This window comes from Pseudomonas sp. VA159-2 (assembly GCF_024126635.1).
GTDB classification, from domain to species: Bacteria; Pseudomonadota; Gammaproteobacteria; order Pseudomonadales; family Pseudomonadaceae; genus Aquipseudomonas; species Aquipseudomonas muyukensis.
In genome coordinates this window covers 115,344-168,134 of record NZ_JAMYBV010000012.1, presented here as the reverse complement: position 1 = coordinate 168,134, position 52,791 = coordinate 115,344, and the positions used below count along the sequence as shown (strand labels likewise).

The 52,791-nt window shown below is 65.2% G+C and carries 47 protein-coding genes and 1 pseudogene (1 of these 48 cut by a window edge); 16 read left to right on the top strand and 32 right to left on the bottom strand.

The annotated features are described in order from the left end of the window. Nucleotides 1-220: 220 nt before the first annotated feature. Nucleotides 221-1,084 (bottom strand): universal stress protein, encoded by an 864-nt coding sequence (locus tag NJG22_RS14430; protein ID WP_253095413.1) that lies wholly within the window; start codon nt 1,082-1,084, stop codon nt 221-223. A gap of 156 nt (nt 1,085-1,240) precedes the next feature. Here NJG22_RS14430 and miaE point away from each other — a divergent pair, with 156 nt between their 5' ends. Continuing rightward, complete coding sequence (gene miaE / locus NJG22_RS14425; protein ID WP_253095412.1) at nt 1,241-1,858, top strand: tRNA isopentenyl-2-thiomethyl-A-37 hydroxylase MiaE; 618 nt, start codon at nt 1,241-1,243, stop codon at nt 1,856-1,858. Between the two features lie 4 nt (nt 1,859-1,862). Here miaE and NJG22_RS14420 read toward each other — a convergent pair whose 3' ends face one another. Next, on the bottom strand, nt 1,863-2,183 hold the full coding sequence (locus NJG22_RS14420; protein WP_217848663.1) for a DUF883 family protein: 321 nt from the start codon (nt 2,181-2,183) through the stop codon (nt 1,863-1,865). Nucleotides 2,184-2,314: 131 nt separating this feature from the next. On the opposite strand from NJG22_RS14420, the gene NJG22_RS14415 reads away from it, so the two are divergent. Continuing rightward, nucleotides 2,315-2,578, top strand: coding sequence for a hypothetical protein (locus tag NJG22_RS14415; RefSeq protein ID WP_253095410.1), 264 nt, complete (start codon nt 2,315-2,317; stop codon nt 2,576-2,578). Nucleotide 2,579: 1 nt separating this feature from the next. Here NJG22_RS14415 and NJG22_RS14410 read toward each other — a convergent pair whose 3' ends face one another. Then, entirely contained in the window at nt 2,580-3,488 is a 909-nt protein-coding gene (locus NJG22_RS14410; RefSeq protein ID WP_253095421.1) for a LysR family transcriptional regulator, read from the bottom strand. An 87-nt stretch (nt 3,489-3,575) separates the two neighbouring features. On the opposite strand from NJG22_RS14410, the gene NJG22_RS14405 reads away from it, so the two are divergent. After that, entirely contained in the window at nt 3,576-4,502 is a 927-nt protein-coding gene (locus tag NJG22_RS14405; RefSeq protein WP_253095408.1) for a carbon-nitrogen hydrolase family protein, read from the top strand. A 3-nt stretch (nt 4,503-4,505) separates the two neighbouring features. Here NJG22_RS14405 and NJG22_RS14400 read toward each other — a convergent pair whose 3' ends face one another. Further along, on the bottom strand, nt 4,506-4,976 hold the full coding sequence (locus NJG22_RS14400) for an LEA type 2 family protein (RefSeq protein ID WP_253095406.1): 471 nt from the start codon (nt 4,974-4,976) through the stop codon (nt 4,506-4,508). A gap of 128 nt (nt 4,977-5,104) precedes the next feature. Between NJG22_RS14400 and NJG22_RS14395 the strand changes: the two are divergent. From NJG22_RS14395 to NJG22_RS14385, 3 genes and pseudogenes are all read left to right on the top strand, one after another. Continuing rightward, a pseudogene (locus NJG22_RS14395) lies at nt 5,105-5,608 on the top strand (RNA polymerase sigma factor); the annotation flags it as partial. Nucleotides 5,609-5,615: 7 nt separating this feature from the next. Next, the gene (locus NJG22_RS14390) at nt 5,616-6,491 is read left to right on the top strand and encodes a FecR domain-containing protein (protein WP_253095404.1); all 876 of its coding nucleotides are present in this window, start codon (nt 5,616-5,618) and stop codon (nt 6,489-6,491) included. A gap of 121 nt (nt 6,492-6,612) precedes the next feature. After that, nucleotides 6,613-9,027: a TonB-dependent receptor gene (locus NJG22_RS14385; protein WP_253095402.1), complete on the top strand. Its 2,415-nt coding sequence runs from the start codon at nt 6,613-6,615 to the stop codon at nt 9,025-9,027. Between the two features lie 36 nt (nt 9,028-9,063). Here NJG22_RS14385 and NJG22_RS14380 read toward each other — a convergent pair whose 3' ends face one another. Further along, on the bottom strand, nt 9,064-9,966 hold the full coding sequence (locus tag NJG22_RS14380; protein ID WP_253095400.1) for a LysR family transcriptional regulator: 903 nt from the start codon (nt 9,964-9,966) through the stop codon (nt 9,064-9,066). 102 nt (nt 9,967-10,068) lie between these two features. Here NJG22_RS14380 and NJG22_RS14375 point away from each other — a divergent pair, with 102 nt between their 5' ends. The 6 genes from NJG22_RS14375 (at nt 10,069) to NJG22_RS14350 (ending at nt 15,563) form a co-directional block, all read left to right on the top strand. Beyond that, nucleotides 10,069-11,148 (top strand): extracellular solute-binding protein, encoded by a 1,080-nt coding sequence (locus NJG22_RS14375; protein WP_253095398.1) that lies wholly within the window; start codon nt 10,069-10,071, stop codon nt 11,146-11,148. A gap of 19 nt (nt 11,149-11,167) precedes the next feature. Next, the gene (speB, locus tag NJG22_RS14370) at nt 11,168-12,142 is read left to right on the top strand and encodes an agmatinase (RefSeq protein WP_253095396.1); all 975 of its coding nucleotides are present in this window, start codon (nt 11,168-11,170) and stop codon (nt 12,140-12,142) included. A gap of 194 nt (nt 12,143-12,336) precedes the next feature. Then, entirely contained in the window at nt 12,337-12,651 is a 315-nt protein-coding gene (locus tag NJG22_RS14365; protein ID WP_253095394.1) for a hypothetical protein, read from the top strand. A gap of 21 nt (nt 12,652-12,672) precedes the next feature. Continuing rightward, nucleotides 12,673-13,821: a PQQ-dependent sugar dehydrogenase gene (locus NJG22_RS14360; protein WP_253095392.1), complete on the top strand. Its 1,149-nt coding sequence runs from the start codon at nt 12,673-12,675 to the stop codon at nt 13,819-13,821. A gap of 60 nt (nt 13,822-13,881) precedes the next feature. Continuing rightward, nucleotides 13,882-14,973 carry a cell division protein ZapE gene (zapE, locus tag NJG22_RS14355; RefSeq protein ID WP_253095419.1) on the top strand — a complete coding sequence of 364 codons (1,092 nt, stop codon included), beginning with the start codon at nt 13,882-13,884 and terminating at the stop codon, nt 14,971-14,973. Nucleotides 14,974-14,984: 11 nt separating this feature from the next. Further along, a complete protein-coding gene (locus NJG22_RS14350) occupies nt 14,985-15,563 on the top strand; it encodes a DinB family protein (RefSeq protein ID WP_253095391.1) in 579 nt (192 codons plus the stop codon). Nucleotides 15,564-15,599: 36 nt separating this feature from the next. On the opposite strand, the gene NJG22_RS14345 is transcribed toward NJG22_RS14350, so the two are convergent. The 6 genes from NJG22_RS14345 to yegQ form a co-directional block, all read right to left on the bottom strand. Continuing rightward, nucleotides 15,600-16,598 (bottom strand): alpha/beta hydrolase, encoded by a 999-nt coding sequence (locus NJG22_RS14345; protein WP_253095388.1) that lies wholly within the window; start codon nt 16,596-16,598, stop codon nt 15,600-15,602. Nucleotides 16,599-16,673: 75 nt separating this feature from the next. Further along, nucleotides 16,674-17,111: a YqaA family protein gene (locus NJG22_RS14340; RefSeq protein ID WP_253095387.1), complete on the bottom strand. Its 438-nt coding sequence runs from the start codon at nt 17,109-17,111 to the stop codon at nt 16,674-16,676. After that, a complete protein-coding gene (locus NJG22_RS14335) occupies nt 17,111-17,539 on the bottom strand; it encodes a DUF411 domain-containing protein (protein WP_253095385.1) in 429 nt (142 codons plus the stop codon). The genes NJG22_RS14340 and NJG22_RS14335 overlap by 1 nt, the downstream gene beginning before the upstream one ends. A gap of 125 nt (nt 17,540-17,664) precedes the next feature. Continuing rightward, nucleotides 17,665-18,552 carry a copper resistance protein B gene (locus NJG22_RS14330; protein ID WP_253095383.1) on the bottom strand — a complete coding sequence of 296 codons (888 nt, stop codon included), beginning with the start codon at nt 18,550-18,552 and terminating at the stop codon, nt 17,665-17,667. Continuing rightward, nucleotides 18,545-20,263 (bottom strand): copper resistance system multicopper oxidase, encoded by a 1,719-nt coding sequence (locus tag NJG22_RS14325; protein WP_253095381.1) that lies wholly within the window; start codon nt 20,261-20,263, stop codon nt 18,545-18,547. Before NJG22_RS14325 ends, NJG22_RS14330 begins: the two co-directional genes overlap by 8 nt. A gap of 138 nt (nt 20,264-20,401) precedes the next feature. Continuing rightward, the gene (gene yegQ, locus NJG22_RS14320) at nt 20,402-21,736 is read right to left on the bottom strand and encodes a tRNA 5-hydroxyuridine modification protein YegQ (RefSeq protein WP_253095379.1); all 1,335 of its coding nucleotides are present in this window, start codon (nt 21,734-21,736) and stop codon (nt 20,402-20,404) included. 124 nt (nt 21,737-21,860) lie between these two features. Here yegQ and NJG22_RS14315 point away from each other — a divergent pair, with 124 nt between their 5' ends. Beyond that, nucleotides 21,861-22,925, top strand: coding sequence for an AI-2E family transporter (locus tag NJG22_RS14315; RefSeq protein WP_253095377.1), 1,065 nt, complete (start codon nt 21,861-21,863; stop codon nt 22,923-22,925). 32 nt (nt 22,926-22,957) lie between these two features. Here NJG22_RS14315 and NJG22_RS14310 read toward each other — a convergent pair whose 3' ends face one another. From NJG22_RS14310 to NJG22_RS14230, 17 genes are all read right to left on the bottom strand, one after another. Further along, nucleotides 22,958-25,039 carry a TonB-dependent receptor gene (locus NJG22_RS14310; RefSeq protein ID WP_253095375.1) on the bottom strand — a complete coding sequence of 694 codons (2,082 nt, stop codon included), beginning with the start codon at nt 25,037-25,039 and terminating at the stop codon, nt 22,958-22,960. A 200-nt stretch (nt 25,040-25,239) separates the two neighbouring features. After that, nucleotides 25,240-26,709, bottom strand: coding sequence for an NADH-quinone oxidoreductase subunit NuoN (gene nuoN, locus NJG22_RS14305; protein WP_253095373.1), 1,470 nt, complete (start codon nt 26,707-26,709; stop codon nt 25,240-25,242). A gap of 7 nt (nt 26,710-26,716) precedes the next feature. Next, nucleotides 26,717-28,249, bottom strand: coding sequence for an NADH-quinone oxidoreductase subunit M (gene nuoM, locus NJG22_RS14300; protein ID WP_253095371.1), 1,533 nt, complete (start codon nt 28,247-28,249; stop codon nt 26,717-26,719). Nucleotides 28,250-28,289: 40 nt separating this feature from the next. After that, nucleotides 28,290-30,143 (bottom strand): NADH-quinone oxidoreductase subunit L, encoded by a 1,854-nt coding sequence (gene nuoL / locus NJG22_RS14295; protein WP_217853770.1) that lies wholly within the window; start codon nt 30,141-30,143, stop codon nt 28,290-28,292. Beyond that, entirely contained in the window at nt 30,140-30,448 is a 309-nt protein-coding gene (gene nuoK, locus NJG22_RS14290) for an NADH-quinone oxidoreductase subunit NuoK (protein WP_023631349.1), read from the bottom strand. Before nuoK ends, nuoL begins: the two co-directional genes overlap by 4 nt. Before the next feature lie 3 nt (nt 30,449-30,451). Then, nucleotides 30,452-30,952 carry an NADH-quinone oxidoreductase subunit J gene (gene nuoJ / locus NJG22_RS14285; RefSeq protein ID WP_253095369.1) on the bottom strand — a complete coding sequence of 167 codons (501 nt, stop codon included), beginning with the start codon at nt 30,950-30,952 and terminating at the stop codon, nt 30,452-30,454. A gap of 10 nt (nt 30,953-30,962) precedes the next feature. Then, on the bottom strand, nt 30,963-31,511 hold the full coding sequence (gene nuoI / locus NJG22_RS14280) for an NADH-quinone oxidoreductase subunit NuoI (RefSeq protein WP_016488223.1): 549 nt from the start codon (nt 31,509-31,511) through the stop codon (nt 30,963-30,965). Nucleotides 31,512-31,522: 11 nt separating this feature from the next. After that, a complete protein-coding gene (gene nuoH, locus NJG22_RS14275) occupies nt 31,523-32,530 on the bottom strand; it encodes an NADH-quinone oxidoreductase subunit NuoH (protein WP_217853772.1) in 1,008 nt (335 codons plus the stop codon). Further along, nucleotides 32,527-35,241, bottom strand: a complete 2,715-nt coding sequence (gene nuoG, locus NJG22_RS14270; protein WP_253095367.1) for an NADH-quinone oxidoreductase subunit NuoG — start codon at nt 35,239-35,241, stop codon at nt 32,527-32,529. Before nuoG ends, nuoH begins: the two co-directional genes overlap by 4 nt. Before the next feature lie 132 nt (nt 35,242-35,373). After that, a complete protein-coding gene (gene nuoF, locus NJG22_RS14265) occupies nt 35,374-36,738 on the bottom strand; it encodes an NADH-quinone oxidoreductase subunit NuoF (protein WP_253095365.1) in 1,365 nt (454 codons plus the stop codon). After that, nucleotides 36,735-37,232: an NADH-quinone oxidoreductase subunit NuoE gene (gene nuoE / locus NJG22_RS14260; protein ID WP_253095364.1), complete on the bottom strand. Its 498-nt coding sequence runs from the start codon at nt 37,230-37,232 to the stop codon at nt 36,735-36,737. Before nuoE ends, nuoF begins: the two co-directional genes overlap by 4 nt. A gap of 2 nt (nt 37,233-37,234) precedes the next feature. Next, the gene (nuoC, locus tag NJG22_RS14255) at nt 37,235-39,016 is read right to left on the bottom strand and encodes an NADH-quinone oxidoreductase subunit C/D (protein ID WP_253095362.1); all 1,782 of its coding nucleotides are present in this window, start codon (nt 39,014-39,016) and stop codon (nt 37,235-37,237) included. A gap of 79 nt (nt 39,017-39,095) precedes the next feature. Continuing rightward, complete coding sequence (locus NJG22_RS14250; protein ID WP_003251429.1) at nt 39,096-39,773, bottom strand: NADH-quinone oxidoreductase subunit B; 678 nt, start codon at nt 39,771-39,773, stop codon at nt 39,096-39,098. Nucleotides 39,774-39,782: 9 nt separating this feature from the next. Further along, nucleotides 39,783-40,196, bottom strand: coding sequence for an NADH-quinone oxidoreductase subunit A (locus NJG22_RS14245; RefSeq protein WP_043209159.1), 414 nt, complete (start codon nt 40,194-40,196; stop codon nt 39,783-39,785). A 381-nt stretch (nt 40,197-40,577) separates the two neighbouring features. Next, nucleotides 40,578-41,240 carry a lysoplasmalogenase gene (locus NJG22_RS14240; protein WP_253095360.1) on the bottom strand — a complete coding sequence of 221 codons (663 nt, stop codon included), beginning with the start codon at nt 41,238-41,240 and terminating at the stop codon, nt 40,578-40,580. Between the two features lie 540 nt (nt 41,241-41,780). After that, nucleotides 41,781-43,106 (bottom strand): isocitrate lyase, encoded by a 1,326-nt coding sequence (gene aceA / locus NJG22_RS14235; RefSeq protein WP_217853778.1) that lies wholly within the window; start codon nt 43,104-43,106, stop codon nt 41,781-41,783. Between the two features lie 494 nt (nt 43,107-43,600). Then, on the bottom strand, nt 43,601-44,365 hold the full coding sequence (locus NJG22_RS14230; protein ID WP_253095358.1) for a secretin N-terminal domain-containing protein: 765 nt from the start codon (nt 44,363-44,365) through the stop codon (nt 43,601-43,603). A 173-nt stretch (nt 44,366-44,538) separates the two neighbouring features. Here NJG22_RS14230 and NJG22_RS14225 point away from each other — a divergent pair, with 173 nt between their 5' ends. Then, nucleotides 44,539-45,981: a SulP family inorganic anion transporter gene (locus tag NJG22_RS14225; RefSeq protein ID WP_253095356.1), complete on the top strand. Its 1,443-nt coding sequence runs from the start codon at nt 44,539-44,541 to the stop codon at nt 45,979-45,981. Nucleotides 45,982-46,025: 44 nt separating this feature from the next. On the opposite strand, the gene fusA is transcribed toward NJG22_RS14225, so the two are convergent. Both fusA and NJG22_RS14215 read right to left on the bottom strand, forming a co-directional pair. Beyond that, a complete protein-coding gene (fusA, locus tag NJG22_RS14220; protein ID WP_253095353.1) occupies nt 46,026-48,158 on the bottom strand; it encodes an elongation factor G in 2,133 nt (710 codons plus the stop codon). Nucleotides 48,159-48,226: 68 nt separating this feature from the next. Beyond that, a complete protein-coding gene (locus NJG22_RS14215; protein WP_253095351.1) occupies nt 48,227-48,655 on the bottom strand; it encodes a hypothetical protein in 429 nt (142 codons plus the stop codon). A gap of 231 nt (nt 48,656-48,886) precedes the next feature. Here NJG22_RS14215 and NJG22_RS14210 point away from each other — a divergent pair, with 231 nt between their 5' ends. Further along, nucleotides 48,887-49,189 carry a hypothetical protein gene (locus NJG22_RS14210; RefSeq protein WP_011534608.1) on the top strand — a complete coding sequence of 101 codons (303 nt, stop codon included), beginning with the start codon at nt 48,887-48,889 and terminating at the stop codon, nt 49,187-49,189. 3 nt (nt 49,190-49,192) lie between these two features. Here NJG22_RS14210 and NJG22_RS14205 read toward each other — a convergent pair whose 3' ends face one another. Continuing rightward, the gene (locus NJG22_RS14205; RefSeq protein WP_253095349.1) at nt 49,193-50,437 is read right to left on the bottom strand and encodes an aspartate aminotransferase family protein; all 1,245 of its coding nucleotides are present in this window, start codon (nt 50,435-50,437) and stop codon (nt 49,193-49,195) included. 123 nt (nt 50,438-50,560) lie between these two features. Beyond that, nucleotides 50,561-51,457, bottom strand: coding sequence for a transcriptional regulator GcvA (gene gcvA, locus NJG22_RS14200; protein ID WP_253095347.1), 897 nt, complete (start codon nt 51,455-51,457; stop codon nt 50,561-50,563). 254 nt (nt 51,458-51,711) lie between these two features. Between gcvA and NJG22_RS14195 the strand changes: the two genes are divergently transcribed. After that, nucleotides 51,712-52,791: the 5' portion of an amino acid permease gene (locus NJG22_RS14195; RefSeq protein WP_253095345.1), read on the top strand. The gene runs 306 nt beyond the window's last position; 1,080 of the gene's 1,386 nt are visible here — the first part of the coding sequence; it begins with the start codon at nt 51,712-51,714; the stop codon falls past the right edge of the window.

Sequence of the window (52,791 nt, the reverse complement as noted above, 5' to 3'; positions counted from 1 at the left end):
CTTCGCCAGTTCCGCCAGATTTTGTCTTTGTGGCGCAAAAAGCCCCAGGCAGGTGCGGCCCTTGTAGGAGCGGCCTCGTGTCGCGAAAGGGCCGCAAAGCGGCCCCGGCGATCTTGGCATGAAGACTGAGACCCCGGGTTTGCGCAGCCCTTTCGCGACACAAGGCCGCGCCTACAGGGGGCGCGGCAGGGTTTACGCAGCGCACGTTAAAAAGAAGTGCTCAACCCCGTGCCAGTTCCGCCAGATGCGCCGTCGCTTCTTCGCTCTTGAGCACCAGCACATCACCCTCGAGCGCATCCAGCACCACCTCGGCGGTATTGCCGATCAGCGCCCCGGAAATCCCGGTGCGGGCCACGGTGCCGATAATCGTCACCACGGCGTCGCACTGTTTCTCGGTATACGGAATGAGTACATCAGCCGGGCCTTCCGCGATATGCAGGCGCTCGTCAGTGATATCGAACTCGGCCTGGAATGCCCGGCAGGCTTCCCGGTAGCGTTTCTCGATGGTTTCGGTGAGCTGGTACACAGGATCGGCCGCTGACAACATGGGCGAGGGGTGGGCACTGAGCACATGCAGCTCACCCTTGGCCAGGGCGGCGATGTCATAACCATGATCGATGATGCTGGCATGCAGGCGGCGGTGGGCTTCATCCTGGTTGCCCACATCCACGGCCGCGAGAATCTTGCCTCCCGTCCAGGGCCGTTCGCTCTTGACCATCAGCACTGCGCAGGGGCATTCACGCAGCAGTTTCCAGTCACTGGGCGTCAACAATGCCTTGCGCAGCGGGTTGTCGGGGCGATGCTCCTTGATCACCAGCTCACAACCCTCGGCCTGCTGCACATGGATGATCGACTTGTGCAGGTTGTCCTTCCAATGCTGCTCGTGGGTGACGTTGTCGTAGCCATCGTCGTGCAACTGGCTGCTGAGCAAGCTGAGCAGCGCGTCATGGTCTTGTTTCTTGTCGCACATCAGCAGGTGCAGGCGCGCGCCGGTCACCCCGGCAATCAGCTTGGCCCGGGTCAGGGCGCGGCTGTGGGCGTGCTCGGGGTCGAGGACGACAAGAATGCTGCGAACGGCTTGCATGGGCATGAACTCCCTTCAGGATGGCGGCCAATGCCTGACTATAGACGGCGCTGCTCCGCCCGCCGCTTGATATGTATCAAGCATAGCCACTGGCACAGGGCGCCGTCGCCGGTATAATCGCCAACCCTGCCGATGTCCTGTGTGGTTGCGAGTGTCATGTCCCTGATTCCTGAAATCGACGCCTTCCTGGGTTGCCGTACCCCCGATGCCTGGATCGAGGCCGCCCTGGCTGACCAGGAAACCCTGCTGATCGATCACAAGAATTGCGAGTTCAAGGCCGCCAGCACGGCGCTGAGCCTGATCGCCAAGTACAACACCCACCTCGACCTGATCAACATGATGTCGCGCCTGGCCCGTGAAGAGCTGGTGCACCATGAGCAGGTGCTGCGCCTGATGAAGCGCCGTGGCGTGCCACTGCGGCCGGTGTCGGCCGGGCGCTATGCCTCAGGCCTGCGGCGCCTGGTGCGGGCCCATGAGCCGGTCAAGCTGGTGGACACCCTGGTGGTCGGCGCCTTCATCGAGGCGCGCAGCTGCGAGCGCTTCGCCGCGCTGGTACCGCATTTGGACGAAGAACTCGGCACCTTCTACCACGGCCTGCTCAAGAGCGAGGCGCGGCATTACCAGGGCTATCTGAAGCTGGCCCACCAGTACGGTGATGCCACGGATATCGCCCGGGTCGTCGAGTGGGTGCGTGAAGCGGAGGCCGAGCTGATCAGCTCGCCCGACCAGGAACTGCGCTTCCATAGCGGTATCCCGCAGGCCCTGGCCGCCTAGCCGGTTACTGGCGACGCCCCAGCAGCAGGCCTACCACCAGGCCGAAACCGGCGGACACTGCCACGGTCTGCCAGGGGTGCCCGCCGATGTATTGCTGGGTCGCCTCGACCACAGGCTGGGCCTTCTGCCCCAGGCGACTGGTGGCGTCGCGGGCCTGGCGCAGCTTCAGGCCCAGTTGCGCGCGCAGGGTGTCGGCATCCTCGCCAACCAATGAAGCGCTGTCGCTGAGCAGCCGTTCGGACTCCTCGATCAATGCCTGCAGTTCGCTGAACACCTGGTCCTTGATCTGGTCGCTGTCGGCTTGCGCGGCGGTTTTCCTGGCCATGTACACATCCTCGTGAAGGGTAGGGAGTTGAACAGTGGATGCCACGGCGCCGGGAAAGTTGCAGCGGCGTTCCGGTGGCCTGGCCCTACAGTGTAAGATAGCGGCCATTTCCAGCGGCAGGTATTACCCCCATGAGTTTCAATCTGGCCAATTTGAGCTTCCAGGAACGGGCGCAGATCGAGGCCGAGAAGTCCCGTTTGTTCGAGTTCTGGCAGAGCAACCTGGGCAAGGCCAAGGGCGAGGCGGCGCGCTTGATTGCCGAAAAGCCCCGGCGCAAGGGCAAGTGGGCGGAGTGGGTGCGCGCCGAACTCGACGGCATGTCGCCACCTGAGTTCACCAACCTGGTGCGCAGCGAGGTCAACAAGATGATGGCCGCCGCCAGCAACAACCGCTGAGTCAGGCGAACACCTCCAGCACCGCCGCACGCACCCGCTCCACCAGCGGGTCCAGCGGCCCGCTGCTGCGCCAGCCCAGCTCGATCGGGTAGCGTGGCAGCGCCAGTGGGCAGGGCAGCACCTGTAGCCCGGTATTGCTGGCAATCGCCCTGGCCGCATGGCCGGGCAGGGTGGCCAGGTAGCGGGTACCCTTGAGCAAGTGTCCCAGCGCGGCAAAATGGCTGGTGGCCGCGCAGATCGTGCGATGCTTGCCCACCGCGGCCAGGGCTTCGTCGACAATCCCCACGAAACCACCCGACGACACCAGGATCTGTTCCCGCTCGACGAAGGCGTCGAGGCTCAGCTGCGCCTGACCGGGCGCCAGGCTCGCCGGATCGACCAGGCACTGGTAGTCACCGTCGCCGAGCACCACCCGGCTGAGCAGGCGCTGGGCAAAGCCGCCCGAGGTCAGCGCCAGGTCCAGGCTGCGCTCCAGCAAGCCCTGGGCGACGATCTGGCTGTGGGTCTGGCGAAAGATCAGGCGCAGCCCCGGGGCCTGCCGGCGTACCGCGGCGATCAGGGCCTGGCCGTAGGCGATCTCGAAGTCGTCCGATAGCCCCAGGCTCAGCGATCGGCCCTCGAAGTGGTTGGCCTCGGGGTCGAGCAATGCCAGGCTTTGCCTGCACTTGCCCAAGGCCTCGCTGATCAGCGGCTTGAGCTGGTTGGCGCGCAGGGTCGGGCTCAGGCCGCGACCGGTGCGCACGAACAGCGGGTCGTCATATACCTGGCGCAGGCGGCGCAGGGCGGCACTGACCGCCGACTGGGTCAGGCCCAGGCGCAAGGCGGCGCGGCTTGCGCCCCCTTCGTCGTGCAGCGCTTCGAAGACTTTCAGCAGGTTCAGGTCGATGTCGATGATATTCATCAGGTCAATATCATTCAGTAGTGAATTGGGCTTTATTCATGAGTTCAGCGCGCTGGAGAATCTACCAGACCTTTACCCTGATCGGAGTTTCGAAAAATGCCCAAGTCCATTGTCGCCGCGCTGCAGATCGGCTCGTTGCCTGAAGGCAAGGCCGCTACCCTGGAACAGATCATGGGTTATGAGCAGGCCATTCGCGACAGCGGCGCCAGCCTGGTAGTGATGCCCGAAGCGTTGCTGGGGGGCTACCCGAAAGGCGAGGGCTTCGGCACGCAACTGGGCTATCGCCTGCCCGAGGGCCGCGAGGCCTTTGCCCGCTACTTCGCCAACGCCATCGACGTACCAGGCGCCGAAACCGACGCACTGGCGCAGCTGTCGGCACGGACCGGCGCCAGCCTGGTGCTCGGGGTCATCGAGCGCAGTGGCAACACCCTGTATTGCACCGTGCTGTTCTTCGAGCCGGAGGCAGGCCTGCTGGCCAAGCACCGCAAGCTGATGCCCACCGGCACCGAGCGGCTGATCTGGGGCAAGGGCGACGGCTCTACGCTGGCGGTGGTGGACAGCCGCGCCGGGCGCCTCGGCGCCGCGGTGTGCTGGGAGAACTACATGCCGCTGCTGCGTACCGCGATGTACGCCAAGGGCGTGCAGTTGTGGTGTGCGCCGACCGTGGACGAGCGGGAACTGTGGCAGGTGAGCATGCGCCACATTGCCGCCGAAGGGCGCTGCTTCGTCATCAGCGCCTGCCAGGTGCAGGACTCGCCGGCGGCCCTGGGCCTGGACGTGCCCAATTGGCCCGCCGAGCGGCCGCTGATCAATGGCGGCAGCGTGATCGTCGGCCCGCTGGGCGAGGTATTGGCCGGGCCCCTGGTGGCCACGCGCGGGCTGTTGACCGCCGAGGTCGATACCGCGCAACTGGTGCAGGCCCGCTACGATTTCGACGTGGTCGGCCACTATGCGCGGCCCGATGTGTTCGAGCTGTACGTGGACGAGCGCGCCCGCCCGGGGGTGCGTTTCGTCGCCGACTGACCACTACCAGCCGGCCTGTGCCGGGCTGGGCAGGTCGAGCTTGCCCTTGTCGGTGAAGCGCACGGTGCCCAGCGGGCCACCGGCCAGCTTGCCACGCAGCACATAGGGCAGGCCCTGCAGCGACTCGACCCGGCTCAGGCCATAGGCCTGGCGCAGGAAGGCGAAAGCGGTGATGCTCACCGGCACCACGATCACTGCCTCGTCGTAACGGCCGATGTGCCCGCGCTGGTCGCTCACGCCGGCGGCCAGGGGCTGGTCGTTGACCTCCAGGTTCAAGGCGATGCCGTTGAAATCCACAGGCGCCTCGTTGGGATTCTGCACGCGGATCTTCACCGCCATGCGCAGTTCCAGGTCCTGGCCGGGCAGGGGATCGATGCCGATCACGCTGATCGTCAGCGGATCGCGGTTGTGAAACAGCGCACAGGCGTTCAAGCCCAGGCACAACAGCAGGATCAGACAGCAGCGGACGAACATGGCGATGACGCTCTCGGCTCACGGGCGAGCCGGCAGTGTGGCAAATACCCGACGGCGTTGAAAGTGTGGGGCGATATGAAAGATACTGTTTCTCATTAACGTCCGATAACGCTTCCCGACCTCTACCCATGGCGACCTCTCCCGTGTCCGGGCTGCTGGCCAGTTTCCAGGAGCACTACGACGACCTGTTGCAGTTCCTGACCCGGCGCATGAGCGACCGTCAGCGCGCCGCCGATGTCGCCCAGGAAACCTACCTCAAGCTGGTCAAGGTCGAGGACCAGGCGGTGCAGGTGCTGCATGCGCGCAGCTTCATCTTCCGCGTGGCCGGCAACCTGGCCATCGATGCCCTGCGCCGCGAGCAGCGCCTGGCGGCCAGCCACGAGGACAGCGATGGCGCTACCGCGCTGGCCTGCCCGGCGCCACCGCCAGAGGCCGCCTTGCTGGCCCGCGAGCGCCTGCAGATCCTCGACGAGGCGTTGTTGCAGCTGTCCAGCAATGCGCGCCAGGCGCTGTTGCTCAACCGTGTCGAAGGCCTGACCCAGGCGCAGATCGCACAACGGCTGGGCGTTTCCGAGAGCATGGTGGCAAAATACATCGGCCAGGCCCTGCGCCATTGCCGTGACTGGCTCAAGCACAACCATGACTGAAGCCCACGCCATGCCCAGCTGCCAACCCCTCAGTGTGCTGTCCGACGATGCCCTCGACTGGCAGGTATTGCTGCACGCGGGCAATGCCACGGCCGCCGATCGCGCGCGCTACCAGCGTTGGTGCCAGTTGAGCCCGGCGCATGCCGAGGCAGCGGCCGAGGCCGAGGCGCTGTGGCGAGACCTGGGCCACACGCCGAGCGCCCAGGCTCGCCCGGCACCACCGCGGCTGTGGCGGCGGCTATCGGCAATCGCCGCATCGCTGGTGCTGTGCATGGCTGGCTATGCGGGCTGGCAGCAGGTGCCGTTCTGGCTGGCGGATTACCACACGGTTGTCGGCCAGCGCCAGAGCCTGACCCTGGCCGACGGCTCGCGGGTCACGCTCAACAGTGCCAGCGCCTTGTCGGTGGTTTTCAGCGAGCATGAGCGCAAGGTCGTGCTGGAGGCGGGCGAGGCGCTGTTCGAGACGGTCGCCGACCCACGCCCGTTCGTGGTGCAGGGCGCAGGCGCACCGGTGACCGGCGACGCGGCAGTGTTCAGCGTGCGCCGCCAGCCCGGCGGCGACCAGGTACTGTTGGCCGAAGGCCAGGCGCAAGTGGCCGGCCAAGCCCTGCAGCCCGCGCCGGATGCCGCTACCCGCACGGCCTGGCAACGCGGCAAGCTGATCTTCAACGGCAAGCCGCTGGGCCAGGTGCTGGCCGAGCTTGAGCGCTACCAGCATGGCCGTATCGTCATTTCCGACCATCAGCTCGCGGCCCTGGAAGTCAGCGGCGTGTTCGATCTCGACGACCCCCATGCGCTGTTGCGCACCCTCGAGCAACGCTATGGGCTGAAGGTCACCTACCTGCCGTTCCTGGCGGTGGTGTACTGAGCCCTGCGAATCGTCAATCGAAATTTTTTTCATTTACCACTGCAAGTTCATCGCAGCCAGATCGTCGTAGGGGCACTGATCAGCCAACCCCCTTTTCCTCCGACTGTCTGGAAGCTCTTTCGTGAAGGCTACGTTCCCGCACCGCTTCAAACATGCCTTGCTGTCCTGCACTGCCCTGGCCTCCCTGGCCGGGCCGCTGCTGGTCGAGGCTGCCACCGACGCCCCCGCTGGCAGCGCCCAGGCTCGCCAGGTCAGGCTCGAGCTGCCGGCTCAGCCGCTGGACCAGGCCCTCACCGCATTCGCCGACCAGGCCGGGCTGCACCTGCTGTACACCACCTCGGACGTGGCCGACCTGCAGGCGCCGGCGCTCAGCGGCAGCTTCAGCCTGGAGCAGGCGTTGCAATCCTTGCTGGCCGGCAGCGGCGTCAGCTACCAGTTCAACGACGCGCGCACGGTCACCCTGCGCCGCGCCGCGCCGCCGCAGAGTGTCAACCTCAAGCCCATCGAGGTCAGCGTGGCATCGCGCACCAGCACCGCGATCAGCGAGATCCCCGGTACGGTCTGGGTGGTCGACCAGCAGCAGCTGCGCGAGCAGATCGACAGCGGCGTCAGCCTCAAGGAGGCCATCGGCAAGCTGGTGCCAGGCCTGGACCTGGCGCCGGAAGGGCGGACCAACTACGGCCAGAACATGCGCGGTCGCGAAGTGCTGGTGATGATCGACGGCGTCAGCCAGAACAGCTCCCGCGGCCTGTCGCGGCAGTTCGACAGCATCTCGCCGTTCAACGTCGAGCGGGTCGAAGTGCTGTCCGGCGCCAGCGCTATCTACGGGGGAGGCGCCACCGGCGGGATCATCAACATCGTCACCAAGAAGGGCGAGCCGGGCCCGCTGCGCTTCGAAACCCAGCTGGGCGCCAGCAGTGGTTTCAACAACAGCGACGACCTGTCGACCCGTATCGCCCAGTCGATCAGCGGCGGCAACGAGCGGGTCAATGCGCGCCTGGGGATTTCCGGCGAGCAGAACGAGGCGTTCTACGACGGTGCCGGCGAGCAGATCTTCATCGACAACACCCAGACCGACCTGCAGTACAACCGCAGCCTCGACCTGCTCGGGACCCTGGGCCTGACCCTGAGCGACGAACAGAGCCTGGACCTGCTGGCCCAGTACTACGACTCCGGCAACCATGGCAGCACGGGGATCTATTTCCCCAACCTGCGTCACAACGCGCCCTCCGACCTTGAAGACGCCGAGCTGCGCGGTGGTTATTCATCCGACCTGCAGCCGCGTACCCGGCGCGTGCTGCTCAACGCCAATTACCACCACCGCGACCTGCTCGGCCAGGATTTCTACCTGCAGGCCTCGTACCGCAAGGAAAACGACAACTTCTACCCGTTCCCCTACTACAACACCGGCAAGCCCACCGGTTCGCGCGGCGTGTACTTCGCCGCGTCGCAGCAGAACTTCGAGGTTTCCAGCCTCAAGGCACTGTTCGCCAAGCAGTGGGACACCCTCAAGCTGACCTACGGCGTCGACCTCGACCGCGAGCGCTTCAACGCCGAGCAGACCACCTTCGATGCACGGGTCTCGTCCGAGAGCGGCGGCCTGGACCTGGACAAGGCCAGCAAGGCGCCGCGCTACCCCAGCTACCGGGTCGATGGCGTGTCGTTCTACAGCCAGCTCGACTGGCACGCCACCGACCACCTGACCCTGTCCGGCGGCGCCCGCCGCCAGCAGATGGATGTCCAGGTCAGCGACTTCAAGAGCGTGCCCGGCGGCAGCAACGACTACCAGGTGAACCTGTACAACCTCGGCGCCATCTACGACTTCAAGAACGGTCACCAGGTATGGAGCAACTACGGCGAGGGCTTCGAATTGCCCGACCCGGCCAAGTACTACGGCAAGCCGGGCCTGTCGGTGGGCGACAACCCGCTGGCCGGGATCAAGAGCCGCCAGGTGGAGTTGGGCTGGCGCTATGCCGACCTGGACTGGAACGCCCAGGCGGCGCTGTACTACATCTGGTCGGACAAGGTCATCAATGTCGACTCCGCCACCCTGACCATCGATGTCGAGGAGCAGAAACGCCGTGACTTTGGTTTCGAAGGGGCGTTGAGCCGCTATTTGCACAACGGCTGGGAGACCGGCGGCACCTTGCACCTGGTACGCTCGCAAGAGCAGGACGCCGACGGCGACTGGATCAAGCGCGACGCGCGCTATGCCTCGCTGTCCAAGGCCACCGCCTTCGTCGGCTGGAAGGGCGATGGCCGCACGGCGCGGTTGCAGGCCAACCACGCCTTCACCCTGCGCGACGATGCCCATCACCAGATCGACGGCTACACCACCTTCGACTTGCTGGGCAGCCAGGAGACCGGCCTGGGCACCTTCAGCGCCGGTGTGCAGAACCTGTTCGACAAGCAGTACAGCACGGTGTGGGGCCAGCGGGCGACGCTGTTCTACGCGCCCACCTACGGGCCGGCATACCTGTACGATTACCAGGGCCGTGGGCGGACCTACACCCTGACCTGGAACCTCGTCTATTGAGCATGGCCGCGGGTTGATCGGCCGGCTTGCCCCAAGCTAACGCCCACGCTCGGCAAATGCTGCGCCCAGGTCCTCGATGAACGCCAGCAGGGCTTCCCCGGGCGCCTGGCCGCGGTGTCGGGCCAGGGTGAACGGCACGCTGAAATCCAGCGCGGGGTCCAGCGCCCGCAACCAGCCCTGGGCCTCCCATGGCGCGGCGCAGTGGCAAGGCAGGTAACCGATGTGTCGACCTGAGAGGATGAAGGTCAAGGCGCTGTCGATCTGCTCGGCCAAGGCCATGCTGCGCCGGCTCTGGAAGGGTTCGCCCTGTTTGAGAAAACGGTAGGGATGGCGCACCTGGTCGGCATCGAGCAATTGCCCGGGGCTCACCTCGGCGGCCTGGAACAGCGCGTGGCCCTTGCCGCAGTACAGGCGCTGGCGCTCCTCGAACAACGGCTGGTAGTCGAACGCCGCCTGGTTGCCGGAAAAGTAGCTGATGGCGCAATCCAGGCGCTGCTCCAGCAACAGCCGCTCCAGCTCGGCGGGCGGGGCGCAGGTCAGCTCCAGTTGCACTGACTCCTCGCGCTGGCGAAACCGCGCGATGGCCTGGGCAATACACAGGGTCACAGGCCCGTCCTGGTTCTCCGCCAAGCCGATGCGCAGCGTGCCCAGCAGGCGCCCGGCCACGCCGTTGGCCTGCTGGCGGAACTGCTCGATCTGCAGCAGCAGGCAACGGGTCGCCTGCAACAATTGCGCGCCCTTTTCGGTCAGGCGAAAGCCACCTTTGCCGCGGCTGCACAGGCGATAGCCCAGGCGTGTCTCCAGCTTGGCCATCTGCTGGCTGATGCTCGGCTGGCTGAGCCCCAGCATGCCCTGGGCGGCGCTGAAGCCGCCGGCCTCGACTACAGTGACGAACAGCCGCAGCAGGTGCAGGTCGAGGTCGTGCAGTTGTCCCAGCATTACATTGCTCCCGATGAATGTCAGCTTTGCAAAGTTGCTATTTTTGCAATGTAACCCGGCCGGCATGCTGGCGGCACCCACCCCCAAGCCGAGGTGCCCGCCATGCGTCGAACGTTGTACCTGCTGTCACTGCTGATCGCCCTGCCGCTGCAGGCCGAGGACAAAGTCGTCAACCTGTACAGCTGGGCCGACTACGTCGCCCCGCAGACCCTCGAGCGCTTCGAGCAGGAAACCGGCTACAAGGTCCGCTACGACACCTTCGACACCACCGAGGTGCTGGAAACCAAGCTGCTGACCGGCGGCAGCGGCTACGACGTGGTGGTGCCCTCAAACACGGTGCTGGCCCGCGCGCTCAAGGCCGGCGCCTTGCAGCCGCTGCAGGCGCAGGCGATGGCAGGCTATGCCAACCTCGACCCCGACCTGCTGGCCAAGCTGGCCGAGACCGACCCGGGCAATCGCCATGCCGTGCCCTACACCTGGGGCACCCTGGGCCTGGCGGTGAACGTCGAGGCGGTGCGCCAGCGCCTGGGCGAGGTGCCGCTGGACAGCCTCGACCTGTTGTTCAAGCCCGAATACGCCAGGCGTCTGAAGGACTGCGGCATCGCCATGCCCGATTCGCCCCAGGAGGTGATCGGCGTGGCCCTGAACTACCTGGGCAAGGAACCGTACAGCCAGAGCAAGGTCGACCTGGATGCGGCGCAGCAACTGCTGCTGCAACTGCAACCGTCGATCAGCTACGTGGCCAACGGCCGGCAGATCAACGACCTGGCCAATGGCAGCGTGTGCCTGGCGTTGACCTACAATGGCGACGCCGCCATGGCCGCCGACCAGGCGCGGCGCGCCGGCAAGCCGTTCGCGCTGATCTACCGCATTCCCCGCGAAGGCACCCTGCTCTGGCAGGACAACCTGGTGATCCCCAAGGATGCCCCGCACCCCGAGGCTGCCCGGGCCTTCATCGCCTTCATGCTGCGCCCCGAATCGGTGGCGGCACTGACCAACACGCTGTTCTTCGCCAATGCCAACCAGGCGGCCACGCCGCTGGTGGACGAGGCCATCCGCAACGACCCGGACATCTACCCCCCGGCCATGGTGCGCCAGCGCCTGTTCGCCGACCGCAGCATGGCGCTGGCCGACCTGCGCCAGCGCAACCGCCTGTGGACCACCTTCCGCAGCCGCCAATGACCACCACAGGAGCGCAACCGTGGACCTCGCCCAAAACAACGACCAGGCCATCACCCGTGACAGCCTCTACGGCACCGCCGCCGAGAGTACCTATGCCGGCATCACCAGTTTTTCCCGGCGCCGCTACAGCCGCGACCTGCGCGGTGTCGACGTGGTGGTCAGCGGCGTGCCGTTCGACACCGCCACCAGCAACCGCCCGGGCGCGCGCTTCGGGCCCCGGGCGATCCGCGCCGCCTCGGTGCAACAGGCCTGGGCCCGCCACTGGCCGTGGGCATTCGATCCATTCGACCAGCTGGCGGTGATCGATTACGGCGACTGCGCCTTCGACAGCGGCACCCCGGCGTCGGTCCCGGCCAGTATCGAGGCCCATGCCGAGCGCATCCTCGAGGCCGGCTGCGCCATGCTCACCCTCGGTGGCGACCACTTCATCAGCTACCCGCTGCTCAAGGCCCACGCCCGGCGCCATGGCCCGCTGGCGCTGATCCACTTCGACGCCCACAGCGATACCTGGCCGGACGAGGACGGCCAGCGCATCGACCACGGCACCATGTTCTGGCATGCCGCGCGCGACGGCTTGGTGGACCCGGCGCGCTCGGTGCAGATCGGCCTGCGCACCACCAACGACGACAGCCAGGGCTTCGCCATCCTCGATGCGCGCCAGGTGCACCGCCAGGGTACCGAGGCGATCGTCGCGGCGATCCGCGCGCGGGTGGGGGACAGGCCGGTGTACCTGACCTTCGATATCGACTGCCTTGACCCGGCCTTCGCCCCAGGCACCGGCACGCCGGTGTGCGGTGGGCTGAGCACGCTGCAGGCGCTGGAAATCCTCGGTGGCCTGCGTGGGATCAACCTGGTGGGCATGGACCTGGTGGAGGTGGCGCCGGCCTACGACCATGCCGATATCACCGCGCTGGCCGGGGCGACCTTGGCGATGGAGATGCTGTGCCTGTATGCCGCCCGGCACAAGGTCGACAAGCACCTGGCGCAAGGCTGAGACGTGGCTTGCCCCGCGACAAGGCCCGGTTGGGCCTGGGGCATCGCGGGGCAAACCTGCGGCCACAAGCACTCCGAGGGGCCATACTGAAACATCAGGAATCATCTCCACGCGGATTGCCACTTTTGCGTCGAACCCTGCGCGCCTTAGGCTATCCAACCCTGGAGCGCGCCTTTTCGTACCGGAGGTGAAGCATGAATCCCACATTGGCAACCCTGGCCCTCGGCCTGTTGCTGGCCCTGCCGCTCCAGGCTGCGCCGTTGCCGCCATTGGCCGCCAACGACGGCAACAATCCCTACAACAGCCCGATCATGCGGGCCAACCCCAACAGCCGCCAGGGCAGCGTGCCGGCTGCGCCGCCCGTGCGCGGCCCATCCACCCAGCCCAACCCGCGCCCACCGACCCTGGACAACCGCGGCATCGGCAACGGCGATAACCTGCGCCGCGAGCAACAGACCCCGAACCTGGACCCCACCCGGCCACCGCGCGACTCGCAACGCGTGCCGTGAGCCCCTGCGAAGGACCCGAGCATGACGTCACGCACCTGGTTGATCACCCTGGCCGCCACCAGCCTGTTGCCACTGCTGGCCCAGGCCGCCCCCGAGCAGACCTTGCCCAGCGAGGAGGGCCAGCTGAGTGTCAGCACCCTCGCCAATGGCCTGCGCAACCCTTGGGCCCTGGCGTTCCTGCCGGATGGCAAGTCCATCCTGGTGACCGAGCGTCCAGGCAACCTGCGCATCGTCAGCCTCGAGGGCAAGGTCGGCCCGCCGCTGTCCGGCGTGCCCAAGGTCTGGGCCGAAGGGCAGGGCGGCCTGCTCGATGTGGTGCTGTCGCCGGCCTTTGCCCAGGACCGCACGGTGTACCTGTCGTTCGCCGAGGCGGGCGAGGATGGCAAGGCCGGTACTGCCGTGGGCCGGGGGCAACTGTCCCAGGACCAGGCGCGGCTGGAGAACTTCACGGTGATCTTCCGCCAGCTGCCCAAGCTTTCCGAGGGTAACCATTTCGGCTCGCGCCTGGTGTTCGACCGCGAGGGTTACCTGTTCATCGCCCTGGGCGAGAACAATCAGCGCGCCACCGCCCAGGACCTGGACAAGCTGCAGGGCAAGATCGTGCGGATCCTGCCCGACGGCGCAGTGCCCAAGGACAATCCTTTCGTCGGCCGCGACCAGGTGCGCCCCGAGATCTGGTCGTTCGGCCATCGCAACCAGCAGGGCGCGGCGCTCAACCCCTGGACCGGCAAGCTGTGGACCCATGAGCACGGCCCGCGTGGCGGCGACGAGATCAACATCCCGGCACCGGGCAAGAACTACGGTTGGCCGATCGCCACCCATGGCATCAACTACTCGTTGCTGCCGATCCCCGAGGCCAAGGGCAAGCATGTCCCGGGCATGGTCGACCCGCACCATGTGTGGGAAAAATCGCCGGGCATCAGTGGCATGGCGTTCTACGACAGCCCGACGTTCAAGGCCTGGGACCACAACTTGTTCATCGGCGCCCTGGCCAGCCAGGAGCTGATCCGCCTGCAGCTCGAGGGCGACAAGGTGGTGCATGAAGAGCGCCTGCTGGGTGAGCTGAAAGCACGCATCCGCGATGTGCGGGTGGGGCCGGACGGCTATCTGTATGTGCTGACCGATGACAAGGATGGGGTATTGCTGAAGGTAGGCTTGAACCAGGATTGATGGGGGCGTCTGCCATGGCGGGGGCGCGGCTTCAGGCCAGGATGGCGTACCATGCACGGCATGACGCCCGAATCTCTCTACCATCAGGTCCTCGACGAGCGTGGCTTCGTCACCGACCCCGCCCAGGCGGCGGCCGTCGCTGCGTTGCAAGCCTGTTTCGATGCCCTGTGCCAGGGTAAGCCAACCCAGGGCCTGTACCTTTGGGGCCCGGTGGGGCGTGGCAAGACCTGGCTGATGGACCTGTTCCACCGGTGCCTGACCGTGCCGTCCCGGCGCCAGCACTTCCACCATTTCATGGCCTGGGTTCACCGCCGCCTGTTCCAGCTGGGTGGCACCGCCGACCCGCTCCAGGCCTTGGCCCGGGCGCTTGCCGGCGAGATCCGCGTGCTGTGCTTCGACGAGCTGTTCGTCAGCGACATTGGCGATGCGATCATCCTCGGGCGCCTGTTCCAGGAATTGTTCGACCAGGGCGTGGTGGTGGTCGCCACCTCCAACCAGCCCCCCAACCAACTGTATCGCGACGGCTTCAACCGCGAGCGTTTTCTGCCGGCCATCGCCGCCATCGAGCGGCACATGGGCGTACAGGCGGTGGCCGGCGAACAGGATCACCGGCTGCACCCGGGGGCTGCGCAGCAGCGGTACTGGGTCGCGCAGCCCGATGCACTGGCCGATGTGTTCCAGCAACTGAGCCCCACTGACCCAGGCAGCGAGCAACCCCTGCAACTCGGGCCCCGGCAAGTGCGCGTGGTGCGCCACAGTACCCAGGCGCTCTGGTGCCAGTACCGCGACCTGTGCGAGCAACCGCTGGCGGCCATGGACTTCATGGCCCTGTGCGACCGCTTCCCGGCGATCCTGCTGGGCGGTATCCCGCAACTGGGCGGCGAGCAACGGGCCGGTCGCATCGCCCGCGGCACCGAGGATGGCGCCGCGCGGGTGCTGGCCGGCGACCGCGAGCTGCCGACCCTGGCGCCGAGGGACGACAGCGTGCGCCGCTTCATCGCCCTGGTCGATGAATGCTACGACCGGCGCGTGGCCTTGTACCTGGAAGCCGAGGTGCCCCTGGAAGCGCTCTACACTCAAGGGTATCTGGCGTTCCCGTACCAGCGCACCCTCAGCCGGCTACGGGAGATGCAACTGCAACGCTTCGCCTGAAGGAGCCGACCATGGAGCCGCTGTCGCATCACCTGCTGACCCAGGCCTACAACAATGGCTGGGCCAACCACCGCTTGTACAAGGCTTGCCTGCAACTGACCCAGGACGAGTTCGTCGCCCCGCGTTGCAGCTTCTTCCCGTCGATCAAGGCCACCCTCAACCACCTGCTGACGGTGGACTGGTTCTACCTTGACGCCCTGGAGTGCGAGCAGCGCGGCGCGGCCCCCGACCCGGACGGCGAGCGCTTCTTCCAGCCCGAGCAACCGTTTTGTACCTGCACCGACCTGCAGGCCCAGCAGGCCCAGGCCGACCAGCGGCTGATCGGCTATTGCCGGGGCTTGCGCGATGAGCAACTGCGGCGCTACGTGAGCATCGTGCGGCCCGACCGGGTGCAGCGCGAACAGCGCCTGCGCCTGTTGTCGCACTTGTTCGAACACCAGATCCACCACCGTGGCCAGGTGCATGCGATGCTCAGTGACACCCAGGTGCAGCCGCCGCAGCTGGATGAGTTCTTCTGCGAGGAGGAAGCGCATTTGCGCGCGGTGGACTTCGCCGAGCTGGGCTGGACCGAGGCGATGATCTGGACCTGAGTGCAAGCCGCCGGTTCGCCGGCAGCCCAAGCACCCTCAGCGCTGCAACCAGCCAAGCAATGCCTGGTGGAACTTGCCCGGCGCCTCGATTTGCGGCGCATGCCCCAGGCCTTCGAAGCTGACCAGCTCGCCTTGGGGAATCAGCTTCGCCACCTGCGGCCCGAGCACCTTGTACTGGCCTAGCCTGGCCTTGATCTCGGGCGGGGCGATATCGCTGCCGATCGCCGTGCTGTCCTGGTCGCCGATCAGCAGCAGGGCCGGCATTTTCAGGTCCTTGAACTCATGGACCACCGGCTGGGTGAAGATCATGTCGTAGATCAGCGCCGAGTTCCATGCCACCAGCCTGTGCCCGGGCCCCTGGTTCAGCCCCACCAGCATCTGCACCCAGCGCTCGTACTCGGGTTTCCAGCGCCCGGCGTAGTAGGTGTTGCGTTCGTAGTTGCGCACGCCTTCGGCATCGAGCTTGAGTTCCCGGGCGTACCACTGGTCGACGGTGCGATACGGCACGCCCAGGGCTTTCCAGTCTTCCAGGCCGATGGGGTTGACCATGGCCAGGCGCTCCACCTGCTGGGGATACATCAGCGCGTAGCGGGTGGCGAGCATGCCGCCGGTGGAGTGGCCGAGGACGATGGCCCGGTCCACGCCCAGTTGCGCCAGCAGGGCATGGGTGTTGTCGGCCAGTTGCTGGAAACTGTACTGGTAGTGCGCCGGCTTGCTCGAGGTGCAGAAACCGACCTGGTCCGGCGCGATCACCCGGTAGCCAGCCTGGCTCAGGGCATCGAGGGTGGTTTCCCAGGTACCGGCGCAGAAGTTCTTGCCATGCATCAGCACCACGCTGCGGCCGTTGGCCTTGCCCTTTGCGGGTACGTCCATATAGCCCATTTGCAGTGCCTGGCCCTGGGACTGGAAGTCGAAGTGGCGCAGCGGGTACGGGTAGGCGAAGCCTTCGAGCTGCTGGCCATAGCTGGAGGGGGCGGCAGCGATGGCGCCACCCGAGGTGAGGCAGGCGAAGGCGAGGGCGGTGGCGCGCAGCATGGGAGCACTCCGTATAGGACCAGGTAGGGAAAGGCGACTGTAGCAGCCACTGACCCTGGCCGAGCAGCAAAGGTGTTACCCGCTGTGAAACCAGCCCAGGGTGATCAGCGCCACCACGATGTAGCGCCCGCCCTTGGCCAGGGTGACCAGCAGCAGGAAGCGCCATAAGGGCTCGCGCATGATCCCGGCGATCAGCGTCAGTGGATCACCGATCAGCGGCATCCAGCTCAGCAGCAGTGACCATTGCCCCCAGCGCTGGTAGCGCTGCTGGGCGCGTTGCAACTGACTGGCGCTGAACGGGAACCAGCGCTTGTCGCGCAGCTGCTCGATGGCCCGGCCCAGCAGCCAGTTGACCAGCGAACCCAGCACATTGCCCAGGGTCGCCACCAGCAACAGCAGCGCCCAGGCCTGGGGCTCGCGCAGCAGCAGGCCGACCAGCACGGCCTCGGACTGCAGGGGGAGCAGGGTGGCGGCGGCAAAGGCGCTTAAGAACAGCGCCCCGAGGCTGAGCATCAGTAGTTGGCGACCACGGTGTCCTGGCCATCCCGGGTCACGCCGATGACCGGGTAGGCGTCCTTGTGGTCACCCATTTCCATGCCCGGCGAGCCCATGGGCATGCCGGGCACGGCAAGGCCCTTGAGGTCGTCGCGCTTGGCCAGCAGGCGCACCTGCTCGGCCGGCACATGGCCTTCGACGAACTTGCCGGCAATCACTGCGGTGTGGCATGAGGCCAGGCGCGGCGCCACGCCCAGGCGCTGCTTGACTGCGCTCATGTTCGGCTCGACATGGTCGTTGACGATGAAGCCGTTGTCGCTCAGGTGCTTGATCCATGCCTTGCAGCAGCCGCAGTTGGGGTCGCGGTAGACGTCGATGGTCTCGGCCGCCTGGGCCAGGCCGGTGATGGCCAGCAGGCCGAGGGTGAGCAGGTGTTTGCGCAGCATGGTGAAGCTCCTGTGAAACTAAACACATCGGGTTGATCAGCGCCGGCTCTCATGGAACAAACCGTAACTTATTGATTTAGCTTGACCCTGTGGGAGGGCAGCTCCTGCAGGGCCGGCAGCAAACGTCAGAAACGCAGGCGGACCCCGGCCACCAGCCGGGTCTGGCCGATGTCCTCGCCATCCTCCCGGGCCTGGTCGGCGCGGTTGCCGTGCAGGCGGTTGAAGCTGACCCCGACATAGGGCGCGAAACCACGGCTGATCTCGTAGCGCAGGCGCAGCCCCACTTCGCTTTCAGCCAGCCCCGAGCCCTGTTCGCGGCCGGCGTCGTTGCGCCCGAAGAGGTTCATTTCAACAGTCGGCTCAAGGATCCAGCGGTTGGTCAGCAGCATAGCGTAACCGGCCTCCAGGCGCAGCGCGGTCTGCTGGCGTTCGCCGGCGTAGGCGGTGGCCTCCAGCTCCAGGCCGTACAGCGGCGTGCCCTGGATGCCAAAGGCGGCCCAGCTCTGCCCGCTGGCGGGCTTGAAGTCCTGGCGCACGCCACCGACCAGTTCCCACCAGGGGCTGATGGCATGGCCCCACAGCGCCTGCAACTCGGCCTTGTGGGTCTTGCCCTGCTCGCGCTCGCCCTCGCTGCGCAGCCACAGCCGGTCGACATCGCCGCCGACCCACGCGGTGGCGTTCCAGTTCACCGCGCCGCTGCTTTCGAAGTGCTGGTATTCCAGCTGGTCGACGATCACCGCCCAGTTGATCGCGCGGTCATGCACCTGGTGCCCTGGCAGCGGCGGGAACGCGGCGCGCCGGTCGGCATCGGTGATGTTCGCCAGGGGCGTGCGCGGTTGCGCGCTGGTGGGCGTGGCGTGGTTCATCTGGCGGTGATCCATCATCGGCATGGCGCTATGGTTCATCTGGCTGTGGTCCATGCCCGCCATGCTGGCGGCCAGGGCGCGCTCGCTGGCCAGCAAGGCGACCAGGGCGACGCCGGTGACGATGCGCCGGTTGCTGATCTCATTCATCGACCCGTACCTCGCGGAACATGCCGGTCTCCATGTGGTAGAGCAGGTGGCAGTGGTAGGCCCAGCGGCCCAGGGCGTCGGCGCTGACGCGGTAGCTGCGCCGGCTGCCGGGTGGTATGTCGAGGGTGTGCTTGCGCACCAGGAAGCGGCCTTGCTCGTCTTCCAGGTCGCTCCACATGCCGTGCAGGTGAATGGGGTGGGTCATCATGGTGTCGTTGACCAGGGTGATGCGCACCCGCTCGCCGTACTTCAGGCGCAGTGGCTCGGCGTCGCTGAACTGGATGCCATCGAACGACCAGGCGAAACGCTCCATGTGGCCGGTCAGGTGCAGCTCGATGTCCCGCGACGGTTCGCGGCCGTCCGGGTCGGGGTAGGGGCTGCGCAGGTCGGCGTAGGTCAGTACCCGGCGGCCATTGTCGCGCAGGCCCAGGCCTGGATCGGCAAGGTTGGCGCGTGGGGCCATGGTCTGCATGTCTACCAGCGGGTTGTCGGTCTCGCTGGCGGGGTGCGCCTGCATGCCAGCCATGGCCGAGTGGTCCATGCCGGCCATCTTGCTGTGGTCCATGCCGGCCGGGTCCATCTGGCCCATGCCGCCGTGGCCCATGTCGTCCATGCTCAGCACCGGGCGTGGGTCGAGCGCGGGGACCGGGGCCTGCAAGCCGGCCGCGCGCGCCAGGGTGCCGCGGGCGTAGCCGGTGCGGTCCATGCTCTGGGCGAACAGGGTGTAGGCGGGCAGGTCACCGACGGCGACCAGCACATCGTAGGTCTCGGCCACGGCGATGCGCAGTTCATCCACGGTCACCGGCGTCACCGGCAGGCCGTCGGCGGCGATCACCGTCAGCTTGAGCCCGGGGATGCGGAAGTCGAAGTAGCTCATCGCCGAGGCGTTGATCAGGCGCAGGCGCACGGTTTCGCCGGGCTGGAACAGGCAGGTGAAGTTGCCGTCCGGCGGCTGGCCGTTGAGCAGGTAGGTGTAGCTGGCGGCGCCGATGTCGGCCAGGTCCGTCGGGCTCATGCGCATCTTCGCCCAGGCCCAGCGTTCGCTGACGGTCTTGCCCCAGCCGTGGTCGGCGACATCGTCGATGAAGTCGCCGACCGTGCGCTTGTCGTAGTTGAAGGCGTCGGACTGCTTCTTCAGCGTGGCCATCAACGCCTCCGGCGCCTGGTCCGACCAGTCGCTGAACAGCAGCACATGGTCGCGCTGGTAGGTGTGCGGCTCGGGTTCGCGCGGCTCGATGACGATGGCGCCGTACACGCCGGCCTGCTCCTGCAGGCCGGAATGGCTGTGGTACCAGTAGGTGCCGCTCTGGCGCAGGGTGAACTGGTACAGGTAGTCGCCGCCCGGTTCGATGCCGGCGAAGCTCAGGCCCGGCACGCCGTCCATGTTGGCCGGCAGGATGATGCCGTGCCAGTGGATCGAGGTCGGCTGGTCCAGGCGGTTGCGCACCCGCAGGGTCACGCTGTCGCCCTCGCGCCAGCGCAGCACCGGGCCGGGCAGGCTGGCATTGATGGTCTGGGCGATGCGCGGGCGGCCGGTGATGTTGACCGCGGTCGGCCCGATGAACAGTTCGAACTGCTGGCCGCTGAGGTCGTGCAATGGCAGTCGTCCTTCGCCGGCCTGGGCCAGCGGGCGCCACAGGCCGAGGCCGGCGAGGGCGGTGGCGGCGCCCAGGCCCTTGACGAAGGTGCGGCGGGTGGGTGTCGGTGGCATGGCGTGCTCTCGTGCTGGCAAGGTCATCCAATCGCCGGGCCAGCCCGCCCGTGGGAGCGGCCTGGCCCGGCGACCAGGCATGACGCGATGGTCACCGCCAGCGCCTGTCAGCCACCTGAAGCGCCGATTACAGATTTGTCAGGCTGTGGCCTCGGCGCTGTCCAGGTCGCGCATCAGCAGGCCGTACTCCAGCGAAACCTGCTCGGGGATCGGCAGGTAGACCACATGGCCATCACCTGGCGCCACCTCGATCGCCTGCTGCTGGCGGTCGCACAGGCGGTGCAGGTCGAAATGGTAGTTACCGCGCGGGGTCATCAGCTCCAGATGGTCACCCACGGCGAAGCGGTTCTTCACCTTGACCTCGGCCAGGCCGTCGACGCGCACCCCGGTCAGTTCGCCAACGAATTGCTGGCGCTCGGACACCGAGTTGCCGCGCTGGTAGTTCTGGTATTCGTCGTGCACGTGGCGGCGCAGGAAACCCTCGGTGTAGCCGCGCTGGGCGAGGGACTCGAGATTGGCCATCAGGCCGCGGTCGAATGGCCGACCGGCCACGGCGTCGTCGATGGCCTGGCGGTACGACTGCACGGCGCGGGCGCAGTAGAAGTGCGACTTGGTGCGGCCCTCGATCTTCAGCGAGTGCACGCCCATGGCCGCCAGCCGCTCGACGTGCTGGATGGCGCGCAGGTCCTTGGCGTTCATGATGTAGGTGCCGTGTTCGTCCTCGAAGGCGGGCATCTGTTCGCCGGGGCGGTTGCTCTCCTGGAGCAGGAACACCTGTTCGGTGGGCGCGCCCAGGCCCAGGGTCGGCTCGACCTCGCGGACGATATCGCCGGTGAGGTTCTCGGTGGCCGGGGTGGTGTCGTACTTCCAGCGGCAGGCGTTGGTGCAGGTGCCCTGGTTGGCATCGCGCTTGTTCAGGTAGCCGGACAACAGGCAGCGTCCGGAGTAGGCCATGCACAGCGCGCCATGGACGAACACCTCCAGTTCCATGTCCGGCACCTGCTGGCGAATCTCTTCGATCTCTTCGAGCGACAGCTCGCGGGACAGGATCACCCGCGACAGGCCCAGGCCCTGCCAGAACCGCACCGCCGCCCAGTTCACCGTGTTGGCCTGCACCGAGAGGTGGATGGGCATCTGCGCGAAGTGCTCGCGCACCAGCATGATCAAGCCAGGATCGGACATGATCAGTGCGTCGGGGCCCATCTCGATGACGGGCGCCAGGTCCTTGAGGAAGGTCTTGAGCTTGGCGTTGTGCGGGGCGATGTTGACCACCACGTAGAAGCGCTTGCCCAGGGCATGGGCCTCCTGGATGCCGAGGGCCAGGTGGGCGTGGTCGAATTCGTTGTTGCGCACCCGCAGGCTGTAGCGCGGCTGGCCGGCGTAGACCGCGTCGGCGCCATAGGCGAAGGCGTAGCGCATGGTCTTGAGGGTGCCGGCGGGGGCGAGCAGTTCGGGCGTGGCGGGTGAGGTCATGGTGCGCACCGGGGGCAAAAGGCGCGGATGCTAAGGCGGTGGCGCTGCGCCGGTATTGATCTGGATCAACGGCACTTTTACCCCGGCGCCGGGCACTAAGCTGTTGAACCCTCGAGGAATGCCCATGAACGAAACTGTGTTGCAGAACAAGGCGCTGACGGTGTTGCTGGCGCTGGTGACCCTCGCTTTCATCTGGATTTTGCTGCCGTACTACGGGGCGATCTTCTGGGCGGTGATCCTTGCCATCCTGTTCTCGCCGCTGCAGCGCCAGCTGCTGTTGCGCCTGGGCTGGCGGCGCAACCTGGTCACGGCGGCGACCTTGACCATCTGCCTGGTGATCGCCATCTTGCCGGTGATCGTCATCAGCGCGCTGCTGGTGCAGGAGGGCGCGGCGCTCTACCAGCGCATCGAAAGCGGCCAGCTGGACATCGCCGGCTACATCGAGCACGGCAAGGACATGTTGCCGGCCTATGCCCAGCACTGGCTGGACCGCATGGGCATGGGCAACCTCGACGGCCTGCGCGACAAGATCAGCAAGTGGGCGACCCAGGGCAGCCAGTTCCTCGCCGGGCAGGCCTTCAACTTCGGCCAGGGGACCTTCGACTTCCTGGTGAGCTTCGGCATCATGCTCTACTTGCTGTTCTTCTTTTTGCGCGAGGGCGCCGAGCTTGCGCGCAAGGTGCGCCAGGCGGTGCCGTTGCCTGAGCAGCAAAAGCGCAGGTTGCAGCTGAAGTTCAAGCGCGTGGTGCGCGCCACGGTCAAGGGCAACCTGTTGGTGGCGGTCACCCAGGGGGCTTTGGGTGGCTTGATCTTCTGGGTGCTGGGCATTCCCAGCGCGTTGGTCTGGGCGGTGCTGATGGCGTTCCTGTCGCTGTTGCCGGCGGTGGGCGCGGGGATCGTCTGGGCGCCGGTGGCAGTGTATTTCCTGCTGACCGGGGCGATCTGGCAGGGCGTGGTGCTGACCGCATTCGGGGTGCTGGTGATCGGGCTGGTGGACAACCTGCTGCGGCCGATCCTGGTGGGCAAGGACACGCGGATGCCGGACTACCTCATCCTGGTGTCGACCTTGGGTGGGCTGGCGGTGTTCGGGCTCAATGGGTTCGTGATCGGGCCGTTGATCGCGGCGTTGTTCATTTCCAGCTGGGCGATTTTCGTTGGTAAGCGAGCGCAGGTGCAGTTGCCTTCTTGAGGGCCATCGCGGGTCGGCCCCGCGATTTGCGATTATCGGAAGCTGTAGGAGACCCCTGCATACACCCCGAACCCTTCCCCCGGCGTCGAGCGGGCGATGTCCTGCCCAGCATCGTTGTACCCCGGCGTCACCGTCGCTGCGTAACGCTGGTTGGTCAGGTTGCGCAGGTCCAGCCAGGTTTGCCAGTCGCGCTTGGGCGAGTTCCAGCCCAGGCGCGCGCCCAGCAGCGCATAGGCGTCGGCGTGGTTGCTGTTGGCGTAGTCCACCTGCACCTTGGAGGCCATCTGCGTATTGACCCCGGCGTAGAAGCCGCTCGGCCAGTCGTAGCGCAGTTCGGCCTGGTAGTAGTGCATGGGAATGCCGGGCAGGCGGTTGTCGCCGAACCTGTCGTCGTCGCGGTAATGGAAGTCGCTGAAGGTATAGGCCTGGCGCAGGCTCAGCTTGCCGGTACCGGGGCGTTCCCAGAGCAGGCTGTCGAGGCCGGCCTCGATGCCCTGGTGTACGGTGGGGCTGGCGTTGAATTCGCCCGTGACGGCCGGCTCGATTTCGACAGTCAGCAATTCGTGTCGTACCTGTGAGTAGTACCAGGCCAAGTCCCAGCGGCCGATCACCGATTCGCCACGCGCGCCGAGCTCAAGCGATGTAGCAGTCTGGTTCTGCATTTCAATGGGCTGAGTCTGGAACTGTTGGCCTTTTACCTTTGGCGAACTCCAGATAAGTGCCCAGGGATGGGGTGGTTCGACCGAACGACTCAGATTGCCGTAGACCTGAAAGTCAGGTCGGATGTCAAAGCGCAGGCCGACCCGCGGCGCATAATCCCAATCATGTTGGCTGACCTTGCCGCCAATGGCAGGGTAGGTCACGTCGCTTTCGCGGCGCGTGTAGATCATCGCCAGACCGGTAGTCAGCCAGAGATTCGGTGCCAGTTCCAGATCGTTGCCCAGGTGTAGAACGGTATCCGAGCCCTGGTAGCTGAAGTCGCGGGTTCGTTCACCTATTATCAGCGGCGCGTTGCCTGCTTCTTGTACTCGAACGAACTCCGATGCACCGCTGTTGGGAAGGTGCTTCGTGGTACGCCAGCCAATCGTGGTTTTACTCTCATGGCCAAGCAACATATCGCGGCGATGATAGTTGAGCGTACCGCTCACATCTGTGTAAGCGACTTTAAGTCGATTGGCGCCTTCACGAAGGTCCATGGGGTAGTCGTGATAGACCAAGCCGGTCTCCAGACGCGAATCATCGTCCAGATAGAAGGTGGTCTTGTTTGCCAACCAGGTACTGCCCGGTTGGGGGCGGCGGGCATCGCGACGTAGGTATATCGGGTTGGCAGCCCGTGGATGATGCTTGATCTGCTCCTTGGTCAGGCGCCCGGCCAGGTCATTCTCGGTCTCCCGGTAGCGCAGGTAGAAGCGCGTTTCCAGGTTCGGGTTGAAACGGTAGCCGACGTTGGCGGCGATGCCCTTGGCGCTGCCGCTGCTGTGTTGCTGGTAGCCATCGTACTCGGCATCGGTCAGCGCCACGTAGTAGTCGAGGTTGCCCAGTACCTGGCCGGAGCTGATGTGCCGGCGCTGGTAGCCGCGGCTGCCGGCTTCATAGCGCACTTGCAGGGGCGCGGCATCGTAGCCGGTGTGGGTCACGTAGTTGATCGCGCCGCCCAGGGCCAGGGCGCCCTGGTCGAAACCGTTGGCGCCGCGCAGCACTTCGGCGCGGTTCAGCCACAACGGCTCGAACAGCTCGTAGGGCGTGCCGCCGGGGCCGGTCAGCGGCAGGCCGTCGAACATCGTGTACACCCCCGAGCCGTGGGCGCCCGGTGCGCGGTTGATGCCCGAACCGCGGATCGACAGCTTGATGCCGTCATTGCCGGCTGACTGGGCGAATACCCCTGGTTGATAGGCCAGCACGTCCTGGTTGCTGGCCACCCGGCCCTGGCCCACCTGGTCCATGTCCACCAGGTTGCTGGCGCCGGGGACCTCGCGCAGGCGTTCGGCGGCGCTCTCGAGCTCGGACTGGGCCTGGCCCTGGATCAGTACCTGGTCGAGCTCGACGCGGTTGGCGGCCTGGGTGGTGCCAGCGACGAACAGCGCCAGCAGGGAGTAGGGGAGGGTGGGACGCATGGGGACGGGGTTCCAGATCGGGTGCGGGAGTCTGACGCTGCAAAGGGCAGACGAAGCACAGTGCTCGATCTGTAATAGGTTCGCCGGCAAGCCGACTGCTACGAGGGGCGGACGAAACCCAGCAGGCGGCGGCTTGCCGGCGAACCGCGCAAAAAAGAACACCCCGCCGAGGCGGGGTGTCTTTCACATCGTCGAACCGATCAACCGATCAGTTGCAGGCCGGCCTGCTGCACCATCTCCAGCAGCGGCTGCGGGTACACACCCAGCACGAAGGCGAGAATCGCGATGGCCAGCAGCATCACGCCACCGGTGCGCTGTTCCCACTTCAGCGGGGCGTCGTGGCGACGCAGGTTCGGCTCCACCAGGTACAGGGTGACCATGACGCGCAGGTAGTAGTACACGCCGATGGCGCTGCCGATCACCAGGGCGCCGACCAGCCACCACAGGTGCGACTCGACACCGGTGGCGATGATGTAGAACTTGCCGATGAAGCCGGCGGTCAGCGGAATGCCCGCCAGCGACAGCATCATCACGGTCAGCACCGCGGTCAGGTAGGGACGGCGCCAGAACAGGCCGCGGTACTCGTACAGGGCGTCGGCGTCACGGCCGGCATACGGCGAGGACATCAGGGTGATCACGCCGAAGGCGCCGAGGCTGGTGATCACGTAGGTGACCAGGTACACGCCCATGGCTTCCAGGGCCAGGCCCTTGCTGGCGACCAGGGCGATGACCAGGTAGCCGAAGTGGGCGATGGACGAGTAACCGAGCAGACGCTTGAGGTTGCTCTGGGTCAGCGCCAGCAGGTTGCCGATGATGATCGAGGCGACCGCGATCACTGCCAGCACGGTGCTCAGCACGCCGCTGCTGGCGGCAGGGGAGAGCATGAACAGGCGTACCACCACGGCGAACACCGCGACCTTGCTGGCGGTGGCCAGGAACGCCGCGACCGGCGCCGGGGCGCCTTCGTACACGTCCGGGGTCCACAGGTGGAACGGCACCAGCGACAGCTTGAAGGCCAGGCCGACCAGCATCATGCCCAGGCCCAGCTGGGCCAGCAGGCTTGGCATGTTGGTGGTGGCCAGGGCCTTGCCGATCTGGTCGAAGGTCAGGCTGCCGGCATCGGCGTACAGCAGGGCCATGCCGAACAGCAGGAAGGCGGAACCGGCGGCCGACAGCACCATGTACTTGATGCCGGCTTCCAGCGAGCGCTTGTTGAAGAACGCATACGCCACCAGGCCGTAGACCGGCACCGACAGCAGTTCCAGGCCGATGAAAAGGCCGGCCAGGTGGTTGGCGCTGACCAGCACCAGGCCGCCCAGTGCCGACATCAGCAGCAGCAGGTAGAGCTCTTCACGGTTGCCCGGGTAGCCCTTGGAGCCCTCGCCCAGGTAGGCGTGGGCGAGGGTGACGCAGGCCAGCGTCGCCACCAGGATGATCGCCATGTACAGGCAGGCGAACTTGTCGATGGTGACCAGCGAGGTCACCGCCAGCGGCGCGACCTTCAGCGCCGGGAGGATCGACAGCAGGGCCAGGTTCAGGCCCACGGTGGACAGCAGGAAGGTCTGCGAGTGGTTGCGCTTCCAGGCGATCGCCAGCATCACCACCACCGTGGTGAGGGTGGTGATCAGCATCGGCGCCAATGCGATGAAGTGTTGAGTGGTGAATTCCATAGCGCTCTTACCGGGCCGAAGCGAGTTGAGTGAATGCGGAACCGAGCCACTGCTGCACGCCGCTCATGGTGGCGGCAGAAGTGTCGAGGAACGGCTGCGGATACACGCCCAGCAGGATCAGCAGGCCGGCCAGGCCCAGCACCATGATCAGCTCGCGGCTGTCCATGCCGGCCAGCACGGTGTCGGCCTTGGCCGGACCGAAGTAGGCGCGGTGGATCATGATCAGCGAGTACACCGAACCGAACACCAGGCCGGTGGTGGCGATCACGGTGATCCATGGCACATGGGCGAAGCTGCCGATCAGGATCAGGAACTCGCCGACGAAGTTGCCGGTGCCCGGCAAGCCGAGCGAGGCGGCGGCGAAGAACAGGCTGATGGCCGGAAGATACGCGATGCGGTGCCACAGGCCGCCCATCTGGCGCATGTCACGGGTGTGCAGGCGCTCGTACAGCTGGCCGGACAGGATGAACAGCGCGGCGGCCGACAGGCCGTGGGCCAGCATCTGGATCACCGCGCCTTGCAGGGCCTGCTGGCTGCCGGAGTAGATACCGATCAGCACGAAGCCCATGTGCGAAACGCTGGAGAAGGCGATCAGGCGCTTGATGTCGGTTTGCGCGAAGGCCAGGAAGGCACCGTAGAAGATACCGATCAGGCCCAGGGTCATGGCGATCGGCGCGAATTCGGCCGAGGCGTTCGGGAACAGCGGCAGGGCGAAGCGCAGCAGGCCGTAGGCCGCGGTCTTCAGCAGGATACCGGCCAGGTCCACGGAACCTGCGGTCGGTGCCTGGGCGTGGGCGTCAGGCAGCCAGGAGTGGAACGGCACCACCGGCAGCTTCACCGCGAAGGCGATGAAGAAGCCCAGCATCAGGACGTACTCGACGCCGGCCGGCAGCTCGGCCTTGAGCAGGTCGCTGTAGTTGAAGGTGATCACCCCGGTGCTGTTGTAGTTGACCAGCACCAGGCCAAGGATCGCCACCAGCATGATCAGGCCGCTGGCCTGGGTGAAGATGAAGAACTTGGTGGCCGCGTAGATCCGCGTCTTCTTGCCATCGGCCGAGCTGTGACCCCAGAGCGCGATGAGGAAGTACATCGGCACCAGCATCATTTCCCAGAAGAAGAAGAACAGGAACAGGTCCAGGGCCAGGAACACACCGACCACGCCGCCGAGGATCCACATCAGGTTGAGGTGGAAGAAGCCGACGTGGCGCTGGATCTCTTTCCACGAGCACAGCACCGACAGCACGCCGAGCAGGCCGGTGAGCAGGATCATCAGCAGCGACAGGCCGTCCAGGGCCAGGTGGATGCTGATGCCGAAGCGCTTGATCCACTCGACCTTGTATTCGAGGGCCCAGGCAGGTTCGGCGCCCGGGGTCGGGGCCAGGGTGTAGTTACCGGTCGCCCACAGCCACAGGCCGATGCCAAGCAGCAGGGACATGGTCAGCAGCGCGATCCAGCGCGGCAGGGTGGCGCCGAAGCGCTCGCCCAGCCAGCACAGGAAGCCGCCGATGAAGGGGATCAGGATCAGCCAAGGCAAAATCATGACGGGTTGGTTTCCTTTGGCAAAGTCGCAAGATTCATAGTCATACCGCGGCCACTACCACGGCACCGAGTACCAGTACGGCACCGACGGCGATCGAGGCGGTGTACCAGCGCAGCTGGCCGGTCTCGGTCTTGCTCATGGCGACGTGACCGCCGCGAGCCAGGCGAGGAATGAGGCCGATGCTGCGGTCAACCGGGTCCTTGCGCAGGATGTGGCTGATCAGCAGGTAAGGTTTGACGAAGAGCTTGTCGTAGATCCAGTCGAAGCCCCAGGCGGCGAACCACCAGGCCGACAGGACGCGACCGATACCGCTGTTGGCGATCGCGCTGACCAGGCGGCGCTTGCCCAGGAACAGCAGGGCCGACAGCAGGATACCGGCGATGGCGATGGCGCCCGAGGCGATTTCCAGCGAGTGCTTGGCTTCGCCACCGGCGTGGCCGGCGCTTTCAGGCAGCACGCCTGCCAGTGGCGGGTGGATCCAGGCGCCGACGAAGGTCGACAGCACGATCAGCACGCCCAGTGGCAGCCAGTGGCTGATGCCGTGGCCGGCGTGGGCTTCGGTCTTGGCTTCGCCGTGGAAGGCGATGAAGATCAGGCGGAAGGTGTACAGCGAGGTCATGAACGCACCGACCAGGCCGGCGTACAGCAGGCCGCTGTTGCCGCTGGCGAAGGCTTCCCAGAGGATCTCGTCCTTGGAGTAGAAGCCCACGGTCAGGATCGGCAATGCCGCCAGGGCCGCGCCACCGACCACGAAGCTGGCGTAGGCCAGCGGCAGTTTCTTCCACAGGCCGCCCATCTTGAAGATGTTCTGCTCGTGGTGGCAGGCAACGATCACCGCACCGGAGGCAAGGAACAGCAGGGCCTTGAAGAAGGCGTGGGTCATCAGGTGGAAGATCGCCGCGTCCCAGGCGCCGACGCCCAGGGCCAGGAACATGTAGCCGATCTGGCTCATGGTCGAGTAGGCGAGGATACGCTTGATGTCGGTCTGCACCAGCGCGGCGAAGCCGGCCAGTACCAAGGTCACGCCACCGACCACACCCACCAGGTGGAGGATGTCCGGGGCCAGCAGGAACAGGCCGTTGGTACGGGCGATCAGGTACACGCCCGCGGTGACCATGGTCGCCGCGTGGATCAGCGCCGAAACCGGGGTCGGGCCGGCCATCGCGTCGGCCAGCCAGGTCTGCAGCGGCAGCTGGGCCGATTTACCGACCGCGCCACCCAGCAGCATCAGGGTCGCCAGGACCATCCAGGTGTCGCCCGCCTGGAACTTCTGCGGTGCCAGCACCAGCAGTTCCTGCACGTTCAGGGTGCCCAGCTGGGCGAACAGGATGAACAGGCCGATGGCCATGAACACGTCGCCGATACGGGTGACGATGAACGCCTTGAGCGCCGCGTTACCGTTGTTGCGGTTGCTGTAGTAGAAACCGATCAACAGGTACGAGCACAGGCCCACGCCTTCCCAGCCGAAGTAGATGAACAGCAGGTTATCGCCGAGGATCAGGAACAGCATGCTGGCGATGAACAGGTTGGTGTACGAGAAGAAGCGCGAGTAACCGGCTTCGCCACGCATGTACCAGGAGGCGAACAGGTGGATCAGGAAGCCCACGCCGGTGACCACGCCGAGCATGGTGACCGACAGGCCGTCCAGGTACAGGGTGAAGTTCGGCGCGAAGCCGTCCACCGACATCCACTGCCACAGCAGCTGGCTGTACGCGCCGCCTTCAGGCGGGGCGACGTTGAACTGCCAGATCACGTAGGCGGCGGTGGCCGCCGAGAGGCCCACCGAGCCGACGCCGATCAGCGCGGACAGGTTCTCCGAGAACCGCCCGCGGGAGAACGACAGCAGCAGGAAGCCGATCAGGGGAAAGACGAAAGTCAGGAAGAGAAGGTTCATCCGCGCATCTCACTGGCAGCATCGATGTCGAGAGTGTGGAAGCGGCGATACAGCTGCAGCAGGATCGCCAGGCCAATGCTGGCCTCGGCGGCTGCCAGGCTGATCACCAGAATGAACATCACCTGGCCGTCGGGCTGGACCCAGCGGGCACCGGCGACGATGAACGCCAGGGCTGCGGCGTTCATCATGACTTCCAGGCTCATGAGCACGAAGAGGATGTTGCGGCGGACCATCAGCCCGACCAGACCTAAGCAGAACAGGATGCCGGCGACTGCCAGACCATGCTCGAGAGGGATAGCACCCATGATTTACTCCTTCGCCTCGTTGCGGCCCAGGTGGAAGGCGGTGACGGCTGCCGCGAGCAGCAGCATCGAGGCCAGTTCGACCACCAGCAGGTAAGGGCCGAACAGGCTGATGCCGACCTCTTTGGCGCTGACGGTGGTGCCGCCGATGGCAGCGCCCGACGGGGTGACGAACAGCACGTACAGCAGCTCGAGCAGCAGCAGGGCGGCGAGCACGACCGGCCCGGCCCAGATGCCTGGCTTGAGCCAGCCGCGTTCCTGGGCAACCGAGGCCGGCCCGAGGTTGAGCATCATCACCACGAAGACGAACAGCACCATGATGGCGCCGGCGTAGGCGATCACTTCCAGGGCGCCGGCGAACGGCGCACCGAGGGAGAAGAAGATCATCGCCACGGAGATCAGCGAAATGATCAGGTAGAGCAGGGCGTGCACGGGGTTGGTGCCGGTCACCACGCGCAGCGTGGAGACAACGGCGACACCGGATGCGAAGTAGAAAGCGAATTCCATCTTTCTGTCCTTATGGGAGCAAGCTCTTCACGTTGATCGGCTCGGCTTCGTTCTGCGCAGCGCCTTTCGGCTTGCCAGCGATGGCCATGCCTGCAACACGGTAGAAGTTGTAGTCAGGGTTCTTGCCGGGGCCGGAGATCAGCAGATCTTCTTTCTCGTACACCAGGTCCTGACGCTTGAACTCGGCCATTTCGAAATCCGGAGTGAGCTGGATCGCGGTGGTCGGGCACGCCTCTTCGCACAGGCCGCAGAAGATGCAGCGCGAGAAGTTGATGCGGAAGAACTCGGGGTACCAACGACCGTCCTCGGTCTCGGCCTTCTGCAACGAGATGCAGCCGACCGGGCAGGCCACCGCGCAGAGGTTGCACGCCACGCAGCGCTCCTCGCCGTCGGGGTCGCGGGTGAGGACGATGCGGCCGCGATAGCGCGGCGGCAGGTACACGGGTTCTTCGGGGTACTGCAGGGTGTCGCGCTTGCGGAACCCGTGGGAGAACACCATGGCCAGGCTGCGCAGCTGTGTGCCGGTGCCCTTAACGATGTCGCCGATATACTTGAACATGGGTCAAATCCTCACTGGGCCGCGACGGCTGGCGTGTTGTAGAGCACGATCGCAGCGGTCACCAGCAAATTGATCAGGGTCAGCGGCAGGCAGAACTTCCAGCTGAAGTCCATCACCTGGTCATAGCGTGGGCGCGGGATCGAGGCGCGCAGCAGGATGAACAGCATGATGAAGAACGCGGTCTTCAGGGCGAACCACAGGAACGGCACCTGCGGCAGGATGCCGAACGGGCCGTGCCAGCCGCCGAAGAACAAGGTGACCAGCAGCGCCGAGATCAGGACGATGCCGATGTACTCGCCAACGAAGAACATGCCCCATTTCATGCCGGCATATTCGATGTGGTAGCCGTCGGCCAGTTCCTGTTCCGCTTCCGGCTGGTCGAACGGGTGACGGTGGGTCACGGCGACGCCAGCGATGAAGAAGGTGCAGAAGCCGAAGAACTGCGGAATGATGAACCACAGGTTGTTGGCCTGGTATTCAACGATGTCGCGCATGTTGAACGAGCCCACCTGCACCACCACGCCCATCAGCGCCAGGCCCAGGAACACCTCGTACGACACGGTCTGCGCCGAAGCACGCAGGCTGCCGAGCAGGGCGTACTTGTTGTTCGACGACCAGCCGGCGAACAGCACGGCATACACCGACAGACCGGCCATGGCGAAGAAGAACAGCAGGCCGATGTTCAGGTCGGCGACGCCCCAGCTCGGGCTGATCGGGATGATCGAGAAGGCGATCAGCAGCGCGCTCATGGCCACCACTGGCGCCAGGGTGAAGATCATCTTGTCGACGAAGGGCGGGTTCCAGTCTTCCTTGAAGAACATCTTCAGCATGTCGGCGGCGATCTGGAACATGCCGTACGGGCCAACGCGGTTCGGCCCGTAGCGGTCCTGCCACCAGCCCAGCAGGCGCCGTTCGACGAAGCTGAGCAGCGCGCCGCAGACCACCACGGCCAGCAGCACCACGATGGCCTTGACGACCTGAATGATCACGTCGATCACTTCGGGGGTGAACCAGCTCATTGTGCTGCCTCCTGCAGGCCTTCGACGGCTGCACCGAAGATGGCGGGCGGAATGCCGGCCAGGCCTTTGGGCAACGCAACCAGGCCAGCGCCCAGTTCTTCATTGATACGCAGCGGCAGACGCAGGGCCACGCCAGCGACGCTCAGGCTCAGCAGCGCGCCGTCGTTGACGCCCAGGCGGTCGGCCTCGGACTTGGCCAGGGCCACGTAGGCGGCCGGGATGCGCTCCTGTACCGGGGCGGCGCGCGAGGAGCTCTCTTCGCTGCCGAACAGGTGGAAGAACGGTACCGCGGTCCAGGTGCCACGGGCCGGGTTGAACGCGCCCGGAATGGCGCTGAACCAGTTCAGGCGGTCGCCTTGCGACTCGATCAGGCGCACGCCCGGGTCACCGGCGCGCAGGTGGCCACCGACCTCGTCCTGGAACTTGTTCCAGGCCTGCGGCGAGTTCCAGCCCGGCGACCAGGCGAACGGCACTTGCTGGCGCGGTTCGGCCGAGCCCGAGTAGCCTTCCATGGAGAAGGCGAACGCGGTGTCCTTGTCCTGCGGGGTACGTGGCTCGTGCACGCTGATGTTGGCGCGCATGGCGGTACGACCGGAGTAGCGCAGCGGTTCACGGGCCAGCTTCATGCCCTTGATGCGGAACGCGGCGCTTGGAGCGGCGTTGACGATGCCGGCCAGTTGCGGGGCGGCTTCGGCGCAGGCGCTGGTGACGTGGTCGAGCTGGGTCCAGTCCACCGGCTTGTCGAGCAGGGTGGCACGCAGGGCGTGCATCCAGCGCCAGCCTTCGTGGATCTGGATGCTGCTGTCCAGGTACTGCGGGTCGAACACCTGGAAGAAGCGCTGGGCACGACCTTCCTGGCTGACCAGGGTGCCGTCGCCTTCGGCGAACGACGCCGCTGGCAGCACCAGGTGGGCGCGGTCGAGCGTCGGGGTTTTCGAGTGGTCGGCGACGATCACTACCTTGGCGGCGGCCAGGGCGGCGTCGACCTTGGCGGCCGGCACGCGGGCGTACAGGTCGTTTTCCAGCACGACGATGGCGTCGGCCTTGCCGCTGATCACCGCGTCCAGGGCGGCGTCGACGGAATCACCACCGAGCATCGCCATGCCGAGGCTGTTGGCCTCAGGCACCACCAGGCTCAACGAACCGTTCTTCTCGCGCAGCTTCAGGGCCTTGGCGATGTTGGCGGCGGCTTCGATCAGCGCCGGCTCGGCCAGCGAAGCACCGGCGACCACCAGTGGGCGGTTGGCGGTGACCAGGGCATCGGCGATGCGCTGGGCCAGGGCCTGGGCCTCGCTGTCCAGGCCTTCGACGGCCGGGGCGCTTGGGTCGATGGCGTGGGCCACGGCGAAACCGATGCGGGCAAGGTCGGCGGGGGCCGCGTGCACGCATTCTTCAGCGACGTCGTCCAGCTTGGTCTCGGCCAGCGAGGCGATGAACAGCGGGTACAGCGCGTGCTGGCCGATGTTCTTCACCGCGGCGTCCAGCCAAGGCTGTACGCGCATGGCGTCGGCCATGGCCTCGGCCTTGCCCTTGGTCGCCTGGCGCACGGCCAGGGCGACGCGGGCGGCGGTCTGGGTCAGGTCTTCGCCGAGCACGAACACCGCGTCGTGGTCTTCGATGTCGCGCAGGGTCGGTACTGGCAGCGGGCTGTTGTTCAGCACCTCCAGCACCAGGCGCACGCGGGCCAGCTCACCGGCTTCCATGCCCGAGTAGAAGTACTCGGCGCCGACCAGCTCGCGCAGGCCGTAGTTGCTCTCGAGGCTGGCGCGCGGCGAGCCGATGCCGACGATGGTGCGGCCGCGCAGCAGGTCGGCGGCCTTGTCCAGGGCAGCGTCCAGGCCCAGCTTGGTGCCGTCGGCCAGCAGCGGCTGGCGTGGGCGGTCGCTGCGGTTGACGTAGCCATAGCCGAAGCGGCCACGGTCGCACAGGAAGTACTGGTTGACCGAGCCGTTGAAGCGGTTCTCGATGCGGCGCAGTTCGCCGTAGCGCTCGCCGGGGCTGATGTTGCAACCGCTGGAGCAGCCATGGCAGATGCTCGGGGCGAACTGCATGTCCCACTTGCGGTTGTAGCGCTCGGAGTGAGTCTTGTCGGTGAACACACCGGTCGGGCAGACCTCGGTGAGGTTGCCGGAGAACTCGCTTTCCAGCACGCCGTCTTCAACGCGACCGAAGTACACGTTGTCGTGGGCGCCATACACGCCCAGGTCGGTGCCGCCGGCGTAGTCCTTGTAGTAGCGCACGCAGCGGTAGCAGGCGATGCAGCGGTTCATCTCGTGGGCGATGAACGGGCCGAGGTCCTGGTTCTGGTGGGTACGCTTGGTGAAACGGTAGCGGCGCTCGTTGTGGCCGGTCATTACCGTCATGTCCTGCAGGTGGCAGTGACCGCCTTCCTCGCACACCGGGCAGTCGTGCGGGTGGTTGGTCATCAGCCATTCGACGACGCTGGCGCGAAACGCCTTGGACTCGTCATCGTCGATGGAGATCCAGGTGCCGTCGGAGGCGGGGGTCATGCAGGACATGACGATACGACCACGGGTGTCGTTCTCGTCGGTGTACTGCTTGACCGCGCACTGCCGGCAGGCGCCGACGCTACCGAGCGCCGGGTGCCAGCAGAAATAAGGGATGTCGAGGCCGAGCGACAGACAGGCCTGTAACAGGTTGTCCGCACCGTTGACTTCGAGCGCTTTGCCGTCTACGTGGATAGTGGCCATTGTTCAAAGTTCTTCGTTGGCCCGCGTGAGCGGGCGTGGCTAATGGAAATCGGTGAGCCTGCGGCCGGCCTCGAATCGTTCGGGCCGGCCTGCGGGCTGGCGGATGGCACGGACCATCCGCGTTCTATCTTTTTATGCGCCGACTACAATCGGCTTGGCCAGGTTCGGGCGCAGGGTGTCGGCCGCGCTAGCGGGAGCGACACCGGCCTCGAACTCGGACCGGAAGTATTTGATGGCACTGCCCAATGGCTCGACGGCACCCGGTGCGTGAGCACAGAAGGTACGGCCTGGGCCGAGGAAGTTGACCAGACCCAGCAGGGTCTCGATGTCTTCGGCGCGGCCCTGGCCATTCTCCAGGGCGCGCAGCATCTTCACGCTCCACGGCAGGCCGTCGCGGCACGGGGTGCACCAGCCGCACGACTCGCGGGCGAAGAACTCTTCCATGTTGCGCAGCAAGGACACCATGTTGACGCTGTCGTCCACCGCCATCGCCAGGCCGGTACCCATGCGGGTGCCGACCTTGGCGATGCCACCGGCATACATCTGCGCGTCGAGGTGCTCGGGCAGCAGGAAGCCGGTACCGGCGCCGCCTGGCTGCCAGCACTTGAGCTTGAAGCCGTCGCGCATGCCGCCGGCGTAGTCTTCGAACAGCTCGCGGGCGGTGACGCCGAACGGCAGCTCCCACAGGCCGGGGTTCTTCACCTTGCCGGAGAAGCCCATCAGCTTGGTGCCGTGGTCTTCGCTGCCTTCGCGGGCCAGCGACTTGTACCAGTCGTTGCCGTTGGCGACGATGGCCGGCACGTTGCACAGGGTCTCGACGTTGTTCACGCAGGTCGGCTTGCCCCACACGCCGACGGCGGCAGGGAAGGGCGGCTTGGAACGCGGGTTGGCGCGGCGGCCTTCGAGCGAGTTGATCAGCGCGGTTTCTTCACCGCAGATGTAGCGCCCGGCACCGGTGTGCACGAACAGCTCGAAGTCAAAGCCCGAACCGAGGATGTTCTTGCCCAAGAGGCCTGCGGCCTTGGCTTCGTCGATGGCGCGGTTGAGGTTCTTCGCCGCGGTGGTGTATTCGCCACGCAGGAAGATGTAGCCACGGTAGGCCTTCAGGGCGCGGGCGCTGATCAGCATGCCCTCGACCAGCAGATGGGGCTGTTGCTCCATCAGCATGCGGTCCTTCCAGGTGTTCGGTTCCATTTCGTCCGCGTTGCACAGCAGGTAGCGGATGTTCATGGATTCGTCTTTGGGCATCAGGCCCCACTTCACGCCAGTGGGGAAGCCCGCGCCACCACGGCCCTTGAGGCCGGAATCCTTGACGCTCTGCACGATGTCGTCGGCGGACATGTCGGCCAGCGCCTTGCGCGCGGCGGCGTAGCCGTTTTTCGACTGGTACTCGGCCAGCCAGACCGGCTCGCCGTCGTCACGCAGGCGCCAGGTCAGCGGGTGGGTTTCGGCCGAGCGCGCAATGCGGTTGGCCGGGCCGAAGGAAGTGATGGTCATGCGTAACCCTCCAGCAGCTTGGAGACGCCAGCGGGCTGCACGTCGCCAAAGGTGTCGTCGTCGATCATCAGCGCCGGGGCCTTGTCGCAGTTGCCCAGGCAGCACACCGGCAGCAGGGTGAAGCGCCCGTCCGCGGTGGTCTGGCCCAGGCCGATGCCCAGCTCGCTCTGGATCTGGCTGACCACCGACTCATGGCCGCCGATGTAGCAGACCATGCTGTCGCACACGCGGATGATGTGGCGGCCAACCGGCTGGCGGAAGATCTGGCTGTAGAAGGTGGCCACGCCTTCGACGTCGCTGGCCGGGATGCCCAGCACTTCGCCGATGGCGTAGATGGCGCCGTCCGGCACCCAGCCGCGTTCCTTCTGGACGATCTTCAGGGCTTCGATGGACGCCGCGCGCGGGTCCTCGTAGTGGTGCATCTCGTGCTCGATGGCCGAGCGCTCGGTTTCGCTCAGGGCGAAACGGTCGGTTTGGATAAGCGTGCTGTTCATGCTTAGCGGTCCACGTCAGCCATAACGAAGTCGATACTGCCCAGGTACGCGATCAGGTCCGCGACCATGCTGCCCTTGATCACCGAAGGGATCTGCTGCAGGTGCGGGTAGCTCGGGGTACGGATCCGGGTGCGGTAGCTCATGGTGCCGCCATCGCTCGTCAGGTAGTAACTGTTGATGCCCTTGGTCGCCTCGATCATCTGGAACGACTCGTTGGCCGGCATGACCGGGCCCCACGAGACTTGCAGGAAGTGGGTGATCAGGGTCTCGATGTGCTGCAGGGTGCGCTCTTTCGGCGGCGGCGTGGTCAGCGGGTGATCCGCCTTGTACGGGCCTTCCGGCATGTTGCGCAGGCACTGGTCGATGATGCGGATACTCTGGCGCATCTCCTCGACACGGACCATGCAGCGATCGTAGGCATCGCCGTTGTGGGCCAGCGGTACTTCGAACTCGAAGTTCTCGTAGCCGGAGTACGGGCGGGCTTTACGCAGGTCGAAGTCGCAACCGGTCGCGCGCAGGCCGGCACCGGTGGTGCCCCATTGCAGGGCCTCTTTGGTGTTGTAGGCGGCGACGCCGATGGTCCGGCCCTTGAGGATGCTGTTCTGCAGGGCGGCCTTGGTGTATTCGTCGAGGCGCTTGGGCAGCCATTCGACGAAGTCCTTGACCAGCTTGTCCCAGCCGCGCGGCAGGTCGTGGGCGACGCCACCGATGCGGTACCAGGCCGGGTGCAGGCGGAAACCGGTGATCGCCTCGATCACGGTGTAGGCGCGCTGGCGGTCGGTGAAGGTGAAGAACACCGGGGTCATGGCGCCGACGTCCTGGATGTAGGTACCCAGGAACAGCAGGTGGCTGGTGATGCGGAAGAATTCGGCCAGCATGATGCGAATCACGTCGACCTTCTGCGGCACCTGGATGCCGGCCAGCTTCTCCACCGCGAGCACATACGGCAGGTTGTTCATCACCCCGCCGAGGTAGTCGATACGGTCGGTGTAGGGGATGAAGCTGTGCCAGGACTGGCGCTCGGCCATCTTCTCGGCGCCACGGTGGTGGTAGCCGATGTCCGGGACACAGTCGACGATCTCTTCGCCGTCCAGCTGCAGGACGATACGGAAGGCACCGTGGGCCGAAGGGTGGTTGGGGCCAAGGTTGAGGAACATGTAGTCCTCGTTGGCGCCCTGGCGCTTCATGCCCCAGGCTTCCGGGTTGAAGCGTGCCGATTCCTCTTCAAGCTGCTGCTTGGCCAGGGTCAGGCTGTAGGGGTCGAACTCGGTGGCGCGGGCAGGATAGTCCTTGCGCAGTGGGTGACCTTCCCAGGTCGGCGGCATCATGATGCGGCTCAGGTGCGGGTGGCCGGCAAAGTCGATGCCGAACATGTCCCAGACTTCGCGCTCGTACCAGTTGGCGTTGGGCCAGATGCCGGTGACGGTGGGCAGGTTCAGGTCGCCTTCGCTGAGCGACACCTTGATCATCACGTCGCTGTTACGTTCGATCGACAGCAAGTGGTAGAACACGCTGAAGTCGGCGGCGGGCAGGCCGCGGCGCTGGGTGCGCAGGCGTTCGTCGACGCCGTGCAGGTCGTACAGCATGCTGTAGGGCTTGGCGACACCGCGCAGGAAGCTGAGCACTTCTTTGAGCTGGGCGCGCTTGACCCACAGCACGGGCATGCCGGTGCGGGTTTCCTGGGCGACGAAAGCGTCGGCGCCGAATCGGTTGTGCAGTTCGACGACCACATCCTGGTCGTCAGCCTTGTAGGGCGGAATATAAATAGCGTTGTCCGCTGTCATGGTCTCGGTCGCTTTGGGTCAGCGTTAAGAATGAAGCCAGGCCGCCGGCTCCTTCGGGAGCGGGCGGCAGGTCGCTGGATCAGACTTCGTCGGGGCTGCGCAGGTTGGTAACCGCAATGCGCTGTTCGCGACGCAGGTCTTTCTGGGCGGGCATCTCGGCACGGTAGATGCCTTGATCGCCAACCACCCAGGAAAGCGGGCGTCGTTCTTGGCCGATCGACTCCTGCAGCAGCATCAAGCCTTGCAGGAATGCCTCGGGGCGCGGCGGGCAGCCAGGCACGTAGACGTCCACGGGGAGGAACTTGTCGACCCCCTGAACGACCGAGTAGATGTCGTACATGCCACCGGAGTTGGCGCACGACCCCATGGAGATGACCCACTTGGGCTCGAGCATCTGCTCGTACAGGCGCTGGATGATCGGCGCCATCTTCACGAAGCAGGTACCGGCGATGACCATGAAGTCGGCCTGGCGCGGCGAGGCCCGGATGACTTCGGCGCCGAAGCGGGCGATGTCGTGGGGCGCCGTGAAGGCCGTGGTCATTTCCACGTAGCAGCAGGACAGGCCGAAGTTGTACGGCCAGAGGGAGTTCTTGCGACCCCAGTTGACCGCGCCACGCAGCACATCTTCGAGTTTCCCCATGAAGATGTTCTTGTGGACCTGGTCCTCTAGCAGTTGATCGGTGACGGTTTCCCGTTCACCGACCGGGTACTGCTCGTTGGGTGCATCCGGATCGATTCTGGTGAGATTGTATTGCATGCCAAAGCCTCATTGTTTCAGCTTCGCTTGCCGCTTGCGGCGACCTTCGGGAGCCCAATCGAGCGCCCCGACGCGCCATAGGTAGACAAGACCAGCCAACAGAATTGCAATGAAAACGAGTGCTTCGACGAATCCGGTCCAGCCGCTTTCGCGGACGGACACAGACCATGCATACAGGAAGAGGGCTTCGATATCGAAGATCACGAACAGCATCGCGACCAGATAGAATTTGGCGGAGAGACGCAGGCGAGCGCTGCCGACGGGCAGCATGCCGGATTCGAAGGGTTCGTTCTTGGCGCGACCCCAGGCCTTGCTACCGAGCAGGCTGGACAGGCCGAGCATGAAGGCACACAGGCCGACGACACCCAGGAGGAAGATGGCAAAGCCCCAGTTGTGGGCGATGAGACCTACCGAATCGGACATGCTTGAAATCCTTATACAGAGACCCAGCTCTGCAGTCTGTAAAAAGTAGAGCGGCGACGTGGTGTCGCAGACGCAGTGACCAAATGTCGCAGCTGAATCAATCGCGCTGATTTTATGGGTAAACCCTGAGCAAGTAAAATTTCCGTTGCAAATTTATTCGTAGGTTTAAGAACAAAAATCTTTCGTAACTGGCTGAAAGCCTTGAGTTTCGGGCATTGCGTGCGGTTTTGTTAATTATGTTTCTTGCATGGCGTAACGACGGGCTAGTTGTGTAATGATAATTAATATCATTTAAATTGAGCTGCATTGTTTTAGCCTTTCTGAGCCTTGCAAAGTTCGTCGGCCAATCGCGCCCCCTTGCCAATGGGAAAAACCCTCGTTCTAGCAGTTTGCGCTGCCAGGCGCACCGCTCTGGATCAATACTTTATCGTTTGAGCTGCGGGTCACGGAGGCGGCAATCAGCCACTGGCCTAGCCAGTAGGCGAGGATGATCAGGTACTCGGCGGCGGCGAACGGGCTGACGAAGCGGTCGATGCCGATCAGGCTGTCGGAGAACACGAAGGCGCACGCGCCCAGTGCCGCGAGCCCTCCACAAGCCAGGGCGCGCCAGAGCATGGCGCCGATGGCCAGGGCATAGAGGGCCACCGGTATCAGCAGTGGGCCCAGGCCATGGCTGGCGAACAGGCCGAACAGCGCGCCGCCGACCAATACGGCGAAGGCCAGGGCGGGGTAGGCCGGGCGCCGGGTGAGTTGGCCGTAGCCACGCAGGTAGGCCAGGTGGGCGCAGAGAAAGGCCGCGAGGCCGAAGACGAATAGGTCCTTGGGGATGGCCAGTAGGATGTCGCCGAGAACCGAGAAGACCAGGCCGAGGATGATCCAGCGGCGGTAGGGCGTATCGCGGGAGGTGCTCAGCCAGGCGATCAGGGCGAGCACCGGAATGGGTTTGACCAGCAGGCCGAGCAGGGCGTGGTCGCTGGCCAGTGCATAGAAATAGAAGGCGGCGGCTGCGACGGCGAGGGTGAGCAGATGGCCAGGGCGGGGCATGGGCAGTCCTTGCTATGGGGTAGCCACAAGCTTAGACCGGATCCTGGGTTTTGCCGGTAATACCATCCCTGTAGGAGCAGCCTTGTGTCGCGAAAGGGCTGCGCAGCAGACCCAGGATCTTAGCCTGCATGCCAAGATCGCCGGGGCCGCTTTGCGGCCCTTCGCGACACGAGGCCGCTCCTACAGGAGGCAGCGTTTGGCCTGGAAATGAACAAGGCCCGGGATCCTCGCGGATCCCGGGCCTTGTTCAACAGCTCACCACACTCAGTGGAACTGCTCTTCCTCGGTCGAGCCGGTCAGAGCGGTCACCGACGAGGCGCCACCCTGGATCACGGTGGTCATGTCTGTAGGAGCGGCCTTGTGTCGCGAAAGGGCTGCGCAGCAGACCCAGGATCTTAGCCTGCATGCCAAGATCGCCGGGGCCGCTTTGCGGCCCTTCGCGACACGAGGCCGCTCCTACAGGAGGCAGCGTTTGGCCTGGAAATGAACAAGGCCCGGGATCCTCGCGGATCCCGGGCCTTGTTCAACAGCTCACCACACTCAGTGGAACTGCTCTTCCTCGGTCGAGCCGGTCAGAGCGGTCACCGACGAGGCGCCACCCTGGATCACGGTGGTCATGTCGTCGAAGTAGCCAGTGCCCACTTCCTGCTGGTGCGCCACGAAGGTGTAGCCTTTGCTGGCGTCGGCGAACTCCTGCTCCTGCAACTTGACGTAGGCGGTCATGTCGTTGCGGGCGTAGTCATGCGCCAGGTTGAACATGCCGTGCCACATGTTGTGGATACCGGCCAGGGTGATGAACTGGTGCTTGTAACCCATGGCCGACAGCTCGCGCTGGAACTTGGCGATGGTCGCGTCGTCCAGGTTCTTCTTCCAGTTGAAGGACGGCGAGCAGTTGTACGAAAGGATCTGGTCCGGGTATTCCTTCTTGATCGCCTCGGCGAAGCGACGGGCTTCGTCCAGGTCAGGCTTGGCGGTTTCGCACCAGATCAGGTCGGCGTACGGGGCGTAGGCCAGGCCGCGGGAGATGGCCTGGTCGAGGCCGGCGCGGACCTTGTAGAAGCCTTCACGGGTACGCTCGCCAATTACGAACGGCTGGTCGTACGGGTCGCAGTCGCTGGTCAGCAGGTCGGCGGCGTTGGCATCGGTACGGGCCAGGATGATGGTCGGTACGCCGGCCACGTCGGCGGCCAAGCGCGCGGCCACCAGCTTCTGTACGGCTTCCTGGGTCGGTACCAGGACCTTGCCGCCCATGTGGCCGCATTTTTTCACCGAGGCCAGCTGGTCTTCGAAGTGCACGCCGGCGGCGCCTGCTTCGATCATGTTCTTCATCAGCTCGTAGGCGTTGAGCACGCCGCCGAAACCGGCTTCGGCGTCAGCCACGATCGGTGCGAAGTAGTCGATGTAGCCTTCGTCGCCCGGGTTCTTGCCGGCTTTCCATTGGATCTGGTCGGCGCGACGGAACGAGTTGTTGATGCGCTTGACCACGGTCGGCACCGAGTCGACCGGGTACAGCGACTGGTCGGGGTACATCGATTCGGCCGAGTTGTTGTCGGCGGCAACCTGCCAGCCGGACAGGTAGATGGCCTGGATGCCGGCCTTGACCTGCTGCACTGCCTGGCCGCCGGTCAGGGCGCCCATGCAGTTGACGAAATCTTTTTCTGGGCGGAAGGACGGGTGGGCGCCTTGGGTGACCAGCTTCCACAGTTTCTCAGCGCCCTGGCGAGCCAGGGTGTGCTCCGGTTGCAGCGAGCCACGCAGGCGAACGACATCGGCGGCGGTGTAGGTACGGGTCACGCCTTTCCAGCGCGGGTTTTCGGCCCAGTCTTTCTCGAGGGCTGCAATTTGCTGTTCGCGTGTCAGTGCCATGGAAATAAACCTCGTCGCATCGATCTTGAGTGTAATTGTGCTGATGCTCGGATACGCGGGTCAGAGGGCCTGGCGGCTGTCCTGTCCGGAGGGGCTGCGGCGGCGAACGCAGAAGTGCGAAGGGGAAGGGGAGGCAGGCCAGGCGAAGGTGTGCCCTGCAGGTTGGCTCGTGGTTGCCGTGCTGCGGTGCGACGCGATTGCCAGAACTGCGGTGATGCGCTTCCGTCCCTCGGGACAACTTCTTCGTTGCAGTCGCAATCCCGTCGAACCGCCTTGTGGGCCGTATGGACACGAGGCGCCTCCACGGTGGGAGGAGCGCGCCTCGAAGACCCTTGCCAGGGCCTCTGATTAGCGGGAGCGAGGCCATCATGCCCTTGCCAAAAAGAGCCTGTCAAATGTTTTGTAGTGCTTTTTTTGAGTTACTACATCTTTGGTCTAATGCGACTTGGCGGTCAGTTTCAAGGCCCTTGGTCGAGGGCTTGATTTGCCTGGGCTCAGTCGACCAGGTCGACTTTTACCCGCAACGTCATGTTTTCCCCGCGCTGGGTGCTGTAGCTGAGGCTTGACGCATTGCGTTCGGCTTGGCTCTGCTGGTTGTACCCGGCCAGGGTGATCCACTCGCCGAGCTTGCCGGTGACGGTCGTGTCGGTGCTTTGCACCTTCACTACATCGGGACGTTCCTGGCTCATTCGGTCGTTATTGGTGCTTATTTGCAACCGAACCGTGTCGCCGCTCAGGCGCGGGGTGACGTAGAAACCCTGGGTGACATTGCGGTATTCGGTGTTGCTCTGCAGGCGCCCGTAGCCATCGGTGGCGGTGCTGGTGACCGGGATGCTCTGGCCCACCTGAATGAGCGCGGGCTGGCCTTCGCTGGCCTGTACCTGTTGCAGGCCGCCTTCGCGGTTGGCGGTGCCATAGCGGATGACCCGCGCGTTGCCGCGGTTGTCCTGGAAGTTGCTGTCGTTGTTGTCGACGCTGATCAGCAGGCGCTTGGGCGCGGTGTCCAGTTGTTGCAGCAGGGCACGCAGGTCGTCGATGCGCTGCTGCGCTGCGTTGACGATCAGCTTGTCCTCGAAGGTGCTGACCGTACCGTCCTTGCCAAGAAACGACTGGGCGGCAGGCAGCAGTTCGGCGCTGCTGCGGTGCTGCAGCGGGATGACCTCGGTGGCGGCCTGGGCGGTCAGGCTGGCGGCCAGCAGCAGGGAGGCGATGAGGGGGCGTAGCGGCATGTCCATGATCTCCGCGGGTGGAGTGAACATGATGGCAAATTTGTTGGCATCGTGCCGGGTATGGATCACGGCGGGATGAATTAATGCGCGGTGGCTGCTCTCAGACAAATTCCGTAACATCCCGATCCTCGATTTCACGCTCATTCCCCCGGCCTTACCCTGCGCCCACGCCGGGTAAGGCCGGGGTCGTCTACAGGATCTTCATGAAACCCGCACGTCTACGCGCCGACCTGCTCGCCGGCCTCACCACTTCGTTCGCCTTGGTGCCGGAGTGCATCGCCTTCGCCCTGGTGGCTCACCTCAACCCGCTGATGGGCCTGTACGGCGCCTTTATCATCTGCACGCTCACCGCGCTGTTCGGCGGCCGCCCAGGCATGATTTCCGGCGCTGCCGGGTCCATGGCGGTGGTGATCGTCGCCCTGGTGGTGCAGCACGGCGCCCAATACCTGCTGGCCACGGTGCTGCTCGGCGGGGTGGTGATGATCCTGTTCGGCGCGCTGCGCCTGGGCAAGCTGGTGCGCCTGGTGCCGTACCCGGTGATGCTTGGCTTCGTCAATGGCCTGGCCATCGTCATCGCCCTGGCTCAGTTGGAGCACTTCAAGAACGGTGAACACTGGCTCAGCGGCGCGCCGCTGTACCTGATGATCGGCCTGGTGGCGCTGACCATGGCGGTGGTCTACGTACTGCCCAAGCTGACCCGCGCGGTGCCGCCGGCGTTGGTGGCGATCCTCGGCGTTGGCCTGCTGGTGTACTTGCTGGGGCTGCCCACGCGCACCCTCGGCGACATGGCGCACATCGCCGGCGGCCTGCCGTCGCTGGCCCTGCCGGATATCCCGTGGAACCTCCAGACCCTGAAGATCATCGCCCCCTATGCGGTGTTGATGGCCATGGTCGGCCTGCTGGAAACCCTGCTGACCCTCAACCTCACCGACGAAATCACCGAGAGCCGTGGTTTTCCGGATCGCGAGTGCGTGGCCCTGGGCGCGGCCAACATGGTGTCGGGGCTATGCGGCGGCATGGGCGGCTGCGCGATGATCGGCCAGACGGTGATCAACCTCAGCTCCAATGGCCGGGGCCGGCTGTCGGGTGTGGTGGCGGGGGGGATGATCCTGCTGTTCGTGCTGTTCCTGTCACCGCTGATCGAACGCATTCCGCTGGCGGCGCTGGTGGGGGTGATGTTCGTGGTCGCCCAGCAGACGTTCGCCTGGGCTTCCTTGCGGGTACTGCACAAGGTCCCGGCCAGCGACGTGCTGGCGATCGTCGCGGTGACCGTGGTTACGGTGTTCACCGACCTGGCCATGGCGGTGATGTTCGGCATCGTCATCGCCGCGGTCAACTTTGCCTGGCAGCATGCTCGCGAGCTGTATGCCAACAGTCATGAGGATGCTGACGGGAGCAAGCATTACCAGGTGCATGGCACGTTGTTCTTCGCCTCGACCACGCCGTTTCTCAACCAGTTCGACCCGGCGGGCGACCCGGCCAAGGTCACCCTGGACTGCCAGCACCTGAGCTTTGTCGATTACTCGGCGATCGCGGCGTTGAAGACCCTGCGCGAGCGCTATGCCAAGGCCGGCAAGCAGTTGCGGGTGGTGCACTTGTCGGAGCGCTGCAAGAAGCTGCTCAAGCGGGCGGGCGAGCAGCCCTGAGTTTGCGCTGGCGAGCATCACCGTTGTAGGAGCGGCCTTGTGTCTTATGGCTCCCCGCGGTTCTTCTTGACGATGGCATCGGCAATACTCGCCGGTGCTTCGGCATAGCGGGTGAACTCCATCGTGTAGCTGGCCCGGCCCTGGGTCATCGAGCGCATCGAGGTGGCGTAGCCGAACATCTCGCCCAAAGGCACCTCGGCGCGGATCACCTTGCCGGCCGGTGTCTCGTCGCCATCCTGGATCATCCCCCGGCGCCGGCTCAGGTCGCCCATGATGTCGCCCTGGTACTCCTCGGGGGTCACCACCTCGACCTTCATCACCGGCTCCAGCAACACCGCGCCGCCTTTCTGTGACAACTGCTTGGTGGCCATGGAGGCGGCGATCTTGTAGGCCATCTCGTTGGAATCGACGTCGTGGTACGAACCGTCGTACACCGCCGCCTTGAGGTTGATCAGCGGATAGCCGGCGAGCACGCCGTTCTTCATCTGCTCCTCGATGCCTTTCTGGATCGCCGGGATGTACTCCCGCGGCACCACGCCGCCGACGATCTCGTTGACGAACTCCAGCCCTTCCTTGCCCTCGTCGCCCGGGGCGAAGCGGATCCAGCAATGGCCGTACTGGCCGCGCCCGCCAGACTGGCGGACGAAGCGGCCCTCGATCTCGCAGGTGTTGCGGATCTTCTCGCGGTAGGCCACCTGCGGCTTGCCGATGTTGGCCTCGACGTTGAATTCGCGGCGCATGCGGTCGACGATGATGTCCAGGTGCAGCTCGCCCATGCCGGAGATGATGGTCTGGCCGGTTTCCTCGTCGGTCTTGACCCGGAACGACGGGTCTTCCTGGGCCAGCTTGCCCAGGGCGATGCCCATCTTCTCCTGGTCGCCCTTGGTCTTGGGCTCCACGGCCACCGAGATCACCGGGTCGGGGAAGTCCATGCGCTCGAGGATGATCGGCTTGTCGATGTCGCACAGGGTGTCGCCGGTGGTGACGTCCTTCATGCCGATCAGCGCGGCGATGTCGCCGGCGCACACGTCCTTGATCTCGGCGCGCTGGTTGGCGTGCATCTGCACCATGCGGCCGATGCGTTCCTTCTTGCCCTTGACCGAATTGAGCACCGCGTTGCCGGAGCTGAGCACACCGGAATAGACACGAGCGAAGGTCAGGGTGCCGACGAACGGGTCGGTGGCGATCTTGAAGGCCAGGGCCGAGAACGGGTCCTTGTCGTCTGCATGGCGTTCGATGAGCTGGTCAGGTTTGATCTGGTCCTTCGGAATCTCCGCAAGGTCAGGGTGTATGCCCTTGATCGCCGGTATTTGGCTAGGTGCCGGCAGATAGTCGATCACAGCGTCGAGCATCAGTGGAACGCCTTTGTTCTTGAACGACGAACCGAGGATGGTCGGCACGATCTCATTGGCCAGCGTACGTTGTCGGAGGCCGGCCTTGATTTCGTCGATGCTAAGATCTGGAAATTTGTTCAGCAATTCTTCATTGGCTTCAGCAGCAGCTTCAACCAACTTCTCGCGCCATTTGTCGGCAAGCGCTTTCAGCTCCGCAGGGATCTCTTCTTCTCGGTAGCTGGTGCCCTGGTCGGTTTCATTCCAGTAGATGGCTTTCATCTTCACCAGGTCGATCTGGCCGATGAAGTTTTCCTCGCTGCCAATGGCCAACTGGATGGGTATAGGGTTGTGGCCCAGGCGTTTATCGATCTGATCCACTACACGCAGGAAGTCGGCGCCCTGGCGGTCCATCTTGTTGATGTAGGCCAGGCGCGGCACGTGGTACTTGTTGGCCTGGCGCCACACCGTCTCGGACTGCGGCTCGACGCCGTCGGCGCCGCTGAACACCACCACCGCGCCATCGAGCACGCGCAGCGAGCGCTCCACCTCGATGGTGAAGTCGACGTGACCGGGGGTGTCGATGATGTTGAAACGGTACTTGTGCGCGAACTGTTGGGTCGAGCCCTGCCAGAACGCGGTGGTGGCCGCCGAGGTGATGGTGATGCCGCGCTCCTGCTCCTGGGCCATCCAGTCCATGGTCGCGGCGCCGTCGTGCACCTCGCCCATCTTGTGGTTGACCCCGGTGTAGAACAGGATCCGCTCGGTGGTGGTGGTCTTGCCGGCATCCACGTGGGCAACGATACCGATGTTGCGGTACAGCTCGATGGGGGTCGTGCGGGCCATGGTCGGGTCACCTGTGGGTGAGGATTCTCCCAAGGTAGCAGAGCGGGAGAATCCTGCCGGGGCGACCGTCAGTCGGCGAGCACCTGCAATTGCAATTGGCCATCGACTTCGCGCGCCAGGCCGCTGGCGGGCAGCAGGGCGAGCAGGCGTGGGTGCAGGGCGGCTTCGGTGAAGGCCTTCAAGGTGGTCATGTCCAGCACGCCGACGGTGATCAGCTCGGCCTTGGTGTAGGACAGCCAGGCCTTCTTCAGGGCCATCAGCACGTCGCTGCCTGCGGTGCTGGCGAAGCGGCGGTGCAGGGTGCGGCCTTCCAGTTCGAAGCTGTGGCGATGTGTATAGGCACTTTCGTCGCCGTTACCCTCGACACAGCGGTGGCAGCGGCAGGGGCCGTCGCCGAAGGCATTGCGCAGGTAACTGTTGAAGTCCACGACGGGCTTGAGGGTCAGGCGTTTGTCGACCTCGAACAGGTCGGCGATCAGGGGTTGTTCGGCGCTCACTCGGTATCCTCGCGTGGTGTGGCGTGCATCGGCGGGCACCCTAACAGATCGGGGCGGGGGAGGCCATGTGCATCGGCGGCGCCTGCCGTTCGCCGGCAAGCCGGCGTCTATGGGCAATGCGCCATTGGGTAGGAGCCGGCTTGCCGGCGAACAGGTCGATGCAGACAACGAGGTGTTGCTGCCGTACCCTAGGCGCCGTTCTGCCATCCACTCCACCCGAGGTAACCCCGCTTGAGCACCAAGTACCCGTACATCGCCACCGTGACCGTCAGCGCCGAAGACCGTGGGGGCGATACCGAGGCTTCGGAAAACACCAACATGCGTGTCGGCCTCGAGGCGGTGACCGAAGTCCTGAAGAAGGTGCATTTCGTCGGTACGCTCGCAGCACCGGAAAAAGGCGCCACGCACATCTGTGTCACGCTGGAGAACGGCCTGACCTACTACGGCCTGATCGTCAACGGTCACGCCGAACTCGAAGGCGGCTGGATTGCCTTCGAATGCGACATGCCCACCCCTGAAGAGCTGGGCCTGTAACCCTTACTTCAGCTCGGCCAGGCACTGCTCGAGGATATCCAGCCCCTCTTCGAGCACCTCGCCCTCGATGGTCAGGGGTGCCAGCAGGCGAATGATGTGCCGGGCCCTGCCGCTGGGCATCAGTAGCAGGCCTTTGTCCCGGGCAGCCTCCAACACTTTGGCCAGTAACGCTGGCGCCGGGCTGCCGTCGGCATTGACGAACGCGATGCCGCGCATGGCGCCCACGCCTGTCAGGCGGCCGATGAACGGATAAGCCGTCTTCCAGCGCTGCGCGCGGTGGATGATGGCCTGCTCCTGGCGCTCGCCCCAGGTGGCGATGTGCTCATCCGTCATCTGCGCAAGGCTGGCCAGGGCCGCCGCGCAGGCGATCGGGTTGCCGGAATAGGTGCCACCCAAGCCGCCCTTGGGCAACGCGTCCACGATTGCCCGACGACCCACCACCGCACCCAGGGGCATACCCCCGGCAATGCTCTTGGCGAGCAACAACAGGTCCGGCTCTATCCCCAACCGCGAGAATGCGAAGCGCTGCCCGGTACGGCCGAAACCGGACTGGATTTCATCGATGATGACCAGGATCCCGTGCTCGTCGCAGAAGCGCCGCAATGCCTGGGCAAAGGTCGGGTCCAGAGCGAGAAAGCCGCCTTCGCCTTGCACCGGCTCGAAGATGAAGGCTGCCACGTCCTCCACCGCCAGCTCGACGCTGAACAGCCGGTCCATGGCCTGGAGCGCCTGTTCGCAGGTGACCCCAGTATCGGGACTGGGGTAGGGCAGGTGGTACACCGGGCCAGGCAGCTCACCGACCCGTTGCTTGTAGGGCGCGACCTTGCCGTTGAGGTTGAGGGTGGCCAGGGTACGGCCGTGGAAGCCGCCGTCGAAGGCGATGATGGCGCGTTTGCTGGTGGCCGCGCGGGCCATCTTCAGGGCGTTTTCCGCCGCCTCCGCACCGCTGTTGGTGAGCATGCCCGCCACGGGATAGCTGACCGGGACGAACTCGCGCAGGCGCGCCATCAGTTCCAGGTAGGGACCATGGGGCGCGGCGTTGAAGGCGTAGTGGGTCAGGCGCGTGGCTTGTTGCTGGATGGCCGCGACCACCGCCGGGTTGCAATGGCCCAGGTTGAGTACGCCGATACCGCCGACGAAGTCGATATAACGTTTGCCGTCGGTATCCCAGACTTCGGCATTTCGGCCATGGGAAAGTGTGATCGGATGAACGATGGCAATGGATTGGCTGATACTTTCCTGGTTCATGCGCGGGTGGCCTGTTGTTCGAATTGATTAATATCCAAGCGTGCCGCGGATATATTGCGCAAACGAATTATTGGATTGCGATCATTCCTTTAATTCGTGACCTTTCGTGCCCCGCAACGGCGTTCAATCGGCCTGCGCCACTCGCTCGCGAATCCACTCGACGAACGCTCGCACCTTGGGCACCTCGGCGGCATGCTCGGCATGGGCCATGAAATGCCGGCCGTTGCTCGCCAGCGGGTGGTCCCAGGCCACCACCAGCTTGCCCTCGGCCAGTTCCTCGGCCACCAGGTAGCGCGGGATCAGGGCGATGCCGCAACCGGCGATGGCGGCGCGAATGCACAGGTAGAAGGTGTCGAAGCGCGGTCCGTGGTAGCTGTTCTGGCTATGCAGCCCCAGGCCGAGGAACCATTCGTGCCAGGCCTCCGGGCGCGATGCGCATTGCAGCAGGCGGTGTTCGGCCAGCTCGCCTGCGCTGGCAAAGCGCTGCTGCGCCAACAGCGTCGGAGCGCACACCGGCACCACCGCCTCGCTGAACAGCTCGATGCAGGTCGCCCCCGGCCAAGTGCCCTGGCCGAAGAAGAACGCGACATCGGCCTTGGCCTGCACCAGGTCGAAAGGTTCCAGTTCGTTGCGGATGTCCAGGTGGATGCGCGGGTGGCGGTCGCCGAAACCCTTGAGCCTGGGCACCAGCCAGCGCGCGCCGAAGGTCGGCTGGGTGGCGATGCGCAGCACCTCGGTCTCGTCGCCGTAGCTGAGGATGTAGCGGCTGGAGATGTCGATCTGGGTGAGGATCTTGTGCACCTCGGTGAGGTACAGCGCGCCGGCCGGGGTCAGTTGCAGGCGGCGGCGAATACGCTGGAACAACGGGTGGGCAAGCAGGTCCTCGAGCTGCGCCACCTGCTTGCTGACGGCGCTCTGGGTCAGGTGCAGTTCCTGCGCCGCGCGGGTGAAACTCAGGTGGCGGGCGGCCGCCTCGAAGCATTGCAGGGCGGTGGTCGAAGGCATCAGGCGTTTGGACATGACAAGGCGTTACCCTGCAAAAATGGAAGGAATTCATTCTTTAAGGGAATGATATGCTTCGAAAAGGTCGTTTGTTGGCGCGTGCCTATAGATTAATACTGACCTGCATCAACGCTGACAACTGGTTATTTGCAAAGGCGCCTTGGCCCATTGTCGGCGTTTGACAAGAACAACAACGTGCAACTCAAGCCGTCTTGAATGTTGCTCCAACTTCAGTCGCCCCCCGCGGCGGCCGACCCACTCGAGGGTTCCCCATGGCATCGCCAGACAACAAGAAACAGCGCGCCCTGCAACACGGCCTGACCTCGCGCCAGGTGTCGATGATCTCGATTGCCGGCATCATCGGTGCGGGCCTGTTCATCGGTTCCTCCAACGCCATTGCCACCGCAGGCCCTGCCATCCTCATTTCCTACGCCATGACCGGCCTCTTGGTGCTGCTGGTGATGCGCATGCTGGGTGAAATGGCCATCGCCAACCCCAACAGCGGCTCGTTCTCCACCTACGCCTCGCAGGCCATCGGGCCCTGGGCGGGCTTTACCATCGGCTGGCTGTACTGGTGGTTCTGGGTGCTGATCATCCCGGTCGAGGCGATTGCTGGCGCGGATATCCTGCATGCCTACTTCCCTGGCGTGCCGTCCTGGCTGTTCGCCTTCCTGATCATGCTGCTGCTGTCGGCGACCAACCTGGTCAGCGTGAAGAACTTCGGCGCCTTCGAATACTGGTTCGCCCTGGTCAAGGTGGTGGCGATCATCGCCTTCATCGTGGTCTGCAGCCTGGCGGTGTTCGGTGCCTGGCCGTTGGCCGAGGTGTCCGGGGTCAGCCGCCTGTGGGACAACGGCGGCTTCATGCCCAACGGCTTCGGCACTGTGCTGGGGGGTGTGCTGATCACCATCTTCTCGTTCTTCGGTGCCGAGATCGTCACCATCGCTGCCGACGAGACCGCCAACCCCAAGGACAAGATCCGTCGCGCCACCAACCTGGTGGTGTACCGCATCGCCATCTTCTACCTGGCGTCGATCTTCCTGGTGGTGTCGCTGGTGGCGTGGAACGATCCGGGGCTCAAGGCGGTGGGGTCGTTCCAGCGGGTGCTGGAAGTGCTCAACGTGCCAGGCGCCAAGCTGCTGGTCGACCTGGTGGTGCTGGTGGCGGTCACCAGTTGCATGAACTCCGGCTTGTACACGGCCTCGCGGATGCTCTATTCGCTGGGCGCGCGTGGCCAGGCGCTGCAAATGACCAAGCGCATTTCCGGCGCTGGCGTACCGACCGTGGCGGTGATCCTCTCGACCCTAGCCGGTTTTGCCGGGTGCCTGGTCAACTATGTGTTCCCCGGCAAG

What these genes read in the sequence shown, in the direction of transcription:
- NJG22_RS14430 (WP_253095413.1), bottom strand. Translation starts at nt 1,084, where the DNA reads ATGCAAGCCGTTCGCAGCATTCTTGTCGTCCTCGACCCCGAGCACGCC.
- miaE (WP_253095412.1), top strand. Translation starts at nt 1,241, where the DNA reads ATGTCCCTGATTCCTGAAATCGACGCCTTCCTGGGTTGCCGTACCCCC.
- NJG22_RS14420 (WP_217848663.1), bottom strand. Translation starts at nt 2,183, where the DNA reads ATGGCCAGGAAAACCGCCGCGCAAGCCGACAGCGACCAGATCAAGGAC.
- NJG22_RS14415 (WP_253095410.1), top strand. Translation starts at nt 2,315, where the DNA reads ATGAGTTTCAATCTGGCCAATTTGAGCTTCCAGGAACGGGCGCAGATC.
- NJG22_RS14405 (WP_253095408.1), top strand. Translation starts at nt 3,576, where the DNA reads ATGCCCAAGTCCATTGTCGCCGCGCTGCAGATCGGCTCGTTGCCTGAA.
- NJG22_RS14400 (WP_253095406.1), bottom strand. Translation starts at nt 4,976, where the DNA reads ATGTTCGTCCGCTGCTGTCTGATCCTGCTGTTGTGCCTGGGCTTGAAC.
- NJG22_RS14390 (WP_253095404.1), top strand. Translation starts at nt 5,616, where the DNA reads ATGACTGAAGCCCACGCCATGCCCAGCTGCCAACCCCTCAGTGTGCTG.
- NJG22_RS14380 (WP_253095400.1), bottom strand. Translation starts at nt 9,966, where the DNA reads ATGCTGGGACAACTGCACGACCTCGACCTGCACCTGCTGCGGCTGTTC.
- NJG22_RS14375 (WP_253095398.1), top strand. Translation starts at nt 10,069, where the DNA reads ATGCGTCGAACGTTGTACCTGCTGTCACTGCTGATCGCCCTGCCGCTG.
- NJG22_RS14365 (WP_253095394.1), top strand. Translation starts at nt 12,337, where the DNA reads ATGAATCCCACATTGGCAACCCTGGCCCTCGGCCTGTTGCTGGCCCTG.
- NJG22_RS14360 (WP_253095392.1), top strand. Translation starts at nt 12,673, where the DNA reads ATGACGTCACGCACCTGGTTGATCACCCTGGCCGCCACCAGCCTGTTG.
- zapE (WP_253095419.1), top strand. Translation starts at nt 13,882, where the DNA reads ATGACGCCCGAATCTCTCTACCATCAGGTCCTCGACGAGCGTGGCTTC.
- NJG22_RS14350 (WP_253095391.1), top strand. Translation starts at nt 14,985, where the DNA reads ATGGAGCCGCTGTCGCATCACCTGCTGACCCAGGCCTACAACAATGGC.
- NJG22_RS14345 (WP_253095388.1), bottom strand. Translation starts at nt 16,598, where the DNA reads ATGCTGCGCGCCACCGCCCTCGCCTTCGCCTGCCTCACCTCGGGTGGC.
- NJG22_RS14340 (WP_253095387.1), bottom strand. Translation starts at nt 17,111, where the DNA reads ATGCTCAGCCTCGGGGCGCTGTTCTTAAGCGCCTTTGCCGCCGCCACC.
- NJG22_RS14335 (WP_253095385.1), bottom strand. Translation starts at nt 17,539, where the DNA reads ATGCTGCGCAAACACCTGCTCACCCTCGGCCTGCTGGCCATCACCGGC.
- NJG22_RS14330 (WP_253095383.1), bottom strand. Translation starts at nt 18,552, where the DNA reads ATGAATGAGATCAGCAACCGGCGCATCGTCACCGGCGTCGCCCTGGTC.
- NJG22_RS14325 (WP_253095381.1), bottom strand. Translation starts at nt 20,263, where the DNA reads ATGCCACCGACACCCACCCGCCGCACCTTCGTCAAGGGCCTGGGCGCC.
- yegQ (WP_253095379.1), bottom strand. Translation starts at nt 21,736, where the DNA reads ATGACCTCACCCGCCACGCCCGAACTGCTCGCCCCCGCCGGCACCCTC.
- NJG22_RS14315 (WP_253095377.1), top strand. Translation starts at nt 21,861, where the DNA reads ATGAACGAAACTGTGTTGCAGAACAAGGCGCTGACGGTGTTGCTGGCG.
- NJG22_RS14310 (WP_253095375.1), bottom strand. Translation starts at nt 25,039, where the DNA reads ATGCGTCCCACCCTCCCCTACTCCCTGCTGGCGCTGTTCGTCGCTGGC.
- nuoN (WP_253095373.1), bottom strand. Translation starts at nt 26,709, where the DNA reads ATGGAATTCACCACTCAACACTTCATCGCATTGGCGCCGATGCTGATC.
- nuoM (WP_253095371.1), bottom strand. Translation starts at nt 28,249, where the DNA reads ATGATTTTGCCTTGGCTGATCCTGATCCCCTTCATCGGCGGCTTCCTG.
- nuoL (WP_217853770.1), bottom strand. Translation starts at nt 30,143, where the DNA reads ATGAACCTTCTCTTCCTGACTTTCGTCTTTCCCCTGATCGGCTTCCTG.
- nuoK (WP_023631349.1), bottom strand. Translation starts at nt 30,448, where the DNA reads ATGGGTGCTATCCCTCTCGAGCATGGTCTGGCAGTCGCCGGCATCCTG.
- nuoJ (WP_253095369.1), bottom strand. Translation starts at nt 30,952, where the DNA reads ATGGAATTCGCTTTCTACTTCGCATCCGGTGTCGCCGTTGTCTCCACG.
- nuoI (WP_016488223.1), bottom strand. Translation starts at nt 31,511, where the DNA reads ATGTTCAAGTATATCGGCGACATCGTTAAGGGCACCGGCACACAGCTG.
- nuoH (WP_217853772.1), bottom strand. Translation starts at nt 32,530, where the DNA reads ATGAGCTGGTTCACCCCCGAAGTGATCGACGTGATCATTCAGGTCGTC.
- nuoG (WP_253095367.1), bottom strand. Translation starts at nt 35,241, where the DNA reads ATGGCCACTATCCACGTAGACGGCAAAGCGCTCGAAGTCAACGGTGCG.
- nuoF (WP_253095365.1), bottom strand. Translation starts at nt 36,738, where the DNA reads ATGACCATCACTTCCTTCGGCCCGGCCAACCGCATTGCGCGCTCGGCC.
- nuoE (WP_253095364.1), bottom strand. Translation starts at nt 37,232, where the DNA reads ATGAACAGCACGCTTATCCAAACCGACCGTTTCGCCCTGAGCGAAACC.
- nuoC (WP_253095362.1), bottom strand. Translation starts at nt 39,016, where the DNA reads ATGACAGCGGACAACGCTATTTATATTCCGCCCTACAAGGCTGACGAC.
- NJG22_RS14250 (WP_003251429.1), bottom strand. Translation starts at nt 39,773, where the DNA reads ATGCAATACAATCTCACCAGAATCGATCCGGATGCACCCAACGAGCAG.
- NJG22_RS14245 (WP_043209159.1), bottom strand. Translation starts at nt 40,196, where the DNA reads ATGTCCGATTCGGTAGGTCTCATCGCCCACAACTGGGGCTTTGCCATC.
- NJG22_RS14240 (WP_253095360.1), bottom strand. Translation starts at nt 41,240, where the DNA reads ATGCCCCGCCCTGGCCATCTGCTCACCCTCGCCGTCGCAGCCGCCGCC.
- aceA (WP_217853778.1), bottom strand. Translation starts at nt 43,106, where the DNA reads ATGGCACTGACACGCGAACAGCAAATTGCAGCCCTCGAGAAAGACTGG.
- NJG22_RS14230 (WP_253095358.1), bottom strand. Translation starts at nt 44,365, where the DNA reads ATGTTCACTCCACCCGCGGAGATCATGGACATGCCGCTACGCCCCCTC.
- NJG22_RS14225 (WP_253095356.1), top strand. Translation starts at nt 44,539, where the DNA reads ATGAAACCCGCACGTCTACGCGCCGACCTGCTCGCCGGCCTCACCACT.
- fusA (WP_253095353.1), bottom strand. Translation starts at nt 48,158, where the DNA reads ATGGCCCGCACGACCCCCATCGAGCTGTACCGCAACATCGGTATCGTT.
- NJG22_RS14205 (WP_253095349.1), bottom strand. Translation starts at nt 50,437, where the DNA reads ATGAACCAGGAAAGTATCAGCCAATCCATTGCCATCGTTCATCCGATC.
- gcvA (WP_253095347.1), bottom strand. Translation starts at nt 51,457, where the DNA reads ATGTCCAAACGCCTGATGCCTTCGACCACCGCCCTGCAATGCTTCGAG.